This is a genomic window from Rhizobium sp. P1_C7 (assembly GCF_056406295.1).
This window is the reverse complement of record NZ_JBFUAL010000020.1, coordinates 57,672-114,005: the sequence shown is the minus strand read 5'-3', so window position 1 is coordinate 114,005 and position 56,334 is coordinate 57,672. Positions and strand designations below refer to the sequence as shown.

55 protein-coding genes and 5 pseudogenes (1 of these 60 cut by a window edge) are annotated in these 56,334 nt (G+C 58.3%); 44 read left to right on the top strand and 16 right to left on the bottom strand.

Translation table 11 applies throughout. The features are described from left to right. Positions 1-327: 327 nt before the first annotated feature. A pseudogene (locus AC1D2R_RS25225) lies at positions 328-610 on the bottom strand (transposase); the annotation flags it as partial. Positions 611-763: 153 nt separating this feature from the next. Here AC1D2R_RS25225 and AC1D2R_RS25220 point away from each other — a divergent pair. Next, complete coding sequence (locus AC1D2R_RS25220) at positions 764-3,163, top strand: arylsulfatase (RefSeq protein WP_477971606.1); 2,400 nt, start codon at positions 764-766, stop codon at positions 3,161-3,163. A gap of 116 nt (positions 3,164-3,279) precedes the next feature. Here AC1D2R_RS25220 and AC1D2R_RS25215 read toward each other — a convergent pair whose 3' ends face one another. Further along, positions 3,280-5,181, bottom strand: coding sequence for a heavy metal translocating P-type ATPase (locus tag AC1D2R_RS25215; protein WP_477971604.1), 1,902 nt, complete (start codon positions 5,179-5,181; stop codon positions 3,280-3,282). A 401-nt stretch (positions 5,182-5,582) separates the two neighbouring features. On the opposite strand from AC1D2R_RS25215, the gene AC1D2R_RS25210 reads away from it, so the two are divergent. The 5 genes and pseudogenes from AC1D2R_RS25210 to AC1D2R_RS25190 all read left to right on the top strand — a co-directional run bounded on the left by AC1D2R_RS25210 (position 5,583) and on the right by AC1D2R_RS25190 (position 8,820). Next, a complete protein-coding gene (locus tag AC1D2R_RS25210) occupies positions 5,583-5,957 on the top strand; it encodes an EF-hand domain-containing protein (protein ID WP_477971603.1) in 375 nt (124 codons plus the stop codon). A gap of 115 nt (positions 5,958-6,072) precedes the next feature. Next, positions 6,073-6,350: pseudogene (locus AC1D2R_RS25205) on the top strand (hypothetical protein); the annotation flags it as partial. Positions 6,351-6,416: 66 nt separating this feature from the next. Then, positions 6,417-7,250: a universal stress protein gene (locus AC1D2R_RS25200; RefSeq protein ID WP_477971601.1), complete on the top strand. Its 834-nt coding sequence runs from the start codon at positions 6,417-6,419 to the stop codon at positions 7,248-7,250. A 69-nt stretch (positions 7,251-7,319) separates the two neighbouring features. Further along, complete coding sequence (locus tag AC1D2R_RS25195; RefSeq protein ID WP_477971599.1) at positions 7,320-8,132, top strand: universal stress protein; 813 nt, start codon at positions 7,320-7,322, stop codon at positions 8,130-8,132. A 241-nt stretch (positions 8,133-8,373) separates the two neighbouring features. Beyond that, positions 8,374-8,820, top strand: coding sequence for a hypothetical protein (locus tag AC1D2R_RS25190; protein ID WP_477971597.1), 447 nt, complete (start codon positions 8,374-8,376; stop codon positions 8,818-8,820). On the opposite strand, the gene AC1D2R_RS25185 is transcribed toward AC1D2R_RS25190, so the two are convergent. The 3 genes from AC1D2R_RS25185 to AC1D2R_RS25175 all read right to left on the bottom strand — a co-directional run bounded on the left by AC1D2R_RS25185 (position 8,774) and on the right by AC1D2R_RS25175 (position 10,752). Beyond that, positions 8,774-9,523, bottom strand: a complete 750-nt coding sequence (locus AC1D2R_RS25185; RefSeq protein ID WP_477971595.1) for a response regulator — start codon at positions 9,521-9,523, stop codon at positions 8,774-8,776. The two genes, AC1D2R_RS25190 and AC1D2R_RS25185, sit on opposite strands and share 47 nt — an antisense overlap. Before the next feature lie 156 nt (positions 9,524-9,679). After that, positions 9,680-10,108, bottom strand: a complete 429-nt coding sequence (locus AC1D2R_RS25180; RefSeq protein WP_477971593.1) for an ArsR/SmtB family transcription factor — start codon at positions 10,106-10,108, stop codon at positions 9,680-9,682. Beyond that, the gene (locus AC1D2R_RS25175) at positions 10,105-10,752 is read right to left on the bottom strand and encodes a peroxiredoxin (RefSeq protein WP_477971591.1); all 648 of its coding nucleotides are present in this window, start codon (positions 10,750-10,752) and stop codon (positions 10,105-10,107) included. Before AC1D2R_RS25175 ends, AC1D2R_RS25180 begins: the two co-directional genes overlap by 4 nt. Before the next feature lie 105 nt (positions 10,753-10,857). On the opposite strand from AC1D2R_RS25175, the gene AC1D2R_RS25170 reads away from it, so the two are divergent. The 9 genes from AC1D2R_RS25170 to AC1D2R_RS25130 all read left to right on the top strand — a co-directional run bounded on the left by AC1D2R_RS25170 (position 10,858) and on the right by AC1D2R_RS25130 (position 17,978). Further along, on the top strand, positions 10,858-11,796 hold the full coding sequence (locus AC1D2R_RS25170) for an MBL fold metallo-hydrolase (protein ID WP_477971589.1): 939 nt from the start codon (positions 10,858-10,860) through the stop codon (positions 11,794-11,796). A 6-nt stretch (positions 11,797-11,802) separates the two neighbouring features. Continuing rightward, positions 11,803-12,234: a YeeE/YedE family protein gene (locus AC1D2R_RS25165; RefSeq protein WP_477971587.1), complete on the top strand. Its 432-nt coding sequence runs from the start codon at positions 11,803-11,805 to the stop codon at positions 12,232-12,234. After that, entirely contained in the window at positions 12,231-12,671 is a 441-nt protein-coding gene (locus AC1D2R_RS25160; RefSeq protein WP_477971585.1) for a DUF6691 family protein, read from the top strand. Before AC1D2R_RS25165 ends, AC1D2R_RS25160 begins: the two co-directional genes overlap by 4 nt. A 39-nt stretch (positions 12,672-12,710) precedes the next feature. Beyond that, positions 12,711-13,502: a sulfite exporter TauE/SafE family protein gene (locus AC1D2R_RS25155; protein WP_477971583.1), complete on the top strand. Its 792-nt coding sequence runs from the start codon at positions 12,711-12,713 to the stop codon at positions 13,500-13,502. Between the two features lie 96 nt (positions 13,503-13,598). Beyond that, positions 13,599-13,865, top strand: coding sequence for a PepSY domain-containing protein (locus AC1D2R_RS25150; RefSeq protein WP_477971581.1), 267 nt, complete (start codon positions 13,599-13,601; stop codon positions 13,863-13,865). Position 13,866: 1 nt separating this feature from the next. After that, positions 13,867-14,433 carry a cytochrome b/b6 domain-containing protein gene (locus AC1D2R_RS25145; RefSeq protein ID WP_477971579.1) on the top strand — a complete coding sequence of 189 codons (567 nt, stop codon included), beginning with the start codon at positions 13,867-13,869 and terminating at the stop codon, positions 14,431-14,433. Continuing rightward, positions 14,430-15,107 (top strand): response regulator transcription factor, encoded by a 678-nt coding sequence (locus AC1D2R_RS25140; RefSeq protein ID WP_477971577.1) that lies wholly within the window; start codon positions 14,430-14,432, stop codon positions 15,105-15,107. Before AC1D2R_RS25145 ends, AC1D2R_RS25140 begins: the two co-directional genes overlap by 4 nt. Next, entirely contained in the window at positions 15,104-16,486 is a 1,383-nt protein-coding gene (locus AC1D2R_RS25135) for a sensor histidine kinase (protein WP_477971575.1), read from the top strand. The genes AC1D2R_RS25140 and AC1D2R_RS25135 overlap by 4 nt, the downstream gene beginning before the upstream one ends. 106 nt (positions 16,487-16,592) lie before the next feature. Beyond that, positions 16,593-17,978 (top strand): trypsin-like peptidase domain-containing protein, encoded by a 1,386-nt coding sequence (locus AC1D2R_RS25130; RefSeq protein ID WP_477971573.1) that lies wholly within the window; start codon positions 16,593-16,595, stop codon positions 17,976-17,978. 180 nt (positions 17,979-18,158) lie between these two features. Here AC1D2R_RS25130 and AC1D2R_RS25125 read toward each other — a convergent pair whose 3' ends face one another. The 5 genes from AC1D2R_RS25125 to AC1D2R_RS25105 all read right to left on the bottom strand — a co-directional run bounded on the left by AC1D2R_RS25125 (position 18,159) and on the right by AC1D2R_RS25105 (position 22,730). Continuing rightward, entirely contained in the window at positions 18,159-20,063 is a 1,905-nt protein-coding gene (locus tag AC1D2R_RS25125; protein WP_477971571.1) for a hybrid sensor histidine kinase/response regulator, read from the bottom strand. 13 nt (positions 20,064-20,076) lie between these two features. Then, positions 20,077-20,817 carry a Crp/Fnr family transcriptional regulator gene (locus AC1D2R_RS25120; RefSeq protein WP_477971569.1) on the bottom strand — a complete coding sequence of 247 codons (741 nt, stop codon included), beginning with the start codon at positions 20,815-20,817 and terminating at the stop codon, positions 20,077-20,079. A gap of 555 nt (positions 20,818-21,372) precedes the next feature. After that, positions 21,373-21,810, bottom strand: a complete 438-nt coding sequence (locus AC1D2R_RS25115; protein WP_477971646.1) for a pyridoxamine 5'-phosphate oxidase family protein — start codon at positions 21,808-21,810, stop codon at positions 21,373-21,375. Between the two features lie 39 nt (positions 21,811-21,849). Next, entirely contained in the window at positions 21,850-22,023 is a 174-nt protein-coding gene (locus AC1D2R_RS25110; protein ID WP_477971567.1) for a hypothetical protein, read from the bottom strand. Between the two features lie 56 nt (positions 22,024-22,079). After that, positions 22,080-22,730: a BON domain-containing protein gene (locus AC1D2R_RS25105; RefSeq protein ID WP_477971565.1), complete on the bottom strand. Its 651-nt coding sequence runs from the start codon at positions 22,728-22,730 to the stop codon at positions 22,080-22,082. 548 nt (positions 22,731-23,278) lie between these two features. Between AC1D2R_RS25105 and AC1D2R_RS25100 the strand changes: the two genes are divergently transcribed. The 10 genes and pseudogenes from AC1D2R_RS25100 to AC1D2R_RS25055 all read left to right on the top strand — a co-directional run bounded on the left by AC1D2R_RS25100 (position 23,279) and on the right by AC1D2R_RS25055 (position 28,933). Then, on the top strand, positions 23,279-23,791 hold the full coding sequence (locus AC1D2R_RS25100; RefSeq protein WP_477971563.1) for an Hsp20/alpha crystallin family protein: 513 nt from the start codon (positions 23,279-23,281) through the stop codon (positions 23,789-23,791). A 177-nt stretch (positions 23,792-23,968) separates the two neighbouring features. Next, on the top strand, positions 23,969-24,280 hold the full coding sequence (locus AC1D2R_RS25095; RefSeq protein WP_477971561.1) for a DUF5335 family protein: 312 nt from the start codon (positions 23,969-23,971) through the stop codon (positions 24,278-24,280). Between the two features lie 39 nt (positions 24,281-24,319). Continuing rightward, positions 24,320-24,493 (top strand): annotated as a pseudogene (locus tag AC1D2R_RS25090) (hypothetical protein); the annotation flags it as partial. Between the two features lie 157 nt (positions 24,494-24,650). Next, positions 24,651-24,947, top strand: coding sequence for a hypothetical protein (locus tag AC1D2R_RS25085; RefSeq protein WP_477971650.1), 297 nt, complete (start codon positions 24,651-24,653; stop codon positions 24,945-24,947). 318 nt (positions 24,948-25,265) lie between these two features. Then, a complete protein-coding gene (locus AC1D2R_RS25080; RefSeq protein WP_477971644.1) occupies positions 25,266-26,204 on the top strand; it encodes an ABC transporter ATP-binding protein in 939 nt (312 codons plus the stop codon). 124 nt (positions 26,205-26,328) lie between these two features. After that, on the top strand, positions 26,329-26,742 hold the full coding sequence (locus AC1D2R_RS25075; protein WP_477971560.1) for a hypothetical protein: 414 nt from the start codon (positions 26,329-26,331) through the stop codon (positions 26,740-26,742). Further along, complete coding sequence (locus tag AC1D2R_RS25070) at positions 26,708-27,046, top strand: BON domain-containing protein (protein WP_477971642.1); 339 nt, start codon at positions 26,708-26,710, stop codon at positions 27,044-27,046. Before AC1D2R_RS25075 ends, AC1D2R_RS25070 begins: the two co-directional genes overlap by 35 nt. Positions 27,047-27,193: 147 nt before the next feature. Then, positions 27,194-27,388, top strand: a pseudogene (locus AC1D2R_RS25065) (MBL fold metallo-hydrolase); the annotation flags it as partial. A gap of 47 nt (positions 27,389-27,435) precedes the next feature. Continuing rightward, on the top strand, positions 27,436-27,726 hold the full coding sequence (locus tag AC1D2R_RS25060) for a hypothetical protein (RefSeq protein WP_477971558.1): 291 nt from the start codon (positions 27,436-27,438) through the stop codon (positions 27,724-27,726). 25 nt (positions 27,727-27,751) lie between these two features. Then, positions 27,752-28,933 (top strand): acetate/propionate family kinase, encoded by a 1,182-nt coding sequence (locus AC1D2R_RS25055; RefSeq protein ID WP_477971556.1) that lies wholly within the window; start codon positions 27,752-27,754, stop codon positions 28,931-28,933. 460 nt (positions 28,934-29,393) lie between these two features. On the opposite strand, the gene AC1D2R_RS25050 is transcribed toward AC1D2R_RS25055, so the two are convergent. Further along, positions 29,394-30,290, bottom strand: coding sequence for a bile acid:sodium symporter family protein (locus tag AC1D2R_RS25050; RefSeq protein WP_477971554.1), 897 nt, complete (start codon positions 30,288-30,290; stop codon positions 29,394-29,396). A 225-nt stretch (positions 30,291-30,515) separates the two neighbouring features. On the opposite strand from AC1D2R_RS25050, the gene AC1D2R_RS25045 reads away from it, so the two are divergent. Both AC1D2R_RS25045 and AC1D2R_RS25040 read left to right on the top strand, forming a co-directional pair. After that, on the top strand, positions 30,516-30,977 hold the full coding sequence (locus AC1D2R_RS25045; protein WP_477971552.1) for a DUF2267 domain-containing protein: 462 nt from the start codon (positions 30,516-30,518) through the stop codon (positions 30,975-30,977). Positions 30,978-31,051: 74 nt separating this feature from the next. Then, positions 31,052-32,979: pseudogene (locus tag AC1D2R_RS25040) on the top strand (mechanosensitive ion channel family protein). A 216-nt stretch (positions 32,980-33,195) separates the two neighbouring features. Here AC1D2R_RS25040 and AC1D2R_RS25035 read toward each other — a convergent pair. Both AC1D2R_RS25035 and AC1D2R_RS25030 read right to left on the bottom strand, forming a co-directional pair. Next, positions 33,196-33,819 (bottom strand): response regulator transcription factor, encoded by a 624-nt coding sequence (locus AC1D2R_RS25035; RefSeq protein WP_477971550.1) that lies wholly within the window; start codon positions 33,817-33,819, stop codon positions 33,196-33,198. Continuing rightward, on the bottom strand, positions 33,809-35,716 hold the full coding sequence (locus AC1D2R_RS25030) for a PAS domain S-box protein (RefSeq protein WP_477971548.1): 1,908 nt from the start codon (positions 35,714-35,716) through the stop codon (positions 33,809-33,811). Before AC1D2R_RS25030 ends, AC1D2R_RS25035 begins: the two co-directional genes overlap by 11 nt. Positions 35,717-36,164: 448 nt before the next feature. Here AC1D2R_RS25030 and AC1D2R_RS25025 point away from each other — a divergent pair, with 448 nt between their 5' ends. The 5 genes from AC1D2R_RS25025 to AC1D2R_RS25005 all read left to right on the top strand — a co-directional run bounded on the left by AC1D2R_RS25025 (position 36,165) and on the right by AC1D2R_RS25005 (position 40,107). Then, entirely contained in the window at positions 36,165-37,139 is a 975-nt protein-coding gene (locus AC1D2R_RS25025; protein ID WP_477971641.1) for an alpha/beta fold hydrolase, read from the top strand. 99 nt (positions 37,140-37,238) lie between these two features. Then, positions 37,239-37,865 (top strand): pyridoxamine 5'-phosphate oxidase family protein, encoded by a 627-nt coding sequence (locus tag AC1D2R_RS25020; RefSeq protein WP_477971546.1) that lies wholly within the window; start codon positions 37,239-37,241, stop codon positions 37,863-37,865. Further along, entirely contained in the window at positions 37,865-38,335 is a 471-nt protein-coding gene (locus AC1D2R_RS25015) for a nuclear transport factor 2 family protein (RefSeq protein WP_477971544.1), read from the top strand. Before AC1D2R_RS25020 ends, AC1D2R_RS25015 begins: the two co-directional genes overlap by 1 nt. Before the next feature lie 12 nt (positions 38,336-38,347). Next, positions 38,348-39,199: an alpha/beta fold hydrolase gene (locus AC1D2R_RS25010; RefSeq protein ID WP_477971542.1), complete on the top strand. Its 852-nt coding sequence runs from the start codon at positions 38,348-38,350 to the stop codon at positions 39,197-39,199. Positions 39,200-39,288: 89 nt separating this feature from the next. Next, complete coding sequence (locus tag AC1D2R_RS25005; protein WP_477971540.1) at positions 39,289-40,107, top strand: GNAT family N-acetyltransferase; 819 nt, start codon at positions 39,289-39,291, stop codon at positions 40,105-40,107. A gap of 456 nt (positions 40,108-40,563) precedes the next feature. Here the strand turns inward: AC1D2R_RS25005 and AC1D2R_RS25000 are convergent, their stop codons facing one another. Further along, positions 40,564-41,478: a phosphotriesterase family protein gene (locus AC1D2R_RS25000; RefSeq protein WP_477971538.1), complete on the bottom strand. Its 915-nt coding sequence runs from the start codon at positions 41,476-41,478 to the stop codon at positions 40,564-40,566. A gap of 678 nt (positions 41,479-42,156) precedes the next feature. Here AC1D2R_RS25000 and AC1D2R_RS24995 point away from each other — a divergent pair. Next, positions 42,157-43,257, top strand: a complete 1,101-nt coding sequence (locus AC1D2R_RS24995) for an HlyD family secretion protein (protein ID WP_477971536.1) — start codon at positions 42,157-42,159, stop codon at positions 43,255-43,257. After that, on the top strand, positions 43,247-44,275 hold the full coding sequence (locus AC1D2R_RS24990; protein ID WP_477971534.1) for a DUF2955 domain-containing protein: 1,029 nt from the start codon (positions 43,247-43,249) through the stop codon (positions 44,273-44,275). The genes AC1D2R_RS24995 and AC1D2R_RS24990 overlap by 11 nt, the downstream gene beginning before the upstream one ends. Before the next feature lie 150 nt (positions 44,276-44,425). Here the strand turns inward: AC1D2R_RS24990 and AC1D2R_RS24985 are convergent, their stop codons facing one another. Beyond that, positions 44,426-45,517, bottom strand: a complete 1,092-nt coding sequence (locus tag AC1D2R_RS24985) for an AI-2E family transporter (RefSeq protein WP_477971532.1) — start codon at positions 45,515-45,517, stop codon at positions 44,426-44,428. A gap of 194 nt (positions 45,518-45,711) precedes the next feature. Beyond that, positions 45,712-46,659 (bottom strand): AraC family transcriptional regulator, encoded by a 948-nt coding sequence (locus tag AC1D2R_RS24980; RefSeq protein ID WP_477971531.1) that lies wholly within the window; start codon positions 46,657-46,659, stop codon positions 45,712-45,714. A gap of 77 nt (positions 46,660-46,736) precedes the next feature. On the opposite strand from AC1D2R_RS24980, the gene AC1D2R_RS24975 reads away from it, so the two are divergent. The 10 genes from AC1D2R_RS24975 to AC1D2R_RS24930 form a co-directional block, all read left to right on the top strand. Further along, a complete protein-coding gene (locus AC1D2R_RS24975; protein ID WP_477971529.1) occupies positions 46,737-47,564 on the top strand; it encodes an oxidoreductase in 828 nt (275 codons plus the stop codon). 110 nt (positions 47,565-47,674) lie between these two features. Beyond that, positions 47,675-48,256, top strand: a complete 582-nt coding sequence (locus AC1D2R_RS24970; protein ID WP_477971527.1) for a TetR/AcrR family transcriptional regulator — start codon at positions 47,675-47,677, stop codon at positions 48,254-48,256. 109 nt (positions 48,257-48,365) lie between these two features. Continuing rightward, positions 48,366-48,956: a DUF308 domain-containing protein gene (locus AC1D2R_RS24965; protein ID WP_477971525.1), complete on the top strand. Its 591-nt coding sequence runs from the start codon at positions 48,366-48,368 to the stop codon at positions 48,954-48,956. Between the two features lie 520 nt (positions 48,957-49,476). Continuing rightward, on the top strand, positions 49,477-50,391 hold the full coding sequence (locus tag AC1D2R_RS24960) for a LysR family transcriptional regulator (protein ID WP_477971523.1): 915 nt from the start codon (positions 49,477-49,479) through the stop codon (positions 50,389-50,391). A 140-nt stretch (positions 50,392-50,531) separates the two neighbouring features. Continuing rightward, positions 50,532-51,599, top strand: a complete 1,068-nt coding sequence (locus AC1D2R_RS24955) for an ABC transporter substrate-binding protein (protein ID WP_477971521.1) — start codon at positions 50,532-50,534, stop codon at positions 51,597-51,599. Positions 51,600-51,652: 53 nt separating this feature from the next. After that, positions 51,653-52,459 carry an ATP-binding cassette domain-containing protein gene (locus tag AC1D2R_RS24950; RefSeq protein WP_477971519.1) on the top strand — a complete coding sequence of 269 codons (807 nt, stop codon included), beginning with the start codon at positions 51,653-51,655 and terminating at the stop codon, positions 52,457-52,459. Positions 52,460-52,493: 34 nt separating this feature from the next. Continuing rightward, entirely contained in the window at positions 52,494-53,702 is a 1,209-nt protein-coding gene (locus AC1D2R_RS24945; RefSeq protein ID WP_477971517.1) for a sugar ABC transporter permease, read from the top strand. Between the two features lie 62 nt (positions 53,703-53,764). Continuing rightward, a complete protein-coding gene (locus tag AC1D2R_RS24940; RefSeq protein WP_477971515.1) occupies positions 53,765-54,643 on the top strand; it encodes a sugar phosphate isomerase/epimerase family protein in 879 nt (292 codons plus the stop codon). Positions 54,644-54,698: 55 nt separating this feature from the next. Further along, a complete protein-coding gene (gene iolG, locus AC1D2R_RS24935; RefSeq protein WP_477971513.1) occupies positions 54,699-55,694 on the top strand; it encodes an inositol 2-dehydrogenase in 996 nt (331 codons plus the stop codon). Between the two features lie 28 nt (positions 55,695-55,722). Continuing rightward, a protein-coding gene (locus tag AC1D2R_RS24930; protein ID WP_477971511.1) for a Gfo/Idh/MocA family protein crosses the window boundary here: on the top strand, positions 55,723-56,334 show its 5' portion. 474 nt of this gene lie beyond the right edge of the window; the window shows 612 of its 1,086 coding nt (coding positions 1-612); it begins with the start codon at positions 55,723-55,725; its stop codon lies off the right edge, out of view.

Genomic DNA, 56,334 nt, shown 5'->3' with positions numbered 1-56,334 from the left:
CTTGGGTGATGATAAGGCGGCATTGCAACCAGTTGGCGAGGCCACCAAGTCGAATACACCGATGGGGCCTTTACCAGTCGCGACAATAGCGTTGAACTCCAAGCGACCCACCAAAAGCCATCAAAAACCGCCTCATGGCCTGCGATGCCAGCCTATCCACAGTGCGAATTGAAGCGGGCTCGATGGTGCTGCCCCGCGGAAGGTCGCAGACTCGCGACCAGGACAACAGCGTCAGTGCAGCCAGCCTTTGCCGCCGCTCGAGGCGAAATCATCGGCGGAGCGTCGACAGATCGGTCGCCGGAACGGCAGCGGCAATGCCGACCATCTGGCATCGACGATAAAGCCTCCCGCGCCGACCATCCCGGCGTCAGGCAGAGCTCCACCACCGCCTCGGACAAGTGCCGCAGGATATCGCTCTGTCGGAAACGGCCATGGCCGTTCTTGGAGAAGCTCGAATGGTCGGGCACCTTGCCGTCCAATTTCAGACGGCAGAACCCTCCGTATGCAAGATCGGGTGCACCTCCTTGCAGAGCCGCCGCTCAGATCGGATGCCCATACTGTAGCCGACGTAGAGCATCCGTATCAGCAACGGCGGATCGATCGAGGGGCGGGCCGACAATCGCCACATTGAACTCCTCGTTGACATGCGAAGTGAGCCTGGCTTCGGCCCTCTGCCGACGCAGATTTAGCACTTGCTAAACTTCAATCGCAGGAGGAAGCTCCCACCTCGAGTGTTCAGAAAAATGCAGCCGGGGATCTGGTCATGAAATTGGCAGCACTGTTTGGCACTGCGCTCACGTTTTTTTCTATCGGCGATACAACGGCATCAGCCCAGATCAACGGAACGCCCGGAACGCCGAGTGCAACAACCGCGATAGACGGTCGACAGATCCCGACACCGCCAGGGCGCTTCGGCGGGACCATCAATCTTGATGCATTGCACTCGACGCCGTATTGGCAGCCACAAGTTGTACCGCCCAAGGGAGCGCCCAATATACTGCTGATCTTGACGGATGACGTCGGCTTTGCGGCCCCGAGCACCTTCGGCGGGGTCATTCCCACGCCAACGCTCGACCGGATTGCGAACATGGGACTGCGCTTCACGAATTTTCACACGACATCCCTGTGCTCGCCCACGCGCGCCGCGCTCATCACAGGCCGCAATCATCACTCGGTTGGCTTCGGCGTGATCAGCGAGGCATCGACAGGCTATCCGGGTTACGACAGCATTATCCCCGCGGACAAAGGCACGATCGGCACGATCCTCAAGGCGAATGGTTATGCGACGTCGTGGTTCGGAAAGGATCACAATACCCCATCGTTCCAGACCAGTCAGGCTGGCCCTTTTGATCAATGGCCGATCGGCATGGGATTTGAGTACTTCTATGGCTTCGTCAGTGGAGAGACAAATCAGTGGCAACCGGATCTCTACCGCAACACCACTCGGGTCTACCCCTATTTGAACAAGCCGTCTTACAACCTGACAACCGACATGGCGGACGACGCCATCAATTATCTCAATCAGCTCAACCAGCTCGATCCCCAGAAGCCCTTCCTTCTCTACTATGCGCCGGGTGGCACCCACGCCCCTCACCACCCGACCCCGGAGTGGATCGAGAAAATCAGCGACATGCATCTGTTCGACAAGGGATGGAATGCTGTCCGCGACCAGATTTTCGCTAACCAGAAAAGACTTGGTGTCGTTCCCCAGGATGCGCAACTGACACCTTGGCCGGACAAGCTTCTGAAGCCGTGGGATACACTTTCGCCAGACGAGAAGAAGCTCTTCGTCCGCCAGGCGGACGTCTACGGCGCCTACCTAGCCTATACCGACCATGAGATCGGCAGGGTCGTGAAAACCGTCGAGGATATGGGCAAACTCGACGACACGCTGATTATATTCATCAGTGGCGACAATGGCGCGAGCGCGGAAGGCTCCCCGGCTGGAACACCGAACGAGATGACGTTCTTCAACGGGGTGGACGTGCCCGTCCAGGACCAGCTTAGGTTCTACGACGCCTGGGGATCGGCGCTGACCTACCCGCACTATGCCGTTGGCTGGGCCTGGGCATTCGACACGCCCTTCAAATGGACCAAGCAGGTAGCATCCTATTTTGGAGGCATTCGCAATGGGATGGCGATCGCGTGGCCAGGTCATATCAAAGACCCGGGCGGCATCCGTAACCAGTTCCACCATGTCATCGACATCGTCCCCACAATCTTGGAGGTGACGGGCATCCGAGCCCCTGAGACCGTCAACGGCATCACGCAGACACCGATCGAGGGCGTCAGTCTGGCCTACACATTCGACAAGGCAAACGGCGATGCACCATCCAGTCATTCGGTTCAATATTTCGAGATGTTCGGCAATCGCGCGATCTATCAAGATGGCTGGATGGCTTCAACCATGCCCTATCGGGAGCCATGGAACGGTACCGCCCCGACGCCAAAAGACATCGTCAACGGCGTGACCTGGGAGCTTTTCGACCTGTCCAAGGACTGGACACAGAACAATGACGTGGCGGGCGCCAATCCTGAAAAACTGAAATCGCTGCAAGATCTGTTCTGGGTCGAAGCGACGAAGTATCAGGTGTTGCCGCTGGACGCTTCAGCCTTGACGCGGTTCATTCTCCCCCGGCCGAGCATTGTCGCCGGGCGCCGTGAATTCACCTATACTAAACCTATCGTCGGCGTGCCTCTTGGGACCGCACCGAGCATCCTCAACAAGTCCTTCACAATCACGGCCGAGGTCGACGTGCCCGCTGAAGGAGGCAACGGCATGCTGGTGACGGCAGGTGGGCGCTTTGGGGGATGGGGTTTCTACCTGCTCAAGGGCAAGCCGGTATTTGTCTATGACCTATTGGACCTGGCACAACCAAGGGTGGAGAGCCCGGTGGCCCTGGCGCCTGGAACGCACAAAATCGTTTTTGCGTTCACCTCAGATGGGCCGGGACTTGGCAAGGGTGGCAAGGGCACGATGGCAATTGACGGTACCGAGGCGGCAAGCGGGACCTTCCCTCACACCATCCCATTTGCCCTCGAAGCAAGCGAAACCTTTGACGTTGGTTCCGACACGGGAACCGGCGTCGCCGATAGCGACTACCGGCCTCCATTCGCATTCAACGGGACATTGAACAGGTTGAAGGTAGAACTTGAACCGTAGTCTTCGTGCCGATCTCCGATTTGCCAATCCTGTGTTCGGGCGGCGAGCAGGCCAGCAGTGTATTGATCGACTCCAACCCGATGGTAGAAATCCGCCAACCCGCGTTGAGCGTTCTATTATCCGGTTTCGCCTGTCGAGAGGAGCTCGTCACTCGTCTTCGGCGCCCCTTGGCTTTGGGTGAATTGTGGCTGAATACGCAGAGCCCGAAGGGCGTTGAGGATCACAGCCACATCAATCAGTTCCTGAAGCAAGGCTCCTTGAACGGGTGTCAAGTATCCAAGCGCAGCCGCGACCATACCGACGAACGACATTCCGATCCCGGCGATCACGCTTTCCAGTGCTATACGCCGCGAGCGTTTTGCAATTTCGATACCCGGCAGCAATCGGTCCAGGTGGTCGACCAGAAGGACGATATCAGCGGCCTCCGCGGAGGCGGCCGCCCCTCGAGCCCCCATGGCGACCCCAATATCGGCGGCAGCAAGCGCTGGCGCATCGTTGACGCCGTCGCCGACCATCATGACCGGACCCGTTTTGCGCTCAGTCAACACCAGCAGAACCTTCTGGTCTGGTGTAAGGTCTGAGCGGACCGCATTCAAGCCGAGGCCTTCGGTCACGGTTTCGGCGACCGCACGGCGGTCCCCCGTGGCCAAAACAATTCGGTTGATTCCTAGCCGACGTAGACCCGCAATGAGCTCCGCAGTGCCGGATCGCAACGGGTCTGCCATGATCAGATAGCCCGCAATCCTGTTGTCGACGGCGAGCGCCACAACTGCCGTTCCGACATTGCTGACCGCGGTTGCCGCCGTCTTCACGCCGACAGCCGCATGGACGAACGCTACACCCCCTACTGCGACCTCTCGACCGGAAATCGTCCCCGCAATGCCATCGCCGGGCCGCTCGGCGACGTTTTCAGGGACAGGCAGCACGAGCCCCTGTCGGCGCGCCGCCGTAACGATCGCCTGGGCCATTGGGTGTTTGGACGCCTGTTCCAGAGCGGCTGCGAAGTATAGGATCTGGTCGTCCGACATCCCGTTGCATGTTTCGATCGAAACGATCTGCGGGCGTCCATCTGTCAGTGTACCAGTCTTGTCGAGGATCAAGGTGCTGATCCTTGACAATGCCTCCAACGGCTTTGCGCCTTTGATGAGGACACCGAAGTGCGCTGCTCGAGACAAGCCAGCGACTAGAGCCACCGGAACAGCAAGGATCAACGGACAGGGGGTCGCAACCACCAGAACAGCCACGCCCCGAATAGGATCGCCGGTGAGCCACCACGCCGCGGTCGATAGCGCGATGGTGACTCCTAGAAACATCAGGGAATACCGATCGGCCAGGCGGGCCATCGGCGCTTTGGACGCTTGTGCTTCCTTGACCAGCCGGACGATGCCTGCATAGGTACTGTCGGCCGCTCGATGCCGGACACGCAGATCGAAGGCGTCGCCAGCATTTGTTGATCCGCTCATCGCTGCCTCACCGTGCCGCAACCGCACGGGCATGGATTCCCCGGTAAGTGCTGATTTATCGAGGATAGCCTGCTGGCTCTCGATATCGCCGTCTGCCGGCACGACGGCGCCCTGGTGGATCAGAAGAAGGTCGCCGGGTTCGATGTTCTCCAGAACGACATCTTCGAGCGTACCGTTAGAGTGCCGTGTAGCGGTTCTTGGGACTCGAGATAGAAGCGCGCTCATTTCGCGCCTGGCTCGCCCCTCGGCAAAACTTTCCAGAAATGTACCACCCGAATACATCACGGCGACCACCGATGCGGCGAGCGTTTCCCCGAACAGCAACGCCGCCGACATCGAAAGCGCCGCCACGATGTCCAGTCCGAATTCGCCTTGCCAGAGACTGCCCAGGATTTCGAAAATTAGCGCAGCAAGAACCGGGACGACACCCGCTTGCCAGGCCAGTTTGGCGGCGTCCGGCCTGTCGACGGCATAAAACAGAAGCCCGAGTGCGAGACATAGCACCGCCACCAGCAGCAACGCGGACTTCAGACGATCAGAGTTCGGATAGACCATGGTTTTCCTTCATCGCTGTTCGATGTCATTCACGCATTGTGTTCTTGTCTTGTGAGTCGTCCGGCAGTCTGGGGTAGTTCAGCATTGCCAGTTTCTCACTCGCAACTGGGCTAAAAAACCGATGCCTACGCCCCGGTGCCCGCGAGTGCCCAATTCCGCGGTCAACGCCATGGCGCAGGCCCCCTCGACAGGCAGCGGCCGCGGCGAGCAGCCATTCGGATCGAAGGCGACGCACTGATCAGGCGCCGAGTTGGTTTTCATCTGGTGTTCGTCGATCCGCAGTCTCCGACACCACCTCTACAAGCGCTTTGATCCAGCGCAACGTTTGAACGTGTTATTTATCGTATTGATAAAAAGGCCTCGGGTTTGTCGAAGACAACCCTTGGAAGAGGAGATGCAAAATGCCCATGTTCAAACTGCCAAATATTACTCTGCTGGCGTTGGTCGGTGCAATCGGCATCGCGTCCGCCCAGACGAAAGTTCCAGACTTTGCGCAGTCAGACGATCAGTCCGGCCCCGACGGATCGGAAATAACGCGCGGCATGATGGGACGTCACCCCATGCCGTCCAGTATGAGCGAGGCAATGCCCATGATGGGGCCAATGCGTGGCCATATGATGAGGATCATGTTTGCCATTGCCGATAGCGATGGAGACGGCGCAATCTCGTTCGAGGAACTAATGGCGATCCATAAACGCGTTTTCGTCGCAGTCGATGCCAACAATGACGGCAAAGTCACACCTGACGAAATGCAGGCGTTTTTGCAAGACAAGTGAGGAGGCCCGACACCCCGATATGGTGTTCGAGGCGGAGCGGATTTCGCCTGTCCGTGCCCGACATTGACGAACGCCAACCTCACGACCGGGTTTGTTGCCACCAACGGTATTGACCTGGCCTAATCCGCAGGCAGGCATCGGTACGCAAACCCGGTCCTGCGATCCACAATCCCCACGACAAAAGGCACCGTGGAAAACACAAACAGAAGAGGGAGGAAGTCCAACCGCGATCTCATAGAAATCCGCCATCAACTGAATGCGACACCGCGCAAATGCCTCGGCTACAGACGCAAGGAGAAGTCTCGGCCGCCGGCGGCGATCAAGTCCTGTTGCACTACCGTCTCGGTCACAGGCGCGACATCAGATTTACCTCTTTGCGAAGCCCGATTTTGACGAGCATCAAAGACAGCCCGCGGGAACCGGCTAGGCTCTCGCTCACCAAACAAGGAGAGCAGTGCTATGAGCATCAAAACCGTGATGTGCGTCTTTAGCGTCGAACGTTGGGACCAGGACATCAAGTCGGCTATCGAGTTCTGTGAAGCACAGGGCGCACATATGACCGCGCTGGTGGTCTGCATGGGTGGCGTGCCGGCGATCGCGACATACGAAGCCATCTCAACCGCGTGGCTGGACGAGCAACACAAGGAGATCGAACGTCTCGCCGAAGAGACGAAGGCGGTTCAGAAGCGGCTTGAGAGCACGGGCCTCTCCTTCGATGTTCAAGAGATCTATACCGAGTTTGCATGGGCAGAGGAGGATATCGCTCAGCATGCACTTTATGCCGACCTCGTACTGGTTGGCGCGCAAGCCGCTGGTGACGAGCAGCTCCAGCGCCGTATTATCGACGGCGCCCTGTTCGAATCTCCGACACCGATTCTAATCAATCCGCGTATGCAAACGGTTTCCTCGTGCCCCAAGTCGATATTGCTCGCCTGGGATTCGAGCCAAGAAGCGGCGCGAGCCACCCGCCAGTCCATGGAATTCCTGAAGGGCTGTGACGTCGTACACGTGACGCTGGTGGATCCCGTTGCCCGGAGTTGGGAGAATGGTGAGGAACCGGGATCCGACATCGCGATGTTCCTCACCCGCCATGGTGTCAAGGTCGAGGTCGAGCGTGTCGCGAGCGGCGGGCGCCGGGTAGACGAAACCTTGCGTCAGCATGCAGTTGATATCGCTGCCGACATGATCGTCATGGGGGCTTACACCCATCCGCGATTACAGCAGCGCCTCTTTGGTGGCGTCACCCGTTCGATGCTGAAGGACAGCCGGGTTCCGCTGTTTCTGTCGCGGTGACACGCCCCCGCAGCCCAGGTCCGGGCTGCGGGGCTTCAAACGTTCCTGCCTCGGCCTTGGGAGAGCGCAATGAGACCGCAGTTCCATCTGCCATTGACAACGCATCCGGAAGCGAGTTCGTTCGCGATCATCGAGAACGCCATCCAGTTTTCTCTGCATCAAGGCGCCGAGCTTGTTGCGAGCCTCGCGGCTGCGCGACGCCCCGGCCATGAGGCGACCGAGACTTATTCGGACGACGACGAGTTCCAAGCGGACCGGTTCGATCGTGGGGTCGCAGCCCTTCTCGTCAGGCACCTGAAAGTACGAGCAGCCCGTGTCGCGCTCGACGTCAGACTTGTTCCGGTGGAGGCACAGGCGATGTCGGCGACACTGAGACTTGCAGAGCTGGCTCGTGCCTACGACGTCACGATCATGGAAAATACAGAGGTGGCACGATCGGTTATCGAAGGGCTTGTCTTCGATAGTGGCCGGCCTGTGCTTCTGCTACCAACGGGCGACTACTACGGCCGCATCGACAATGCTGCGATCGCGTGGGACGGGAGTGCCACGGCCGCGCGCGCCGTCTCCAGCGCCTTCCCGTTGATGCAGACCGCCACGCGTGCGACGGTTATTCGTGTCAGTGACGCAGCGCTGCCGAGCGACGAAATCCTTGATCTGTATCTCGAAGCGCTTCGGCATTCCGGCCTCGAAGTCGAATTGGCCACGCTGCACGGTGATGGAGAGGATACCCCGACCGCGATCCAGGACGCAGCGCTCGAGGGCCACGCCGACCTTCTTGTCGCGGGCGCTTACGGGCACTCGCGGCTTCGCGAGGCCCTTGTCGGCGGTGTTACTCGGGGGCTGCTTGACAATCTGCGAATCCCGACGCTCCTGTCGCACTAGCTCAGCGCCGAAGGGCATTCAAAACGACGGCCATCGATAGGCTCGCGAACCAGCGCGCCGTGGACCGGCGGCGATCATGGCGTCCTCGACAGACCGATACGGCCCCCCGTTTTTCGTAGCACGGCGATGCCGGTGCTCCATGCCGTCTCGATAGAAATAGCGCGCCATTCATTGATCTAGGACAATGCTCGCGGATGGCGGCTGCGCGACAAATGAACCTGATAACAAAGGGGAGAACGCGATGATGGACAATTACGTCATCTGCGAATTGCAGCCTGACAATGCGCTTTCGGCCCTTGCGTTGGTCTGCAGCGTGGCGCCGGCCTTCGACGAGAAGGATTGGTCTGCCTTGTTCGACGGCAGCCGAAGATGGCGGTGTATCGGGGCAAGCGATCTGGCCGGGCGAGTAAGGGGACTGGCTGTCTTCAGGTTCCTCATGCATCCGCAAGTCGGGTGGTTGATGGATGTGCCGATCTTCATCGCGCTTAGCGCCGCTGACCAGAACCACCTCGCCGAAAGCCTGTTTGCAAGCCTGGAAATCGAGGCTTCCGCCTGTCAGTTCATGCGTGTGTGGAACCAGCTGCCCGAAAGCCTGGATGAGCTGGAAGGTCCCGAGCTGTTTCGGCGATGGAACCATGGGCTCATCTATCGCGTTCGACCGCAGGAACGCGGCTCGGCTTCGCTGTGAACACGTAGCCTACCGATCGAATGGATTTTATAAGTACGGGTCGTGCCGGATCGATTTCGATCTTTCGCCTTAACCGCGAGATCTGCGTGTCGACCGACCGGTCGAAGGCATCCCGTTCCCGATGCCTCGTCAGATCCATCAACATGTCCCGGCTCAAGACTCGACCTGCGTTACGCACAAATGCGTCCAGCATCTCGAACTCCCCGGTTGAAAGCTCGATCTCGACGCTCTCCGGGTTGAGAAGCTTGCGTTTGTCCCTGTCGAGCTGCCAGCCCTCGAAGACAAGTACGTCGTCAACCTTCGGCGTGGGGTTAGGAGACGCCTTGTAGCGGCGCAGGATCGACTTGAGCCTCGCATGAACCTCACGCAAGTGGAATGGCTTGACCACGTAGTCGTCCGCGCCCACTTCGAGGCCCACGACGCAATCTACGATGTCCTCACGCCCGGTGAGTATCATGATCGGCACATTTGAGCCGCTTCGTATCTCACGAGCGAGGTCTATCCCGTCCTGATCCGGAAGTACGAGATCAAGCAGCACGATGTCGATGTGCGTCGCACGGAACGCAGATCTCATATCCTTGCCATTCGCGACACAGGTGACCTTGTATCCCTCCTGCTCAAAGTACCGCTGAAGCAGCTGACGGATGCGCGGATCGTCATCGACAACAAGAATTTGCGTTTTGTCTGAAGACTCCACCGTCATTGTCAGGACGTCCTTGGATCATTGGTGTTAACGAACCCGAAATGCTGGATTCTGCCACCATACGTCAGGATTCTTGTGCGTCAATCGCACTTTCGGTCGCTCTGGAAACCGGCTTCACTGTCACATTGTCGCTCTCATTCATAACTGCCTCCCCTTCTAGCTAGATGGCGCATCAAGCCGTGCCCAATGCGCCATCTCCTCCAGTGATGCCGTGCCACCGCCACCGGAGCCGTGGCGAATGAAAGCAGGAGCAGCAGCCGAACCCACGGCCGGGGGCAACTCCCAGAACATTTGCACGAGCATGTTCATGACGATTGCTACACGTCCATCGGCGATCGCGTAGTAGACCTGGCGCGACTGCCTGCGGGTCTCGACAAGGCCTGCCTGGCGCAGATCCGCGAGCTGCTGCGAAAGCGCGGGCTGCTTGAAGTGCAGATCCTCTTGGATTTCGCTGACGGACCGCTCGCGTTTCGCAATATAGCAAAGCAGCATAAGCCGGCTCGGCGTGCTGAAAACACGCATGAATTCCGCCGCCTCCGCAGCCTTCTCCTGCATCTCTTCGAGGGAAGGAAACATGCCGGTCATACGCGTCGCTTCCGATAGTACCAGGTTTCGCCGTCGGGCATTTCGTCGACCTCCCCCATCGAGGCCATGGCAGGTTCGAATAACGCGTTGCCGCGCTGCCACCCTTCCGGGGCGACCGCCCCTTCCCTTTCCGATGTCTGCAGCGCCTCGACGAGGCGGAGAAGTTCTCCAACCGATCGCCCGACATTCATCGGATACCAGACAATCGCGCGAATGACGCCTTTGGGGTCGATCACATAGGTTGCGCGGACGGTACCGCTGTTCTCGGAAGAGCTGCCCAGCATCCCGTATGCTCTCGCAATCACCATCGCCGAATCCTCTATCACCGGGAACGGTATCCTCACCCCGAGGCTGCGCTCGATATCGCGTAGCCAGGCGACGTGGGAGTACAGGCTATCAACCGACAAACCGAGGAGATCGCAGCCAAGCCTGGTAAAGCTTTCGTGAGCGCGAGCGAAGGCGATGAACTCGCTGGTGCATACCGAGGTGAAGTCCGCGGGATGGGAGAAAAACAGTAGCCAGCGCCCCCGATATTGCGAAAGCGACACGTCGCCAGCGGTGGAACGGGCCGAGAATCCTGGCGCAACGTCATTGATCCGCAATGCCGTCGGCACGATCCCCTGTCTATCACCCGATCCGTCCATGTCACCCTCTTTGCTCGCTCGGCGCATCATTATGGTGACAATGAAACTATAGACTTGCATATTTAATGTAAATATATATTTTAGCATAATCAGATGGAAGCTGCCATGTCCAACCCCACTCTCGATCCAAACCTATCCCATGCGTGCGAGATCGTCCGCCAAGCATTGCCGGATCATTGCAAGCGCCCCATCGTTCGATCGTTCTTCGATCCGGCGACCTATACCGTTAGCCACGTCGTGTGCGACCCGAACTCGAAGGCCTGCGCCATAGTCGACAGCGTGCTCGACTACGACCCGGCATCCGGTCGAACGACGAATTCTTCCGCACGTGCAATCATCGACTTCGTAAGGTCCGAGGGACTCGAAGTGCACTGGCTGCTCGAGACGCACGCCCATGCAGATCACCTCTCCGCCGCCCCTCTTCTTCAGGCGGAACTCGGTGGCGAGCTCGCGATCGGTCGCGAGATCGTTCGCGTGCAGGAGGTCTTCGGCAAGATTTTCAACGCCGGGACTGAATTCCAGCGAGACGGAAGCCAGTTCGACCAGCTCTTCCAGGACGGCGATCGCTTCAAGATCGGCAATCTGGAGGCGACGGTTCTTCATGTTCCCGGCCATACGCCCGCCTGTTTGGCTTACGTCGTCGGCGACGCCGTCTTCCCCGGCGACACGCTATTCATGCCCGACTATGGCACCGCGCGCTGTGATTTTCCGGGCGGCGACGCCAGAACACTCTATCGTTCCATCAAGCGCCTGACCGGGCTCCCAGCCGAGGCACGCATGTTCATGTGCCATGACTACAAGGCGCCCGGTCGGGACCACTACGCCTGGGAGACCACGGTCGGTGCCGAGCGCGATGGCAATATTCACGTACACGGAGGCGTGACCGAAGACGAATTCGTCACGATGCGCAATGAGCGCGACGCAACTCTGGCGATGCCGAAGCTGATCCTCCCATCGGTGCAAGTGAACATGCGCGGGGGCAAGCTACCCCCGGCGGAAGACAACGGCACCCACTACCTCAAGATCCCCATCAACGCGCTCTGAGCACACATGTCCCAACTCAATTACATATGGCCGCTGTCCGGCGGATTGCTCATAGGCCTCTCGGCCGCGCTCTATCTGCTGCTTGATGGCCGGATCGCCGGCATATCCGGCTTGGTCGCATCGGCTCTTGGGTGGACCGGAGCAGGCATCAGTCCCTTGGGCATCGGGTTCATTGGCGGGATTGTCGGCGGAGCCGGCATAGCATTTTCTTACATCAGGCACGCCGAGCTGACGATGTCGTCGTCGCCGTTGCTTTTGATCGCCGGCGGGCTGCTCGTAGGCTTCGGCACACGGCTCGGTTCGGGCTGCACGAGTGGTCACGGCGTCTGTGGCCTAGCAAGAATGTCCCCGCGGTCGTTTGTCGCCACGGCGACCTTCATGGCCGTTGCGGCGCTGACGGTTTTCCTGATGCGCCATCTGATCGGAGGCCTGTCATGACCAACCGAATCCTCGCATCGATCCTCTGCGGCATTCTCTTCGGCATCGGCCTCGTCGTGTCAGACATGGTCAACCCCGCCCGCGTGCTCGCCTTTCTCGATGTCGCTGGAAACTGGGATCCGTCGCTCGCCTTCGTGATGGGCGGCGCATTGATCCCGTCGTCCCTCGCCTATGCGATCAAGCGGTCTCGATCTCGCCCGGCGTTCGATACGGAATTCCACGTCCCGGCCAACCGCTCCATAGACACCAGGCTCGTCCTCGGTGCGGCCCTCTTCGGCCTGGGTTGGGGCCTGGTGGGGCTTTGCCCCGGCCCGGCGATCGCATCCCTCGTCACCCTTCGTTGGGAGGCCGGCCTGTTCGCCGTAGCCATGCTCGCCGGCATGTTCACCTACCGCATCGTCCCATCCGGGCAAAGCGCGTCGCTTCGGCTTCGTTGAGCATAAGGAGAGGCCGCCCGACGGCCCAAGGCCATCGCCATGTACCTCGATCCCATGCAATATAATCTTGGCGCCGTTTCCGGCGCACTTGTCGGCTTCACGCTTGGGATGTTCGGCGGTGGCGGTTCAATCCTTGCCGTGCCCCTCATGGTCTACCTCGTCGGCGTTCCGAGCGCTCATCTGGCAATCGGAACCAGCGCCTTCGCTGTCGCCGCCAATGCATTCGCCAACCTGCTCGGGCATGCGAGGCTTGGCAATGTCAAATGGCGTTGCGCAGGGGTCTACAGTGTCGCTGGCATAATTGGTGCGTTCATCGGCTCGAGCATCGGCAAGATGGTCGATGGCCAGAACCTGCTCTTCCTCTTCGCGCTTCTCATGCTGGTCATCGGCATTCTGATGCTTCGCAAGCGCGACGCAGACGGCGACCCGGGAGCGCAATGCTCACGAGAAAACGTGCACAAGGTCGCCGGGTTTGGCGGGCTGACCGGTGTGTTCTCCGGCTTCTTCGGCATCGGCGGCGGCTTTCTGATCGTTCCTGGCCTGATCGCCTCGACCGGCATGCCAATCATCTTCGCGATTGGATCGTCGCTCGTCGCGGTCACGGCATTCGGGCTGACGACAGCGCTCAACTATGCCCTGTCCGGATATGTGGACTGGCTGCTCGCAGCGATCTTCATCGCCGGCGGCGTAGTCGGAGGATTGCTCGGCGCCAATCTCGCCAAGCATCTTTCAGCGCGCAAGGGGGTTCTAAACAGCCTGTTTGCTGCGCTTATCTTCGCAGTCGCCGCCTACATGATCTATCGGATCGCCGGCCATCCATCGGTTGCCTGATATCGGCAAAACGACATACTGACAGGAAACCGACAGCTTTGCTGCCGTATCGATGTCCCCGTCGCCCGCAACGGGCACCAACAGAGGACATTTTTCATGATGCTGAAACTTATCGCCGCTCTCGCGATCGCATCCGCAACACCGGCACTGGTTCTCGCAAGCCCGAACTGCACCGCCGAGCCGAAATCCAAGTGGATGTCCGAAGACGCCATGAAAGCGAAGATCGACGCCATGGGCTATAAGGTCAAGACCTTCGAGATCACGGGCAACTGCTACGAGATCTACGGCAAGGACAAGAGCGGCAATCGGGCTGAAGTCTATTTCAATCCGGTGTCCGGCGCCATTGCCCAGAAGGGCGACTGAGATGACATCGGTTTCGTCGAAGAAGGAGGGCTTTGCGCCCTCCGCCTCCGCGCAGCGCACGATCAAGGTGTGGGACCCCGTTGTCCGGGCCTTTCACTGGACGGTCGTCGTTGCATGCATGCTCAACCTTTTCGTGCTTGAGGAGGGCAAGTACTGGCACCGCGTCACGGGATATGTCGTTGCCACGGCTATAATCATCCGTGTCGTCTGGGGATTCATTGGCACGAAGCATTCTCGATTCAGTGATTTCTTGCCCACCCCTGCCAAGGTGGCTGGCCAGATACTTGATATCATCGAAAGGAACGAGAGGCGATATATCGGCCATAACCCGCTTGCCTCGGTAATGATGCTTTGCCTGATGGTATTGCTGGCAGCAACGGCCCTGACCGGCTGGATGACGACGCTCGATGCCTTCTGGGGAGACAAGTGGCTGCAGGAATTGCATAGTACGATCGCCAACAGCATCATGGTCCTCGCTTTTATCCATGCCGGCGCGGCCGTCGTGGAAAGCTGGAGACACAGGGAGAATCTGGTCTGGTCGATGGTTACTGGTCGGAAGAAAGCATGAGAATTCTGCTGATCGAGGACAGCTTACGGCTTCGCGAACTGCTTTGCGAGGCCGTCCGAAGCGTCGGTTGGAAGATCGATGCTTTCGAGACCGCACAGGATGGGCGTCTTGCTCTCGACGGCGCGGACTATGATCTGCTGCTACTTGATCTCGGCCTGCCCGATGAAGACGGAATTGATGTTTTGAAATCGCTGCGAGCCTCAAAGGTTCAGACACCGGTTCTCGTCCTGACGGCGCGAGGAGCGATCGACGAACGCATCGTTGGTCTGGATGCGGGCGCCGACGACTATCTCGCGAAGCCTTTTCATAACGGAGAACTGATCGCGCGCATTCGCGCGTTGATGCGGCGCGCTCCTCACACCGCGATGCCGACTTTGGATTTCGCCAACCTCAAATTCGAGATTGCCTCGCATCGTGTGGCCTGTTCCGGCGCTGACATCGCACTCACTCCATCAGAGAGGGATCTGCTCGAACTCCTGATGCGCAACGGCGGCAGGGTCGTCTCCAAAGCAAAGATAGAACACGCTTTTTCGGAATACGGCGACGAAAGAAGCACCAATGCTGTCGAATTGGCGATCTCAAGGCTGCGCAAGAAGCTTGAAAGCCATCCAACCGGGTCGTCGATCGAAACGGTAAGGGGCGTCGGTTACATGATGCGCGAGGATCGCGCGTGAGCCGCTCCCACCCTACCCTGGGCACGATTCTGACAAGAAGGATCGCGTTCTTTGCCGTACTGGCCATGGTCCTGCAGCTTGCCGTGATCTTCTCCGACTACTACTGGAATGTCGGCGAGCTATCGCGTCTGTTCGTCGAGCAGGAAACCGAGCGGCTGGCCTCGGGCATCACCATCGATGGGCAAAACGTTCAATATCGGCTCCCCGACAACGTCAAGCAGCGCTACCAGGAGCGGTCGACCGGCTACGTCGCTCGAATTCGCGACGCTGGCGGCACACTTGTATTTGAGTCTTGCGACGATGCCTGTGAAAACCGGTTCCTTCCAGCGGATGTCAATCCACCCGATTTCTGGCTCCGATCGCTAAAGCCAGGCAAGCCGTTGGCCTTGGTTGGCGGTCGCGCATTCCTGGTCGGAAATCGACGTTTCGTCGTCGACGTCGCAACGATCGGTGATCCGCAGAATGTGGTTTCCTCCGTTTTCTGGAACGAAGTCATCGAACATATGTTAGTGCCGATGAGCATTTTGCTGGTCTTGGTTCTCGGCGCCACCTTGTTGTCCGTCCGGCAGGCGCTGAAGCCAGTGCGCGCCGCAGCCGACGCTGCCGATAGCATCGACCCGATGGATGCACGTTCCCATCTCAATTTCGATGGAATGCCGCGCGAGGTTGCCCATCTTGCAGTCGCCATCAATCGCGCATTCGGGCGCGTAGGCGAACTGATGACGTCTCAGAAACTCTTTACGTCAGGCATAGCACACGAGATCCGCACCCCACTTGCTGCCATGAAGCTTGAGCTGGGTAACATCGACCATCCTCGCGCCCGCAAAGCAGAAGCCGATCTGGACGACCTCGTGCGCTTCGTCGCGGAACTGACTGCCCTCGCCCGGCTCGATAGCTTCGACCATGGCATGTTCGAAACCGTCGACCTCGTTGCGCTGTCGTCCTCTGTCGTCGAGCAGCTCGCCCCTTGGGTCTACGAGCATAACCATTCACTGGAGTTCTGCCCTGAGGTCGAGAGCGCGACGATCCGGGGTGCGCCCGCGCTCCTGAAGGACGCTTTGCGCAACCTCGTCGAAAACGGCGTACGCCATACGCCTGCTGGCACTGCTATCCTGATACATGTGGTCGGCAACACGATTCGCGTCGAGGATCGTTACGCGCGCGAAATCCGACGCGAACCAAGAACCAGCGACCACGCTGACAGCCTGGGCATCGGCTTGAAGATCGTTACGCGCATTGCCGAATTGCACGGGGGCGCACTTCGGCAATCGACGACAAGGTCGGGCTACGTTTTCGACATTACCTTCGCCGATCAACGCAAAAACGGCGTGCTCCACGACGAAGGGGGGACGGAGACCCACCGGCCTGCAAGCGCCTGACCGTTTCGCCGGACCCCTGTCATGCACCAATTTGCGCTTGATCAATGCGCCCCCGCCCCTTTGGCCTAAGCCTTTCCTTGCGATCTGTTGAGAGAGGAGATGAGGCATGGCCGGCGGTTACGTTCCTTACGGTCTGCGGGACATGGCAATCGCCGTCGGCGCGCTGGTGTTGTTCCTCGGGTCGCTCGATAGCGCCGTTGCCAGGCAGGCGGTCACGCCGTCTCTTGCGCCGATGCTCAGCCGTGTCATTCCGACGATCGTCAGCATATCCGTGCACGGAAAGTCAACCGATCAGCAGGACGACACTTTGTACCTGGCGCCCGGCGCGCAGAACCCCGCTGTGGGCCAGATCTCTGAGACGACAGGGACCGGGGTTATAACGGATGCGCAGAACGGCTATATCCTGACGAACAATCACGTGATTGAAGGCGCCACGTCCATAAAGGCGACGATTGCCAGTGGCGAAACCTACGATGCGGCAATCGTCGGAACCGACGCACAGACCGATTTGGCAGTAATCGAGATTAAGGCGGCCGGTTTGACCCAGGCCGTGCTCGGAGATTCCAGTTCGCTGAAAGTCGGCGACTACGTGGTCGCCATCGGTACGCCGTATGGCCTTGGGAAGTCCGCGACCTTTGGCATTGTCAGCGCGCTGGATCGATCCGGGTTGGGGCTGAATTCGGAAGAGGGCTTCATCCAGACCGATGCATCCCTGAACCCCGGAAATTCCGGAGGTGCACTCGTGGACCTGGAGGGAAAGGTCGTGGGTATCAACACGGCAATCCTCGGACCTTTGGGAGCAAACATAGGGATTGGATTTGCGGTCCCGATCAATATCGCCACCGTGATCATGCGCGATCTCGTTGCACATGGAGAAATTCGCCGTGGCCAGCTTGGCGTGCAGGTTCAAGATAGCAGCGCAGATTTCGCAAGGGCGCTTGGCGTCCATGCCACGACCGGAGCCGGAGCCTTGATCGATGAGGTTCTCCCTCAATCTCCAGGCGAAAAGGCCGGTCTCGTCGCAGGTGACATTGTCGCTGCCGTCGACGGAATATTGATCTCCGGAGGCGCACAACTGAGCGCGCGCATCTCAGCCCTTCCACCGGAAACCGTCGTCAAACTGACCGTTCTGCGGCGTAGCGGCAAAGTCGAGATCGTGGCAAGACTGGAGGCCGCTTCGGCGGCGGATGCGACGAGTGGATCTGTCGATTATGTGGATGGAGTGGGATTGCTCGACCAGATCACGTTGCGGACCCTCGACAACGCATCCGACGCATTCGGAAAGGTGCAAGGTGCTGTTATTTCCTCTCTATCCGACAGCAGCCCCGCCGCAGCCGCGGGCTTGCTTCCGGGCGACGCCATCACAAGCGTCAATCAGACAAGCGCAACGACGCCACAGATGGTGGTCGACCTGTCAAAGGCTGCGACAGACTTTCTACTTCTCGGGATTTTTCGGGACGATCATAGCATCTTCGTCGTGGTCAAGCGGTAGCTGGAAGCCGAATTGAGAATGCGTCCCGAGTGCGTCCAGGTCTCTTTCAAGGACGGACTGGCAAGTCTTCACGGCCACGTTGAGCCGTTGCTCGAACGCGAGGCAGCAACGGTGGCAGCTGAAAGCGTCCACGGCGTGCGGGGGGGTGATAGCGACATCCAGATCGACCACCGGCGGCGATCAATCGAGGAGCTGCCGGAGACGGATCGCGAGGTCCTGAGCAGTATAAGGCTTCTTCAGCCAACTCGCCTTGGGCAAGGGACGACGGGCTATGCTCGGCTCGGCATAGCCCGATGTAAACAGTACCTTCAGATCGGGTCTCAGCAATACGGCCTGTCGAGCGAGTTCGTCCCCCCTCATTCCTCCCGGCATCACAATATCCGTGAACAGTAGGTCCATCGGCTCGTTGCTCGACAGGAATTCAAGCGCATGTGCGCCGGTCGATGCTTCGATCACGGAGTAGCCCGCCTTTACAAGTCTTGCGACGACAATGCGCCTCACACGCTCGTCGTCTTCGACCACCAGGATCTTTTCGGTTCCGCCAGGCTGCGCCTCCGCGCTTGCAGGCTCACCGTCGCGCACCGGAGTGGCGCCAACCGCTGGCAGATAGATCCGTATCGTCGTTCCCTTGTCGATCTCGCTGTATAGCTGGATGTGTCCTCCGAGCTGCTTGACAAAGCCATAAACCATACTGAGGCCAAGGCCGGTACCGGCTCCGACACCCTTGGTTGTGAAGAACGGCTCGAAAGCGTGTGCCTTCACTTCGTCGGACATCCCGGCTCCCGTGTCTGTCACGGCCAGCAGGACATACTCGGCGGGCCCCACCTGCGGATACATCTCGGCATAGTCCCTGTCCAACTGCGCTCGTGAGATCTCGATCGTCAGGCTGCCACCAGTCGGCATCGCATCGCGTGCGTTCAGCGCGAGATTCAGCAATGCGTTCTGAAGCTGGGAACTGTCAACCAACGCGGCGAGATCGTTTCCTCTGATGGCCGTACGAAGTTCAATCGCTTCGCCCAGCGTTCGTCTCAGAAGGTCGGAAAAGCTAGCGACGAGAGCGCCGGCGTCCACGCTTTTCGGGCTCAGAGGCTGGCGTCTTCCAAAGGCAAGGAGCTGGCCAGTGAGCTTAGCTCCGTCGTTCGCAGCATCTTGCGCTTCTCGCACGAGTTCACGCTGAACTTCATCTGTCAGGCTGGCGTTAAGCATCTCGAGATTGCCGCTTATTACAGTAAGCAGATTGTTGAAATCGTGAGCAAGCCCTCCGGTCAACTGCCCGACGGCCTCCATTTTCTGGGATTGGCGCAGTTCCTCTTCGGTCCGCTGCCGGCTCGTAAGATCGCGAATGAAACCGGTGAAAATCCTGGTCGAATTTGACACCGCTTCGCCGACAGACAGCTCCATCGGAAAGGTTGACCCGTCCTTCTTGCGGCCTTTGACGACGCGTCCGAGACCGATAATCCTTGCGCTGCCGGTCCGGAGGTAGTCTGCAATGCATCTGTCATGTTCCTCGCGATAAGGGGACGGCATCAGCATGCGAACGTTGCGGCCAATGACCTCGCGCGGCGAATAGCCAAAGAGCTTTTCCGCAGCGCTGCTGAAGGAGGTGACGGAGCCGGCTTCGTCGATAACGACCATCGGGTCTGGGACTGTGGCCAGGATGGAACTCAAATGCGCCTCACGCCCGGCAAGGTCGTCTTGGACCTTGCGCGTTTCCGAAACATCAGTATTCGTCTGGATAACCACGGGCGCCGGGGAAGTTGCGTCGACGACGACCCAGCGCGTGGCGATCGTCATAGGATGTCCGTCCTTGTGATGGTGGACGACATCGCCTTCCCAAGCCAGGCCGGCATAAACGTCTCTACGGATATCCTCGATCGAGCGCGGGAGCTTTGTTCGGAGTAACCGGTGAACCACCTGTTCCACAGCTTCTGCCCGCTTCCAGCCATAAAGGCGTTCGCAGCCGGACGTCCAATGACTGATGACGCCGTCCACACCGTGGATAATGACACTGATATCGTCGAAGACCCGCGCGATTACATCGAGATCCTGTGCCGGGGTAGGTGAAACTGTGGTATCAGCTGGCATTGAGGCCTACCTTCTAATGACGATAGTACCTTGGCTCATCGTCAACGCTGTCATCGACGTCAGCTTCGTCTTCTCCGGCTCGCTGCACAAGCGCCGACTTCTTCAGCACGAGTATTTCATGTCTGCGTCCAGCCGACAGAATGCCCTGCCCGGCGAGCTTCGTAATCGTCCGCGAGACCGTCTCGATCGTCAGTCCGAGGTAGTCCGCGATGTCCAGTCTGGTCATTGGGAGGAGTATTACGTTGGGCTCGTAACCCTGCGCCATGCTCGTCTGCAGGCGAGCGAGCAGGAAGCTGCACAGGCGCTCTTCCGCGCTCCTGCACGACAAGAGCACCATCTGGTCCTGGGCTGCTGCAACCTCGTCGCAAAGTTGGGTGAGAAGCATCGGTCGCAAATCGGGGCGGGCGAGAAGCTGCTTTTCGAACTCCGTCTTTGTCTGCCGCTGGAATGACACATCGTCCAAAGCTTCGACACTATAAAGGTAGCGGTTCTTGAACGAGACGCCGACAACATCGCCTTTGGTAAGAAATCCCGTAATGACGCGCCGCCCGTCGTGAAGTTGGCGGCAGATGCGAAGGTTGCCCTCGCGGATCACAAAAAGATGAAGGGCGCGGTCGCCTTCAAAAAAGACGATCTGGCCTGCTGCCGCACGCTCGACTGAACTGCGAACGAAGAGCATCGCGAGCCCGCAAGGTTCGTCCACCACCGCGGATTCTTCAAGAAGGGGGCGGATATTGAGATTGCTCGCCAGCATGATGTTGCTTCCTCCAGGGATGAGGATCGCAGTAGATGACTGGAACGTTACATTGTGATGCCGCTTCTGTGTCTCCTGGTGTAGATGTGTGACACTGTGTGACAACACTGCCAACGCGCTGTTCGCGCGTTTGACCGACGGCACTAGCTTAAGGACGTCGCTTGCGCTGCGCGGACCGCATACCGCCGTTACAATGTTCGTCCATGTTTCCGTTTTCGATGGCTTCACGTCGCTCGCGCGGCTAGCCCGCTCGCGTCCGGGGTGTGGAAAGCCGAGCGCCGCTCCAATTCGGAGCACTCAAAGTGCGATATTTTGGCGTGGATCAAGGTCGTCTGGAGAAGATGAGAAAATAATGAGCGAATCCGCCGGCGGAGAGCCATGAATGAGCCACCCTACCTGACTTCATCGGACCTGAAGAAGTTGTCGCAGTGCAGAACTGGTACAGCCACTATTCTTTACTGCTGGATGTGGCGGTCTCGTCTCACGGTTCGCACTGGTGCGGCCGCTTTCAAAATGAAGGTTGGTCGTACATCACGCGTTACGAGCGCGATGGCTCTAATCGATCTGTGTGGCAATTCGGCCGGAGACATCATTCATATAGATTCCGTAAAACAGGTGCGGCGATGCGTGCGCCGGCGCGACGTCGTCCGGCTTCAGCGACCCGATCTCCCACCAGTTCATGTGTTTCTGAAGCAAAGTCCAGGCGTGAAGGCGTTCCTCGTGCCAGGCCTCATCATCCGGAAACTCCTGAAAGGTGCCGTCCAGCAGCACGCTTTGCCAGCCTCCTTTGGTTTTCCATTCTTCCACCTGAAGGCACACTTTCGGATTCTGCCGCATCCAATCGACCTTATGTCCCGGCATCGAAAAACTGTAGGCCACTCTCGCCTGGAACGCGAAATAGACGGGCACGATGTAGGGCTGTCCGTCGTTGCTACAGCCCAAATGGCCGAAGTGAGCGGCCGTCAACATTTGAAGGCATTCCGCATGCGTCATGTTTTTTAAGGCCATCGACATTTCAATCGCTCCGTTCGCTCAAAGACGATCGTCGATCGATCGTTGGAGATGAGAATCTGATCGGGTGAAATCGCCATCTGCGCGGTAGAAGAGGACGCTCACCACGGTCGCAATCAACAGGATGAGAACAAGCAGCAATGCGTGATCGAGCAAAAACCAACGCAGCCATTTATAGCCGTCTTGGACGTGCATGTTGGCGACTCCGCTTGTTCATCAGGGCTGATTTCAGTCGCGAGATACAACTGGGCTCAGCCGGTGACCGCGAGGTTATTGGTGACGCTGACCACGCCAGGTGTCGACCAGGCCGCCCGCTCCGCGGCGTTGCGCTCCCGCCAGCCGGTGACGCCGCCTTTCAGCGTGACGCTTCCGCCAGCGACGGCGACCTCTATATGGTCTGCCTCCACCTCTGCGTTGCGTTTCAACGCACCCACGATGTGGCTTTTCACATCAGGGATGGATGCCGCCGGCTGGATCGACAGTACATTCGTCACGCCGAGGACACCGCCGAGCTTCATGACTGCCTTTTCCGCCGCAATTCGCTGAAAGTGCCATGGAACCTCGCCCGACAACGTCACCCAGCCTTTCTGAACTTTGACGTCGATCGCACCGTTTGGCAAAAGCGCGTCCCATTCGATGATATCAAGGGCGCGTGCGGCGATCTCGTCGTCGGCATGCTGCTTACGCCCCGCATAGCGCACCTCAAGTGTCTCAGCGAGCGCGCGCACGCCCTTGACCCGCTTGACAGCCATCTCGGCTGCAATCTTCTCCGCATAGCTGCCGACATGGCCCGAAAGAGTGACGACGCCCTCTTCCACAGCGACGCCGATATTGGCTGCATCGACGCTCGGTTCGAAGCCAAGTTCGTCTATAATGTCTTGCCGTATTGCGAGATCGTTCATGACACTTCTCCGTTGAACGCGTTTCCGCGAGACTGCCCCTGAGAATCCTCCTGTTTTGCCGAGACCACATTGCGTTCGATCAAACCAGACGAAATTGTCCGCCGAGGATTGGCTTCGTCGGCAATAGATCCAGCGCGATTTCCAGGCGGGCCAAGGGTCCACACCTTCTTGAGAAACGCGTTGAGCGAGGCGATTTGCGAGCCAAGCGCGAAGCCATTGCTCCGCGGCTGCAATCACAGCATATCGACCCTGTGGGGACCGCAGTACTGGGTGCAAAGGCCGTTCCTGCGCACCCGGCAAAGAAAATCGTTCACTTCAAACAATGACATCGAGCTTAACCGCCAGCTTTCGGACGGGGGTGTCGGACAAACATTAGTATGTTCCCTGGTCGTTGAGACCACGGGAGTATGGCGAACCGAATAACCTTCCACTTTGACCGGGATCAAGGTTCCAAATTATCGGAAATGCTTTGATGATTGAGCTCGGTTTCGAGCGTAACTGTAGTGAGATCCGGCTTCCGGATCTTTCCGGTACACCAGGAGACGATCATGCCAGATACACTCCCTGTCAAAGCAGAATCCAAACCCCAGGCTCCGGCTCAAGGTGGTTTCTGGTCGCCCTTTGAATCGCTGCGAACGGAAATCGACCGCCTCTTCGACGACTTCGGGCCTTCGTCATGGCGTCCGCTGACCCGCTCGGTCTCCGGGCGCGCCGCGAACGAATGGATCATGTCGCCGGCTGTCGACGTGGTCGAAAGGGACGACGCCTTCGAAATTACCGCGGAGGTTCCCGGACTGGACGAGAAGAACATTGAAGTCAAGCTCACCAACGGCGTCCTGACGATCCGCGGCGAAAAGTCTGAAGAAAAGGAAGAGAAGGACAAGTCCTATCACGTTTCGGAACGTCACTATGGCTCTTTCCAGCGGTCCTTCCAGCTTCCGGATTATATTGACGCCGACAAGGTCAATGCAGCATTCGCCAAAGGCGTTCTCAAAGTCACGCTTCCGAAGATCCCAAATGCAAAGCGAAATGATCGGAAGATCGAGATAACGGCCAGCTAAAGTTGCATTAAGGTGGGGCGCACGTGCACCACGCTGCGCCCCAACCCAATACTTACCTCTGCACGCGCTGTTTCAGAAATGATTCAGACCAAGATCAACGAGACATCACGCACGACAGATGCACAGCTCTCAGCTTCGGGATACTGCGCTGAGAGGCAATCAGGAGGAGACGACACGATGGGTGTCACGGTGCTCGCTAAGGTCGATTGGCCAGGATATTTCTCGCGGCTCGCAAAGGCCGTCGAGGGGAGAACAATCAGGATTGAGGTGTTTGGAGAGACGCTCGGCGACCAGATTCTGGTGCGGTCGGCATCGCTTCTTGGTGCGACCTACGAGCCGAAGGAAGACGCTCTCGAAATCTCGGTCAAAGGTATGACGCACATCGTCGATCGGCCACAAAAGATCTCGGTGCAGGACGACAACGGAAGAATCCTCACCATCGAGGTAATCGACTTCGGAGACCGTCATCAACTCATGACGTTTGTCTAGCGCAGGCACCGTTAGATCGGCCGCCCAGGCGTACATGAAATGGAGGCTTGCGGCGTGATGAACGTGAAGACGGGGACACTGAACGTCAATGCGGCAAACTCCACGATGCGTGGTACGGAAGACCTCACGACCATAAGCGAGGGGTCGCAGGATACGGCTTGCGAGCTGCTTCGTTCGAGCCATTCCGGCATATCATCGTCCGAGGCTAAACTCCGACGCGGCCAGTACGGGGCGAACCTTGTCAGCCGGGAGCAGCGTTTGTCGCTGTTTGCCGCGAGCTGGTCTCGCGCAGCGGCGGCGAAGCTGCGAGCGATGGTCAAGACCACGGCGACGGTTCACCGTCCCGGCGATGCGCTTGCGAGGTCGAGCCTTGGTAATCCGGACAGGAGCCGGCACCTTCTTTGGCGCGCTGGCCGAAGAAGTCGCGGCGCAACAGAAGGAAACGGCATTCGATCGAGGCATCAGGCGGTCCACCTGGCAGATGATTGGCGTGACGGTTTTCCTCGGTCCCCTGGTCTTTCTCGTCAACGGCTTCACCAAGGGAAATTGGTTTGGGGCTTTGCTGCTTGCGGTAGCGGTCGCCGTCGGGCTGACCCCCGAAATGCTGTCAATGGCGGTGACGGTCAACCTCGCCAAGGCGCACAGGCGATCGCCAAGTCCAAGATGATCGCAAAGCGGTTGAACGCAATCCAGGACGTTGGCGGGATGGATGTGCTGCGTAGGCACGCTTACGCGGGACAAGATCATCCTCACGCAGCATGTCGACATTGCACGGCGAGGATTGGCAACGCGTACTGAAAGGTGGGCCCTTTAAGAGTGTCGCGCCCGCCCGGCGGATTGCAGTGTGTCCATGAAGGCCATGCTGCGATCTGGCTGAGTGTGCTCGCAGAAGGATACCGTGATGAGAGCAAAGAGCAGACAACGCGAGGCGCTGATGATGCAGGAAGAGATGTCAGCAGACGTGCGACCCGACAAGGCAGACGCGATGCCGCGAAGGCTCTCCGGTTTCATTTCAAAAATTGGGCGGGGCCATCAGGCACTGCTGGTACTATTGTCCGTTCTCCTGTTTGCCGTGAGCATCGTCCCGCTTGAGGTCCAACGACGCATCGTGAACGGCGCGACGCAGGGCGCAAGCTTGAACGCCATCCTCATTCTCGTCGCGGCCTATCTGACGCTTGTCTTGAGCGAAGGCGTCATCAAGCTCATTCTCAACGTGTATCGTGGTTGGATTGGGGAAGTAGCCATCCGTTGGCTACGCATGGCGGTCATCGATGCGCGGGAGCGCCATCCCGAGGGCGTCACGACCTTGGTCGAGGGCGTCGAGATGTCGATTGTGCTCGCGGAGGCTGAGCCGGTCGGCGGATTCGTTGGTACCAGCATATCCGAGCCCGTGCTGCAGGCGGGCGTCCTCCTCGCTGTCGGCAGCTACATGATCTATCTGCAGCCACTCCTTGCTCTGGCCGTCATCGCCGTATTCGTCCCCCAGGCCGTCCTCGTCCCTGTCCTCCAGGGACTGATAAACCAGCGCGTAAAAACGAAGATCACCGTCATGCGGCATCTCAGCGAGGAGATGGTCGATCATTCTTCGCCGAAATCACCGAAGCATCAGGCGGCCCGCGTTCAACGCCTTTTTTCGACAAACATGAGCATTTACAAACTGAAGTACGCACTGAACTTCCTGATGAACCTGATGTTCCAGCTGGGATACGCCGGGATTTTTGCACTCGGTGGCTACTACGTCATCACCGGCAGGATCGAGATCGGCACTGTTGTCGCGTTCATCGCGGGCCTCAACAAGGTTTCAGATCCATGGGGAGCGCTCGTAGACTGGTATCGCGACTTGCGCGTCACTCAGGTGAAGTATGAACTTATCCGCGATGCGAGCGCCCTCGACCAGCGCCCGTCGGGTGGTGCACCGAACTAGAGTGCACGTGATCGGGCACACGACGGAGACGCCAGGTGGCTAAGGAACACTGGGCCGGACCTGACGACCTGCTACTGAAGCCTGACCAATCGACAGGACGTGCAGTCATGAGTTGGGTAACCGGGTGCTGATATTTGCCGGCGTTATGGCGCTCCTGCTGCACTTTGCGGATCTTGCCTGGTTGCTGGCTTTGTCGAGAGCTGCAAACCCGCTTGGGATCGCTACGGCTCTATCGTGCCAAATGGCCACCTACGCCAGCGCCTCAGCCGTGTGGCAGGTGGTAACCAGACGTGCCGGTCATCTACCTGAGCTTCCGGACCTTCTCAAACTTGCGGTGACGGAGCCTTTCGCAAACGCGGTCTGGTGCCCGCCAAAACCCATCCGCCATCGCCGCTACCACCTGCTGATAGCCGCCCTCTCCTACTACGCCGCCTACTTTCTGATGGCTGCGCTTGCGTTCGTCTTGCTGTTGGTCGACAGGCGATCTCAGCGACACCTGAGAACTGGTCTCGATCCGCCGCGATCGTTGTTTTCATGACTATCTGTCTGGGGAGGTCGGTCGAAATCATCTCGCTGTCAGATCTGCTTCGGGCTCTCACAAGGATGGAGAAACCGTCGGTTCCCTCGACCGCCGACCTCAAATCCAGCTCGCGGTCGAAGCCGAGCTCGCAAAGCAGAGCTGGAGCAAGAATGGCTTCATACGCTGCCGGGTCAGAAATGGGGTCACCGAACTGGTCGGCACCATCTTCGACGAACGGGAAAGGCTCGCCGCGAAGGTCGCGGCGGAAAATGCTTCGTGTGTAAAGACGATCGGCGACCATCTGACATGGATCGTTCCCTAGTACGGGGTGGCGCTGCCACCACCGGTCGGCGAAGAAGATCGCGTCTGCGGCAGTTATTTAGCTTGGCATGTCATCCACAGATTGACCTCCGTCAAGGACGGCACGCCACTCTCCTCTATGCTCTGCCCAATCGCTGACAGGTGGAACATGCGGGATCCCACATTATCCTTCGATAGCGCAGCCGGATCGGTGACCGGCTCCCGCCTCACTCTCGACGTTGCCGATCACCGGATCATGATCGACTGCGGCATGTTTCAGGGCTCGAAGAGCGAGAAGGAGCTCAACTTCCGCCCGTTTCCCTTCGATCCGACGCGGATCGATGCCGTTCTGCTGACGCACGCGCGCAATCGAGCCCGGCGAAGAAACCGTCAAGGCAAAGGAGAACCACAATGCTATCCACTGACCGGGATTTCAAACCCGCCGGCGAACACTTCGCCATTCCTACACAGGGCGAAGTCGAAGGCAAGCTCTTGGTGTCCGAGCTGGTCGCCGTCGCCTGCCTGCAAGAGCTTCTGAGGAAGGAGCATGCGCCGGTCGTAGAGAGAGTTCGGCGCCGGATCCTGCGAGATCTGCAGGGTCGATGCCGTTCGTTGAAGCTCTGCCCGGCCGACGAGAAGGCGACAGCAGATTACGCGATGCAAATATTGGATTCTGCCGTGACTGCGGCCGGCTCCCGATAGAGCCGACAGCCAAATGAGGTTCAGCATGACCAGGGAAGTGGGAGTTGCCTTCAATGTCGGCTCTTCGAGCTTGAAAATTGGCGTCTTCGACGTCGGTTCCGGATTGGCCAAACGCGTCGGCCGAGGCACTTTGTTTCTCGATCAAAACCCGCGGCTCGCATATCAGGTAGGCGAGGAGATTCACCAAGTCGACCTGCCCATTGCTGCGGGCGGCGTCGGCATCAAGGTGATCGCGAAGGTTCTCGATCGTCTGTTGCACGGAGACAGTCGCATCGGATTCGTCGGCCACCGCATCATACACGGCGGACTTCTTTTCAAAGGGCCGACACCTCTCAATGCAAGCACGATGTCACAAATCGAAAGCTTGTCATGGCTTGCCCCTCGCGAGCAGTCGCAGGCGCTGAAGGTGATCGACGCCATCTTCTCACTCTATCCGCCGGTCATGCAAACAGCGTCCTTCGACACGGCCTTCCACGCCTCGCAATGCAGCCTCGCGACCAGACTGGCAATCCCTGGCCCGATGCACGACGCGGGCGTGCGTCGATACGGCTTCCACGGTCTTTCCTACAAATACATATCCGCGTGTCTCCATAGACTTGCGCCAGACATAGGCGGTGGGAGAGTTGTCTGCGCTCACCTCGGAAGCAGCGCAAGTCTTTGCGGCATGGTCGATGGAGTGAGCATTGACACCAGTATGGGATTCTCACCTCTCGATGGTGTCCCGATGGCCACGCGGCCGGGAGCAATCGATCCGGGCGTGCTGCTCCATCTACTCAGATCCGGTTTGTCTGACGCCGACAAGCTGGAGGATTTTCTTTATCACCGATGCGGGCTTCTGGGTGTCTCGGGAATAGGCGGCGACACCCAAGCCCTTCTAGAAGACTTCCGCCCCGCTGCTAGGGAGGCCATCGATCTGTTCTGTTTCAGAGTTGCGGGCGAAATCGGTCGCCTTGCCGTTTCGATTGGCGGCGTCGATGCGATCGTCTTTACAGGGGGCGTTGGAGAGCACCAGCCCGAAATACGCCGAGGGATCGAAAGGCACCTGTTATGGATGGGCCTTTCCCTGAGCGAGGCCGCCAACAAGAGCAGCGCAACCGTGTTGAACACCAAGGACAGCACCATTGCAGCATTCCTCATCCCCACCGACGAGGAGCAGGTCATCGCTGACGAGGCGCTCGCCACCATCAGTCGACACGGATTTCATTGAGGCTTCGCCACCAGTATCTGAAGAAGCTCATCCTTGCCGCAGCGGGTACCAATATCACTGAGGGCCGCCGCGGATGCTGCAGCGGCAAAACCAGCAACTCGTTAACTTTTGCACAATCGCCTCAGCGTCGTTCTTCCAGAAGTGAAAGCGAAATGGAGCGATTAGAACCATGCTAAGCCACTCGTGCATGCCATGGAACCAGCTTTGCCCGACGCGGTAGAAGAGCGCGATTCCCGAAATCAAGAGACAAGAAATAAGCCGGTGATGAGTGGGGTCGCGTAACGCTTGGTAAGGCGATAACCGGGACTGTCGAGGTTGGCCGCGAACGGAACTGGCCACCTCTATTCCCTCCTCCGTACTCACAGGTGGCCCAGAGGCAAATGTTCCGAGACGATCAGGCGTCGATCGTCTTGTGTAGGTGGATCGCCTGATCAGCAGCGAGAGCACGCCCGGTGATGGTTCAGGAAGGCGGATGAGGCCAGCTAACCGCGATCGTTTTCAAGACGGGGGGCGGAGCCAGCCGGTTCAACAACTTCGCGACAGCAAATCCGACCAGAAGAGTAATGCAGGCAGCCAGAATGCACATCGTACTCGACCGCGGATCGGCATCGGGAACGGCTGACAACGGGGCAAGCGCTGCGCCGACATTCCTGGTCGATACTCCGAGCGTGACAACGCTTCGTTTGTCGTAGGGAAGTCCGAACGAAAGCCCATAGGAACAGACCGCCAGCCCGCAGTAGTAGATGAACTGAGCTGCGATGGCCCAGGTTCCAACCGCACTCAGCATATCCTGCCAGTTCTGCAGTACGGCGACGGATAGAAGTATCACGATGTTCAGCGCGACTAGCTTTCTTACGATGGGATCGCATCTGTCTGCCCATCTCGTTGAGAGACCTCGAACCGCGATGCCGACAACAAATGGAGCAAGCACCAACAGCAGCAGGGGCCGTGCGATGACGCCCGCGCCCACATGCAGATTCGGCGCCACGAAAGGAACCGCGATGGGCATCACGATTATCGTGCCAAGCGCTGCGATAACGATGAATGCTGCCGCGTAGGCAGGATTGGCTTTTGCGACATCTGAAAGCAGGGGCAGAAACGGCGCGCACGGCGTCAGGCCCAGCAACAGCAGTCCAAGCGCATAAGGCTCCGGCAATGCAAAGACGCGCGTGATAAACAGGGCAAGAAGCGGCCCGACAACAAAACCCAAGAGCGCGCTAGATATGACAAACCGCTTGTCATGCAGTGCGGCCCAGGCATCCCTCACATCCAGCTTGAGACCCACATCGACGAGGCTGCCAAGCATGAATGAAACAAGGGCAACATGTAGAGTGTACTTCAGCAGATCCGACATCATCGACAGCTCCCGGCGTTCTCCCGATGATACTGCGGTGAACATACCCGTCCTTGATCTACTTCAATGTACTCCGCCGAAATCGTGGCTAAGGGCGAAAGGAGGTTGCCGTCAATAACTGCAAGCGCAGTACGCAGTTTGACAAAGGTCAAGGACGACAACGACTATCACGTTCATCGTCTCGCAGATCGAACTCGACGAACCGAACCCCAATACACGGAGGGCCGCATGCGCTACAGCCCCATTCTCACCTTTCCGGACGCCGCCCAAGAGGCAGCGGTCTGGATACGGGAGGCTTCGGAACTGCTCGGTTGCGAACAGCGTACGGCATACGAGGTTTTGCGCGCGATCCTGCACGCGGTACGTGACAGGCTTTCCATGGACGACAACGCCAAAGTTGGCAACGATTTGCCAATGATGCTCAGAGGTCTCTATTTCGAGGACTGGGATCCGATGAAGAGCCAGGGACACGATGATCTTCACGATCTCCCGGCGGTCCTCGCTGCTGCCTTGCCCCGTAGCATTGCCTCAGACAGAGAATTGTTCTCGAAAGTCCTGCGACTGTTCGAAAACCGGCTCCCTCGCAAAAGATCGAACAAGCTCGACAGCGCGCTCAAGCTTTGCGCAGCCACCATCAGCGATCAGGTTGGGTCTGTTTCCCAGAGCAAGCCGGCATCCGCCGTACGATAGGCTTCGTCGCTCGTAAGATTGCAAACGCCCACGAGACCGTGTTCGAATAAGCACCAAAAAAGAGGCGTCCTGAAATGAGATGGATAATCGTCGGGATTGTGGTTCTGTTCTCGTCCATCGCGTCGGCTGCCCCGCTGCCCGCCACTGAAACGGATCGAAAAGTCGAGCAATTATTGCAGTTGCTGGGAGACCGCGACGTTCAAGCTCGGCTGGAGAGCCACAAGTCCGGACAGGCAGTGCCCGTTTCAGACGCGAACAGGCTTGGTCTCGCAATATGGGAAGCGTCGATCAGGAAGCGCGTGAATGACGTCCTGAGCGCGCTTCCTCGCATTCCCGAGGAAGTGCGCATGGCCGCGGCCAAGACGCGCGGCGAAACCATTGCCAAGGGCTATGCACCTGTCTTCGCGATCTTTGCCTGCCTGCTAGCCGTCGGGCTTGCGGCCGAAATGGTCTGGCGTCGGCTTGCGGCCCGCAGCGACAGCACGCTCGTCAGGCTTGGATCTATCGGCATATTCTCGGTCGTGACGGCCATGATCTTCTTTGCCGTCGATTGGCCTCCGCTCGCGCGCTTGACGCTGTTCGCCTATATCAGCGCTTTCATTATTGTCCGCTTCGCTCTCGCCTTGATGCCATTGACACTTACTCCGCCTCGGCAGAGCCGTCGCTTGCTCATCGTCATCGGCGTCGTTGTCTCTGCTATTGCGACATTTGCCCTCGCCGGACCATTGGGTGTCGATCCGGATGTGGCAGACGCGATCTCCGTTTGCTTCTCCCTGGTGGTACTGGCTTTGTCGATAGAGGCAGTCTGGTCGACGATGGAAACGTCGGTGTCGCATAAGGCTGTGGCGACCGCGTTCGGCGTGGCCCTCTGGATTGCCTGGTGTCTCGACATGAGAGGATTGTTCTGGCTTGGGATCTACGCGATCGTACTTCCCCGCGTGCTCAGGGGGACAGCACGTATGACTGCGACGCTCTCTTCCGACGCCGGCGGACTGCGACACCTGCTGATTGCCCACGGGGTTCGAGCCGGTATCGTCGGATTGGCGCTCGGTTGGCTGACACTCGTGTGGCACCTCAATCCCGAAGCGCCCGGGCGGCAGGACCCCTGGATCGAAGCGCTTGTCTACGGGGGATTGAAAAGCGTTGTCGTTTTGCTTCTCGCCGATCTTGTCTGGCAACTGGTCAGACATTGGATCGACCGTTCGTTGCGAACCGCTTCCGACACCACGTCCCTTTCTCCTGCCGATGCCGCCCGCCGAGCGCGGTTTCGAACCCTTCTACCCATTTTCCGGAATGCCATTGCCGTCGTCGTCCTTGTTATCACCGGCCTGATCGTACTCTCGCAACTCGGCGTTCAGATCGGACCGCTGCTTGCCGGTGCCGGGATTTTCGGGGTCGCGATCGGGTTCGGATCGCAGACGCTGGTGAAGGACATCATCAGCGGCGTCTTCTACATGCTTGATGACGCCTTCCGGGTCGGTGAATACATTCAGGCGAAGGAGTACAAGGGAACTGTCGAAGGTTTTAGCTTGCGCTCGGTCCGGCTCCGGCACCATCGAGGCCCGGTCTTTACTGTTCCCTTTGGCGAGCTCGGCGCCGTCGAGAACATGAGCCGCGACTGGGTTATAGACAAGTTCCGGATTTCCGTCGGCTACGACACGGACATTGAGACCGCTCGTAAGCTTACAAAGAAGGTCGGCGCCGAACTAAAGGGAGAAGCGAACTTGGACCCCTATTCATCGAGCCCTTGAAAATGAAGGGTGTCGAGGAGTTCGGAGACTACGGCATCGCGCTGAGTTTCGGAATGACAACAGTTCCCGGCATGCAGACCTATATCCGGCGCAAGGCCTATGCAAAGCTCCGGGAGGCCTTTCTTGCGAATGGAATAACATTCGCCCATCCTACAGTGCAGGTCGGCGGAGACGACAAGGCCGGCGGAGCGGCTGCGGCACAGGCGGCAGTCCGCGTGTATGAGGCTAAGGCAGCCACTCCCTCCACGTAAGTTTCGATTTCCGGCGATGGAGCCAGACCCCCCAATTATCGTGACAAGTTGCCCCCCATCTCCAACGATGGAATACGCCGTCGAGGGGCCGCGCCTTGCACGAAGTTTGCAGATCCAGATTATGTCGCACAGACAAAAGGCTCACTCGCAATCTGCCGATGCAGAGACCTCAGCACTCGCAAGGGATCGAACCACGTTTCCTCCAAATAACTGCTTTCATTCCTCCAGAATGCCCGCGATCCTGACTAATTCTGCAACTGAGGATGCGTGCATCTTGCGCATCATGTGGCCACGATGCAGTTTCACCGTCGCTTCAGCGAGCTGGACTTCAGCTGCAATCTGCTTGTTCAGCTTTCCAGCGACAACCAACGCCATAATCTGCCGCTCACGCTCAGTGAGTTTGGCATATCTCATGCGCAACGCAGCCGTTTGATTTGCCTCTTCGCGTCGAGAATTATCATTTGCCAAAGCGCGGTTCACCGCTTCGAGCAGGTCCTGCTCACGCACTGGCTTGGTGAGAACATCAATAGCTCCGGCCTTCATGGCACGGACCGCCATTGCCACATCGACGTGGGCGCTGATCAGCACGACTGACCTTGGGTGTCGGCTTTTCACGAGCGCTTCTTGAAACTCCAGCCCGCTCTGCCCTGGCAGGCGAATATCCAGGACTATACAGCCAGCGCGATCAGGATCATCCGCAGCAAGGAACTCTGCCACGGAGCCATGGGTCTCAGCGATCAGCCCGACGGATTCAAAGAGTCCTCTCAAGGCTTCGCGAACACTTTCGTCATCATCGATGATGATGACTGTCGGCCGGCCTTTTTTGCGATCATTGATCATCGTCGGCTGTGCCCTCCGCCAAAGGCAAGGTGAACGTGAACAGGCCCCCTGCCTCATTCTCCGCCGCAGAAGCCCAAATCCGGCCGCCATGCGCTTCGACGATGGAGCGGCATATCGAAAGCCCCATTCCGATACCGTCGGCCTTCGTGCTGTAGAATGCCTCGAAAACTCGGTCCATATCGTTGACAGACACCCCGGGGCCTGTGTCCGAAACACTCACTCTCACAAGCTGCTCCTCTGCGGCGCATCGGATGTTGATGCGTTTTGCTCTTGACGAAGCTGCCATCGCCTCGGCGCTGTTCATGACGAGGTTGAGAACAACTTGTTGCAGTTGCGTTCGGTCTCCAATGACTTCGATAGGCATTTCCGCCATATCGAGAACGACCTCTATCCCGCGCCTTTGAAGTTCGCCCCTCAATAGATCCAGCACCTCACCCACGGCGGGCTTGAAGTTGGTTTGCTCAATTCTAGCAGGTAACTTCTGAGCCATTGCACGAATACTGGTGATGATATCGCCCGCGCGGTGCCCATCCTTGACAATCCTTTCAGCTGCAAACCGGGCCTGTTCCAGGTCCGTGTGTCCCGGCTGCAGCCAGCGCAGGCATGTGCTGGCATTTGTTACAATTGCCATGAGCGGCTGGTTGACTTCATGAGCAATGGAAACGGCAAGTTCACCAGTGGCCGTCATCCGCGTCACATGCGCGAGGTCACTCTGACTTTGTCGCAAAGACTCTTCTGCTCGTTTGCGATCCTCGATATCAACGACGACGCCGTACCATCTCACAACATTTCCATCTGAATCCAGAAGAGGGCTTTGTCGAAGGTTGAACCATCGATATTCTCCGTCGTTTCGTCTGATACGGGCGTCTACCGGACGACTTTTTTTCGAGGCTATAATGTCGTCCCAAGCCATACGCATCGGCTCGACATCATCTGGATGAAACATGCGATAAAAACCGAAGCCGACGAGCTCTTCAACAGGCAGACCGACATAATCGATCAAGTTTCGATTAAAGTATTCAAGCCGGCCATCCGAGGTGCATGACCAAGCCATCGCGGGTATCGTGTTGATGATAAGATTGAGCTTGTGTTCACTTTCCCGAAGCGCAGCTTCGCTTTCTCGAAGGGCGTTCTCCGCACATTGCAGGTCTTCGATATCGATATTGACGCCGAACCAACGAACGACCCCATTGGCATCAACCAGCCTGCGGCCCGAGAAATAAAACCAGCGGTAGTTGCCGTCTGCTCCGCGAATACGCCCCTTCAAAACCGTGTGGTCGGAATATTCGAGGTCTCTCTTCCAGATGTCCACCATGCCTGGAATGTCGTCAGGATGGTAAAGGTCCAGAAAGCCCCACTCGAGGATTTGCTCAGCAGGGCGACCTGCATAGTCCAACCAGCTTTTATTGACAAAATCAGCGCTGCCATCCGGTCGCGCTGACCATACGAGAACAGGCAGCGAATTGATGATAAGGCTGAGGTTTTCCTCGCTGGCCGCAAGTGCAGTCTTCGTTTCCTTCAATGCGTTTTCGGCCTGTTTGCGGTCTTCGATATCGAGGACCACACCATACCATCTCAAAACATTTCCTTCGGCATCGAGCCGCGGCTTCTGCCGAAGCGTGCACCAACGATATTGGCCATCTGCGCGCCTTAGCCTGCCCACAACCTCTCTGGCATGCTTCGAGGCCATGATGTCATGCCATTCCGAAGCCAGATGTGACGTGTCGTCGGGATGAAATAGCTTGTAGAATCCCACGCCGGAGATTTTTTCAAGCGGCGCCCCGATAAACTCGAGAAAGTGCTGGTTGGCAAAATCCAGCATGCCTTCCGACGTTGCGGACCACACCATAGCGGGGATCAGATCGATAATGGGATCGGTTTCCGGCTCTCGTTCCACAACACCCTCCGTTCAGAGTTTGAGACGCTCCGGAGCCCAGACATTCCGACTCCATATCAGGAAATATCGAAGGGTGGTCGATCGTCCGCCGGAAACAGTTACGGGATTTCTCTGAGTTGCGTAAGGAAAAATCGATATACCAAGGTCTATGATGGCAATGCCATCGTCTAGTTGCGCGTGACCTAGATCGCAATTGAGAGCGATCGCAAACCCGCTTAATCCTACACTTCGAGACGGGCTTGACGAACGACAACGTCGGCAGGTCCGTCGTCGCGTTCACACCGAACATTTACGTGCATCGAATCCACACCACTGCCCTTTTTTGCCGTAGGCAACAGCCTCCGGTGACATTCCTTATCGCGACCGGCGCTTGCGCGGTCTGAACGACCGACAGCAGCCCTCGTTCGAAACTAACTTTCGTTTCATCTCGACCTATGAGGAGACCATCATGCGTAGTTTGATTATGTGCCTGATGTTGGTTACCGCCAGCATGACTGCCGCAACCGTGGTAAGCGCGATTCCCGCGCGGGCCACGACAGACGTTCGCGAGGCTCCGGTTCCCATCCACTACCGAACCGCGAAGATCGAGGGTCTCGATATCTTCTACCGGGAAGCCGGTCCGGCCGACGCTCCGGTCGTGCTGCTACTCCATGGTTTTCCGACGTCCTCCCACATGTTTCGGAATCTGATCCCGCTCCTTGGAGACCGGTACCACGTCATTGCGCCGGACTATCCGGGTTACGGGCAAAGTGCATCTCCCGATCGCAGCAAATTTGCCTATACGTTTGGCGGGGTCGCCAATATCATGGACAAGTTACTGGATCATTTGGCGGTCAAAAGCTACGCGATGTATGTCATGGATTATGGTGCACCCGTGGGGTACCGCCTGGCGCTGAAACATCCGGAACGGGTCAGTGCGCTGATCATCCAGAACGGCAACGCCTATGATGAAGGGCTGAAGGAATTTTGGGATCCCATCAAGACCTACTGGTCCGATGGGTCAGAAAAGAGCCGTGAGGCGCTCTCTAGTCTGGTCACGCTTGAAACCACCAAGTTCCAGTATACCGATGGCATGGAAGACGTGTCGCGCATCAGTCCTGACAATTGGGTTCACGATCAGGCTCTTCTGGACCGACCCGGGAACAAGGATATCCAGCTCGATATGCTATATGACTATCGCACCAACGTGCCGCTTTACCCTGACTTCCAAAGCTTCTTTCGTGAGCGCAAACCACCCACGCTCATCGTCTGGGGCAAGAACGATTACATCTTTCCTGAGGCCGGCGCTCATCCTTATCTCAAGGATCTTCCGGATGCCGAGATTCATATCCTGAACTCAGGTCACTTCCTGCTCGAAGAGAAGCTGGACGTCGCTGCTCCGCTTATCAACGACTTCCTGGATCGCAACGTCGCCAAGAAGTGACCGCCAGGCATTGTCGCCGGCGGTGTGACCAAGGCTCCGCCAGGCCGAGGTCGCACCGCTGAACAGTGGCCTGCTACGTTCCGGATTTGGAGATCACACATGCCGTACCATTTTTTGGAAGTTGCAATCACTCCGAATGTGCGGCTGGCACAAGCTGAAATGGGTGCTGATCAAATCTGGTTGGGCGACCACCATCGAGAGTCCGATAGTTTCACCGAAAACGAGCTTGCCTTCATCGCTGCGCGGGACAGCTTCTACATCGCGTCGGTGTCACAAACCGGCTGGCCATATGTTCAGCACCGAGGTGGGCCACCGGGCTTTCTCAAAATCGTCGACAAGAAGACGCTGGCTTTCGCCGACTATAGGGGAAACCGCCAATACATCAGTACCGGCAACTTTGCCGCAAACGACCGGGCCTGTCTCTTCCTGGTGGACTACCCGCGGCGAGCGCGCCTCAAGATTTACATGCATGTCGAGAAGCTGACACTCGATGCCGACCTTGCACTGACCGACCTTGTTTTCGATGCCGGCTATAGAGCAAAAGCTGAGCGGATTTTCCGCCTGCGGCTGGAAGCCTTCGATTGGAATTGCCCTCAGCATATCACTCCGCGTTACACCGAACACGAAGTCGAGAAAGCGGTGACACCATTGCGTGAGCGCTTGGCTCAATTGGAGTCCGAGAATGCAGAGCTGCGTGCTCGGCTGGAGACCCTGGGAGAAAAATGATGGACGCAACAAGACCTCCTTTGCCGCCCTTTTCGGAAGTCTCCGCAACAGAAAAGGTTCGGCTGGCGGAAGATGGCTGGAATAGCCGCAACCCCGAAAAGGTGGCGTTGGCCTATAGCCATGACAGCCAGTGGCGCAATCGCTCAGAGTTCGTAAATGGCCGCCGGGCAATCATCGGCTTTCTCACGCGGAAATGGCAACGCGAACTCGAATACAGACTGATCAAGGAGCTCTGGGCCTTTACCGACAATCGTATCGCTGTTCGCTTTGCCTATGAATGGCATGACGATGGGGGCAACTGGTTTCGGTCGTATGGGAACGAAAATTGGGAGTTCGGGGCCGATGGCCTGATGCGAAAACGCTTCGCATCAATCAACGATGTACCAATCCAAAGTCAGGATCGCCGGTTCCACTGGCCGCTTGGCCGTCGACCGGATGATCACCCTGGTCTCAGTGATTTCGGTTTCTAAGGTGAGGACAAGATGAAGCGTTCAACCTATCACCGCATCAATATCGACGGATACGAAATATTCTATCGGGAGGCTGGGGAGCCGACAAAACCGACCCTGTTGCTGCTCCACGGATTTCCGTCTTCAAGCCACATGTTCCGTGATTTCATGCCGCTGCTCGCGGATCGATTTCACCTTTTCGCGCCCGACATACCGGGGTTCGGCCAGTCGGAGGCGCCCTCCCGGGCCAAGTTTTCCTACACGTTCGACAGTCTTGCCGACATCATCCAGAGGTTCATTGAAGTCCTGGGTATCGAACGGTTTGCCCTCTACGCTTTCGATATCGGAGCGCCGATCGGTTTCCGTATCGCAATGAGGGAGCCGAAGCGGGTGGCGGCAATCATTTCCCAAAATGGCAATGCCTACGAGGAGGGCTTGAGCGACGTTTGGAATCCGATCAGGCGATACTGGTCTGATCCGACGGATACCAACCGGGATGCCCTGCGCGAGATCATGAAACCTCCGGCCATTCGTTGGCAGTACGAACACGGTGTTTCGGATCTATCGGCCGTGTCTCCCGACGGTTATTCGCTTGATGCCTTCTATATGGCGCGCCCCGATGCTGAAGAGATCCAGCTCGACATCGCGCTCGATTACGTGAGCAATGTGGCTCTCTATCCAATGTTCCAAGCGTATTTCCGAAAACATCAGCCGAGGTTCCTGGCAATCTGGGGAGACAAGGATCCATTTTTCCTGCCTGCAGGTGCGGAGGCATTTAGACGCGATCTCCCGAACGCTGAGATCCGTCTCCTCGATGCAGGCCACTTCGCGTTGGAGACGCATTCCCAAGAAATCGCCACCGCAATGGCCAACTTCCTGACCTAACTGCGCTCCCTACCTCCGTCTGCTTGTCCCGTGGCTGACTTCGCTGCGGTGAATTCTGTTTGGCGCATTGATAGTTCAAGGACACTGCCATGGATCGCCCGTCAGCATCGCGCCAAGCGGTGCCCCAAGAAGATATTATCGAAGCGAGAGCGTTTATCGACCTGTTCATGATCGCGCCCCAGACGCTCCTAGACCAGGCTGAGTTTCGCTGCATGCAATTGGCTGCAGGTTGCGCAATATCGCTGCCCGGCGCGCCCGCCATCGGTCTTAATCGTATCCTGGGCCTTGCAGCACTTGAAGATCTCGACAGGGCCTATGAGTGGATGAGCAGAAGGACAGGACGCCGCTACCTGCAAATGAACGCTGCCACCGCTCCTCAACAGACACACGATTGGATAAGGAAACGGGGCCTTATTCCCCAAGGTAACGGATGGGCAAAGCTTAGGCGAACAGCGCCTTCTACGCCGCTCATTCATTCTCGCGAGGTCGCTACCCGGCAGGTCAAAGTCACTGAAGCCGAAATCTTCGGCTCGATGATGTGCGCCGCATTTAACTTTCCAGCGAACCTGACACCGCTTTGGTCAGCGATTGTCGGGAAGGAAGGTTGGACCTGCTTTTTCGCTGAGTTGGACGGCAGGCCGATTGCGACAGGCGCGATGTACGCGTCAGGTAGCTATGCGTGGCTCGGTGGCGGCGCGACAGTTCCCGAGTTCCGCAATCGAGGAGCGCAGAAGGCCCTCATTGCCGCGCGTCTGAACCAAGGCGTCGGTCAGGGGGTTCAGACATTCGTCGTCGAAACCGCCCGGCCCTCGGCAGATGAACCAAATATCTCTCACGCCAATCTCATCGCGACCGGGTTCGAACAGATTTACACGAGAATGAACTACCGGTTTTCGGAAAGATCATAAGGGACGTCAGGCACCGCGGTCTGCGACGCGAGCTGTTGCCTTCTTGCCAGTTCCCGCGCTTGCCGTATGAGCGCCGCGAACTCGGAGAGAATGTTGTCTGCTTCTCGATCAGCATGCGAACCCACCGATTGATAGGCGCATTGTACGAGGTTCGTATTTGATCGATTGTCGGCGACAGCAACGAATGACGTTGGGCAAGATAGAAACGTTGTCAGGTGCCAACAGAAATACCTTAAGGTTCCGTTGCGCGAGCTGGTCGCAGGCGGACGCTTGCGTCAGCACGGAAAACAAGGGCAATGTGGTACACAGAAGCATGAAAACATGCCGCCAAGCTCATACCTTCAAGTGGCGAAAACACGGAAATAATAATGCGAATTGTCTAATATAAAACCGCTTCTGTGATTTGGGTCGCACGGGCTTCGGGTTGTGCACATCAAGCAAGTGCCGTGCCTTGCTTCAGCGTGCGAACGCCTCGAACGGATTAGTTTCGGTCAGTTGCCGGACAATGTCCTGGCCGACGCCCGCAGTTTTGAGCGATGGCAGAAGGCTTCCGACAAGGTGGGTATAAGGTCTCGGAATTCCACCACCGGGTTGCGCCGGATCATACCAGCCGAGGTCATGGCTTATGAGCAGTTGCTTGCCCAGCCCGGTTTCAAGGGCGCGCATTAGCATTGCGACCACTTCCTTGTCGGGAGCTCTTCCGACGTGGTCGTATTCGATCCACGCACCACGCTCCACCAATGCCCGATGAAGGCCGAAGTCCCTTTCCTCCTGGGTATGAATGGATATAAAGCGTTTTGGTGCGCAGCCTTCTGATTGGAGGATGTCCAACTGCTTCATCACAACCTTTCCCCTGATCGTATGGGAGCCGATTACCGCATTGGTCCGCACGGATGCTCTTGCAGCTGCTCGGAGAATCCGTGCTTCGAGCGGCGAAATCCCATCGTCGCCCGCGCTGAGCTTGATCCATCCCGCCAGCACACCAGTATCCTCGATTCCCTCGGTAAGCTCGCTCACCATCCATTGTTCAAGATCGCCCTCGTTAGCCTCGGCTATCCAAGCCGGTATCCATGGTTCGCGATAGTTGCCGGTCGGGACGACGATCGGAAAGTTCGCTGCCTTCGATACAGCGAGATCTATGTCAGCGCGTCTTCCTACGCCTCCCGTCGTACACTCGACGAGGAGCGTTATGCCTTGTTTTTTGATCGCCTCAATCTGCGGGACCATCAGCGCCACAACCGCATCTATCTCCGCCTCGGCGTAACCGGGCTGGTCAGGCGTTCTAAGGTCGACGAACACATGCTCGTGCGGGAGAATCATCCCGACTTCGTCGCTGCGCTTTGGTCCCAGAGTCGTATAAATCTGCTTCATTGTTTAAGGCTTCCCTCGCATTTTATTGAACGGGCAAAAAGCGGTAAACGTCCGGTTGGATCGGTGTTTCGCGTAAAGAGGTCGCGCCGACTGCCACGTGAAGTGCGCGAGCATAGAAGGCTTGGATGTTTTTGTCGCCAAGGTCGCGACTGGGTTCTATAGAAATCCGGAGGCGTGCGACGTCGAGGCTGAAGGCGCGTCCCGCAGGCTGGGTAGCGCGGTGAAGAAGCCGCCCGTAGAGAAAGTCCCTGCGGGCATTCAAGTTGTCTTTCGTGAGGAAGACCTGGTTGCGAGGCTGATGACATTGAGACTTGTACCTCACTCGCGTTATAGGTCTCGTCGGGATGCTCGGGCGAAAAATGGTCGCGCTATGTCCTCGCTCGCTTGCAAACTGGCAATGGGGATGCGACGAACCATCCAGATCGCGGTAGACTCTGCGGGCCGGGGAGGCCGACAGAACAGACGATGAGTTATCGCGAGCACCGCCTGCGGCAGCAGCCCTGAAGAGCGCCCAACATAGCAACATTGCTGCCGAGACTGCGGCGGTAGGCGTTATGTTTTGACCACCCGCATAGTCTATTGGTAACGTGTAATATCTAGCGCTTGGTCCAGTGCGGCTTCTGGTATGCTGCGGGCGGGCCGTGGATTCGAGAATAGCGTCATTCGGGGAGAAGAGCCGTGGATTCAACCCAGCCTGCAGCTGTCGTGGCCGGCCGCAATCCGTTGCGCCGGACGGCTCTCATCCTAGTGCTACTGGCGCTCATCCTGTTTGTGCTGTCCATCTTCATGGAGCGGCGTACACCCTCCACCGCGCAGGCGCAGGTTCAGGCCTATGTCGTGGGGATCGCGCCTGAGGTGACCGGCCGGGTCGTAGAGGTCAATGTCGACGACAACGCGCTCGTCGAAGCCGATCAGGTGCTTTTTCGTATCGATCCCAGCACCTACAAGATCGCCGTTGCCCAAGCGGAGGCCAATCTTGCGCTTGTGGGTCAGACCATCGGCGCTTCCACAGCGACCGTGGACGCCGCCCAAGCCAAGCTGGTGGAGACGCAAGTAGACCGGGACAACATGCGTGACCAGTACGCGCGGGCCAGCGAACTGGTCAAGCGGGGTGTGGTTTCCGAGGCAAGGTATGATGCAGCGAAATCCGCTTACGAGCAGGCTGAGGCCTCGGTGAGTGGTGCTGGGGCCGATCTCGCCAAGGCCAAGGAGCAGCTCGGCCCGGCAGGCAACGAGAACCCACAGCTCCGGGAAGCGCTAGCGGCGCTGGAGGCTGCCCAGCTGGACTTGGTCCGAACCACCATTCATGCGCCATCGGCTGGCGTTGTCACCAACCTGCAGCTTTCCATCGGCAAGGTCGTCAGCGTTGGCCAGCCGGCCATGACATTCATCGATGTCGGGACGATCTGGATTGCCGCCGCCTTCAAGGAAAACAGCCTGGAGAATGTCGCGCTCGGCAATCGGGCCGAGGTGCTTTTCGATGCGCTCCCTGGACGGCTCTTTCCTGCCAAGGTCGAAAGCATCGGCCTCGGCGTCTCTCAGCAGGGCGGCGGCGGAACTGACCCGAACACCGGTCTGCCGACGATCCGGACCGACACCGGCTGGGTCCACGAGGCCCAGCGCTTTCCAGTTCGCCTGGTCTTGGACGCAGAGCGGCCAACGGGCGTGCGATATGGCTCGCAAGCAACCGTCGTCATCTACACCGGCGATCATCCGGTCACCAATACCTGGGGCTGGCTTTGGATCCGCATCATATCGGTACTGACCTATGTGGGATGACCGCGACGATCAGTCTGCCGAGCAGCGTCGCAAGGGACTGCGGGTGGCGTTTGCGGTCTCCCTGGGATTTACGTCCTCTGTGGCGCTCGGTGCCATCGTACCGTTCCTCGTGCCTATTTTTGCCGCACAGTTCCTGTTGGGGAGTACCGGACCGATGCCGCTAGGCAAGGCATTGGGGGCGGCCTTGCTGATCCTGTTCACAGGGATCGGCATGATGGTGTTGACGAATCTGGTCGGCGATCGTCCTCCGACGTTCCTGATCTTGCTGGCGCTGATCTACTTTTTCTGTTTTGCGGCCCAGTCGGCAGGCACCGGGGGTCCCGCACTCTTTCTTGTGCAGGTGGTCGCGATTATCGTCCCTTTGATCGGAATCCTGAACAAGGACCTTGCGAATTCGATCCTGTCGATCCTGATATCCGGCATTCTCGGTGGCACGCTCCTGATGTGGCTCGCCCATGCTGTGTTTCCGGAGCCGCCGTCGACGCGCCGCGTGGTGGCTTCAGCAGCGGTCAGACCTCCCTCTTATCTGCGAGCACTGGCGAACACGGCGATACTGCTCGGGGCGGTCACGGTCTGCCTGGTCAACGACCAACTTTCGGCAGCCCTTGTCATCCCCATCACCATTGCCTCGTTGCTTGGCCAGTTCGATGCCGCCGCGAGCACTCGAATGGCACTCGGGCTAGTGGTCATCAATCTCTCGGGTGGGATACTGGCGTCCATCGCCTACTCTGTCCTCACTCTGCGCCCAAGCCTATTCTCGATCTTTCTCATTGTCCTCGTCGTGACGCTGATCTTGGGCGGGCGCGCTGCGGGCAGGTCAAATGATGCCAAGATGTACGCCGGCGCTCTCACGACATTCCTGATCCTGTTCGGACTTGGCGTGTCACCAGTGCCCGGCGGCGCCGCGGAATCTTTCACGACCCGGATCATCTACGTCGGCGCGGCGTTGATCTATACGCTGCTAATGGCTGCAATCTTCTGGCCGCAATCGGAAACACGAGGAACTAATGCAAAATGACGCGCCTGACCTCTTCAAAGGTTCCGCTTGCGGGCGCGTCGCACGTGGACCTCTTTTCTTAAGCCGTCCATATCCGCCAGACCGATACGGGGGCCAGGAGGTTTTGCGGCCATCACCGGGCCAAGCTACATCAACAAAATCGCTGGACGCTCAAGTGACGTCTGCTGGGCGATCCCCATTGCTGCCGAGCCACGTCTGCAACACCGTCCAAAGCACAGCTAACGTCGTTGCACCGATAAACATGCCGGTAAAGCCCCACGCTGCCAGCCCCCCGATCACTCCCATGAAAAGCACGAGCATCGGCAACTGGCCGCTGCGCGCGATTAGCATAGGCTTCACGATATTGTCTGCCCCCATGAGTAGAATGATCCCCCATGCCGCCGTGAAAATCGCCCAACCGGTCTGACCCTCGGAACCCAGCCAGATCGCCACCGGCAGCCAAACCAGAAGCGGTCCAATTTGGATAACCGCCAGAAAAAAGGTCGCTGCGGCCAAGGCAATGGCTCCAGGAACGCCGGCGATTGCGAAGCCAATCCAAGCCAGCACCCCCTCGAGCAGAGCTGTCCCAATGACACCGATTGCAACGCCGCTTATGGCCCTTCCCGCGGCACTCAGCAGTTCTGGCCCCCTCGGTCCAACGATGCGCACCATGATGGCGGAGACAAACCCCAACACCTGGCTGCGCGATGCATGAAGGACCGCCGACACGATGATGCCCACGAAAATTTCAAGAACAGCCCCCACAAGACCCGCACCGAAATTCAGGAGCCAGCGTCCGGCGGCAGCGAGCTGGGTTTGGTAGCGCTGCATCAATACCAGACCTTCGCGCTGCAGGTCCTGCCATGCCGCCGATATCTTGTTTCCGACAAGAGGAAGGCCCGAAATCCACTCGGGAAGGTTGGGGATTCCGCGAGTGCTGGCTGTGCTCAACCACGCCTCGGCGATACTGAGATAGTCAGCAATAGCGGAACAGAGGTAAACCAACGGCACGATGATAATCGCGACTGCGACCACGCCGAACAGCACGGCGGCCAGGCGACGCCTTCCGTTCAGCAGCTCAACTATTCGATCAAACAGCCCCGCTGTGGCGGTGGAAAGGATCACTGCATAGGTGAGGACACCGACAAAGGCTAACAACACCCAGAAGCTCGCGGCAATCAGCACCGACACCAGCAGCAAGGCCAGGGCTGCTTCTATGACCTTCTGGTGTCGACCGCCTTCAACAACATGCAATTCCTGCATAACAGCATTCTCCTGCCTTGGATCAGAGGCCGCACTTCTGACTCTCCTCGTTCCAAATGAAGATTGCAACCTCAATTTACTCTCTAGTTGTAATAGACTTAGACGCCAGCGGGACCTGCAGTATCGCGTGCGAACCGGCCTGCCTGACGGTCGGTAGGATGAGTATTGCGTCGGAAAGCAGCCCATCGAGACGTTCAGACAAATTCACCGAGATGACAGCGAACCCATTCGGCCTCTTGCGACGCCGTGCGGCGGAAGTGTCGCTTGAAGTCGCGGCTGAACTGGGCAGGACTGGCGTAGCCGACCGATGAGGCGATCTGTGTGATTGTCTTGTCGCGGCGCGCGATCATCAGCCGCGCCTCGTGGAGCCGCATCGCCTTGACATATTGTATCGGAGTGCTGCCTGTCAGTGCCTTGAAATGGGCGTGGTAGGAGGGAACGCTCATGCCCGCTTCGCTCGCCAGCGCGGAGACCGAAATTCGGGAAGCGTAGCTTTCGCGCAGCCGGGCGAGGCTCTGCACGATCCGTCCGCAGGCCCCCCGCTGTTGCAGGGCCGAGACAAGCGCCCCGCCTTGCGGGCCGACCAGCACCCGGTAGTGCAGCTCGCGCAGGATGCCTGCGCCCAGAACCGCAAGCTCGACAGGATCGTGCAAGGCCCGCAGCAGGCGTAGCAAGACCTCCTCGATGGCCGGCTCCATTCTGCTCGACACCAGGCTTCTCACCTTGCCGAATGCCGATCCGGCACCTCTCGCGCTCGTCTGCGAGGCGATCTCGGCAGCGATTTCAGCCGCCATGCGCATGTCGAATTCGACATAGACCGCAAGTAGGGGCCGATCGGGGCTGGCCACGGATCCCATCCGGAACGGAACAGGCACCGATACCGCCAGATAGTGCTCTTCATCGTAGAGATAGGCCTGGCCTTCAAGCATGCCCTGCTTGCGTCCCTGCAACACGAACACCGCGCCCGGCTTGTAGAGCACGGGAACGTCGCGGAGGACCGCCTCGGTCCTGAGAAGGCGGACGCCACGAAGCGGCGTCGGATTGTATCCCTGCTGCGAGGCAAGGTGACCAGCCAGTTCCACCAGCACGTGGCGCTTCGCCGGCTCCTTTTCCTCGTTCATAGGATTTGGCAAGACATTCATAGTTTCAGCAATCGATGCCGCAGCTTTTGAGTATTATCTGTCAACGGCATCGACCGATCAACAGGACAACGTCTGCCATGCCACAGAAAACCTTCTTCATCACCGGCGCGAATTCCGGTTTCGGCTTCGCGATCGCGGCGGCCGCGATTAGCAAGGGCCATAACGTCATTGGCACCGTCCGCTCAGAACAGTCGAGGGCAAGCCTCGCGGAACGCCTGCCGGCGGTGCGGTCCGTCCTGTGCGACGTGACTGAGTTCGACCGGATAACGGACGTCGTCCGACAAGCCGAGGACGACCATGGGCCGGTCGATGTGCTGATCAACAATGCCGGCTATGGTCACGAGGGGATCCTCGAGGAATCGCCGCTCGAGGAGATGCGGCGTCAGTTCGACGTGAACGTCTTCGGCGCCGTTGCCGTCGCCAAGGCCTTCCTGCCGCGGTTCCGTGAAAGGCGCAGCGGATTCATCGTGAACGTGACCTCGATGGGCGGAATGATCACCATGCCCGGCATCGCCTATTACTGCGGCAGCAAATTCGCCCTTCAGGGCATTTCGGAAGTCATGCGTGCGGAAATGGCGCCGTTCGGCGTCCGTGTGACGGCCCTGTGCCCCGGTTCCTTCCGGACTGACTGGGCGGGACGCTCGATGATCAGAACGGGGCGGTCGATCCCTGACTACGACACGCTGTTCGATCCCATCCGGCAGGCGCGGGAGGCCAAGAGCGGCAAGCAGCTCGGCGATCCCGACAAGCTTGCGGCAACTGTCCTGAGCTTGATCGAGTCCGACAGCCCTCCGCCTCAACTCCTGCTCGGCAGCGATGCCTTCAGGCTCGTGTCGGACAGGATCGAAGGTCTGAAGCAGGAGATCGAAGGATGGAAATCCGTTACCGTTTCTACCGATAGCTGACTGCGTTGGCATCGCGTCGCCAGAGCGCGCGATGCCTATCACGGAACGGCGCAATACCGCACAAGGTCGCACCACTTGACAGGCTACCTACCAGAAGGTAGATATCTTGTATGAGCAATCTTTCGACGACCTCCGACGAAATCCTGACCTCCGCGCAAAAGTTGATCACGGCCGGAGGCTACAATGGATTCAGCTATGCCGACATTGCGGCTGTGGTCGGAATACGCAAGGCCAGCATCCATCACCACTTCCCGAGCAAGGTCGATCTGGTGCGTACGCTTGTGCAGCGTTACCGCGGGGACGCTGAAAGCGGCTTGGCCAACCTGGAGCACCATGTGCCTGAACCGCTCGAACTCATTCAAGCCTACGCAGATTATTGGGCGAAGTGCATCGAAGATGAAAGCATCCCCTTCTGCGTGTGCGCGCTGCTGGCCAGTGAACTTCCGGCGCTTCCAACGGACGTAGCCGTGGAGGTGCGAGCATTCTTCGAGTCTCTGTCGGCCTGGCTGACGTCAGTCATGGGGCGCGGCCAACAGCAAGGCTCTCTCAAGATTTCCGGCACGGCGCGGGTGGAGGCAGAGGCATTCATGGCGACCGTTCACGGCGCAATGCTTTCGGCTCGGGCATACGGAAAGCCTGCCGTCTTCGGAACCATTCTCGGCCCAACCCTGGAAAGGCTGAAGGCGGAATGATTCTGGTTGAGGGCGGCTAAGCGGCGCGCCGCCTCCTCAACAGCACCGGCAATTGCGTCGCACGAAACTACCAATTAGTAGGTAGAAACCTACTCGAAAGGAACATCCAATGAATCGCCATGGCAGCGAACTTGCGCAGCATGACCAGGACAAGTGGCTCAAGCTGTACTACTTCACCCGTGCGGCTTTTTCCGTTGTCTGGGTTGTGGCGGCGTTGCTTGTCGGCCGGCAGTCCCCGTCCGTCGCCGCCACCCTGCTTATCGTCTATCCGATCTGGGATGCCGCCGCTAACTATGTCGATGCTTCCCGCAGCGGCGGGCTTGCCGCCAATCGTACGCAGGCATTCAACGTCGCCGTCAGCCTGGTGGTCGCCATTGCAGTCGTCATCGCGCTCACGACGAACATGAATTGGGTTCTCGGCGTCTTTGGCGTGTGGGCGATCCTCTCCGGCCTACTGCAACTCGGCACCGCAATCCGACGGTGGAAAACGAGCGGAGGCCAATGGGCAATGATCCTGAGCGGAGGCCAATCGGCTGTCGCCGGCACATTCTTCATCGTGCAAGCGCAGTTGCCTGCGCCGCCCTCGATCGCTGATATTGCAGGCTACGCTGGCGTCGGCGCCCTTTACTTCCTCGTCTCAGCCGTTTGGCTGACCGTCTCGGAAGCGCGACGCCGGAATCCTGCATCCGTCGAAGCATGATCCGGTGGTGATCCCCGGATTGTAGAGCCACGGCCGCGATTGCGACGGTTGCAGTCGCGGTCCGAGATCACCCGAGATCAGATGTGCATCCTGGCGCTCCTTCCCTTCCGCGCCGACATGGCCGCCTGGCGCACACAACCGATTTCGACAAGGATAACGCAGTAGTCCTCTTCGACTGGCCGGTACGTCCGCTTTAAGTCAGTGACAGAGCTAACCTCAATGTGGAGAAGCGGGCGCGAAGCCGTCGTTCAACGTGAGCGCAGAAATGCGCGGACTCCAAATTACCGCAATGGACGAACTGATCGAGCACTCAGGACACCCCACGGATATGGAGTTTTTCGCCGCTCGGCAGCTCAAAGCAGCACTGCCTCGTACGCAAGCCCGCTGACGCTGTTACAAATTCGAGGTGTCAAATGCGGAAAGGCTGGCGTTTCTTTCAACACTGCGCAATTTATCTTGCCATGTCGCGAACCGAAAACGCAAAGTGTCGGCTGAGTAGCGTTTGCATCTGGAAGCCAACATGGATCGCTGGACCGAGTTTCAGGTCTTCGTCAAAATCGCTGAAGACAGAAGCCTGACGCGAGCGGCACGGGCGCTCAATTTGTCTGTTTCCGCCATCAGCCGGCATCTCATGAGTCTTGAGGCTCGGCTTGGTGCTCGGCTTGTACAACGGTCCACCCGCCAGTTGAGCCTCACCAGCGAAGGAGAAGCGCTTTTCATAGATGCGCGTGATCTCCTTGCAACTTGGGAAGCGGCGGAAGGGAACGTCACGGCTCGTTCCCACGCTCCCACGGGACGACTGCGTATTGGGGCATCCCTGTCGTTTTCCCTGCTGCATTTGATGCCCGTAGTGGCACAATTCCGGCAGCTCTATCCGGCCGTATCAATCGAGATTGTTTCTTCAAACCGATACTATGACATTATTGAGAATGGTCTGGATCTTGCCATCCGCACACGCCGAGTTGAAGCCGATAGCTCAATTACCATTCGGCGACTGGGCGAGACACGTCGACTTCTGGCCGCCTCACCAAAATATCTGGAACGACGCGGCATACCCATCCATCCTCAAGATTTACTCGGACATGATTTGATCTTGTACACCCTTGCTGACAATTGGAATGAATTCCATTTCAGCAAAAGAGGGGGTGCCGTGGTCATCAAGGTGGACGGCGGTATACTCGCGAATGATGGACAGTTGATTTGCCAGGCCGCGCGAGACGGCCTGGGTATACTGGCGCAGCCGACATACATCATTCAAGATGATTTAGATAAAGGCCATCTGGTAAGGGTGCTGGATGACTGGGATTTGCCCCGACTTACAATGAATATCGCCTACCCAAGCAAGTCATTTGTCCCAGTCAGGACCCGTCTGTTCATAAATTTCTTGGCCGAACGTTTCCGTATGAACGATTTCGAAGCCATCTGGACGACATGAGTATTTTTGCGATTTTCGCAACAATGTTTCCCAAAATCACAACTTTGTCTCATCCTGCGTAACTGTTAGAAGTTGATCACTGTCGCATTCACTTGCGGCGACAGATCACCAACATGCAGATATCAAGGGAGGATGATGGCATGAGAGGTATATTTTCGGCGCTTATGGCCACGACGACGTTGCTCGCAGGAGCAGCACACGCGCAGGATGCGGGGAAGGTTTTCTTCCTGCTTCCCAACACCACGACTATCCGCTTCGAAAGCAGAGACGCACCATTTTTCGTTGAAGCCATGAAGACGGCTGCTCCGAATGCGCAGGTCGTTGTCCAGAACGCGCAGGGTGATCCGCAGCAGCAGCAGCGTCAAATCGAAGACGCGATTTCCCAAGGCGCGAAACTGATCCTGCTGACATCGGCAGACGCCAACCTTATCGCAGGCGGACTTGCTGCTGCCCAGGCAGCTAACATCCCGGTCGTGCTCTACGACCACGATGCGGTTGGCGGCAAGGCAGAAGCTCATATCGTGTTTGACTCACTTGCTGTGGGTCAGGCCCAGGGGAAGCGCGCTGCTGACCTGATCAACAAAATTGAAAAATCGCCGGTCAAGGTGGCTCGCATTAAAGGAAACCAGGGCGAATATGGGACTGGACAGTATGAGAAAGGCCAGGACGAGTTTCTGAAGCCCCTCATCGCTTCCGGTAAGGTCCAAGTCGTTTGCGAGCAGTACACTCAAAACTGGGATCCCACTGTAGCTCAGTCATTTGCAGAAGACTGCTTGACCAAGAACGGTGGCGACGTCGACGTCTTTCTCGGTATGAACGACGGTACAACCGGCGGCTCAGTGGCAGCACTGATCAGTCAGGGATACAAGCCCGGTGACAAGGTCGTCACCGGTGGTCAGGATGCAACGGTCGAGGCCCTGCGCTACGTTGCGCAAGGGTGGCAAGACAATTCCGTCCTGAAGGACCTCAAGGTCGAAGCGACCGAAGCCGCCAAGGTCGTTGCATCGATCCTCGATGGCAAAGGCGTTCCGAAGGAAATCGTCAATGGCAAGGTGAACAACGGGTTCATGGATGTCCCGGCCGTCCTACTGCCTGTCGAAAACATTACTATCGACAATCTCGGCGAGGTCGTGAGCAAGGGCGTTTGGACCTGGAAGGAAATTTGCCAAGGCGTCGAGGACACCGAGGTTTGCAAGGCTAATATGTAAGCGAGATGGGGCGGAGGCTCTGCCGCCCCTATCAATCTTGGGAGGATTGATTGATGACATCACTGGCAGCCGAGCAGCCGAGCGCTGCTCGCAGCGGCGCGACCCCACTGGTTTCGCTTCGCAATATCCAAAAACATTTCGGATCTCTGCATGCGTTGCGCGGCGCATCTGTTGAAGTCTATCCCGGAGAGATCGTTGCGCTCGTCGGAGACAATGGCGCGGGTAAATCCACGCTCGTCAAGGTGATGGCGGGTGTCCACGCCGCGGACTCCGGCGAATATCTGTTCGAAGGCAAATCCGTCCAGGTGAAGGAGCCGACCGACGCAACTGCACTCGGCATTCAAACGGTGTATCAGGATCTTTCGCTGTGCAGCAATCTTGACGCCGTGCAGAACCTCTTCCTGGGCCGCGAGATGACGGGGTCCTGGTGGGGAGGCGGGCGTATCCGGCGTGCCGAATGCGAGGTTCGCGCACGCGAGCTGCTCACACGGATGCGGCTTGGCAATCTCTCGCTGACGCGACCTGTCGGCGCGATGTCGGGAGGGCAACGTCAGAACATTGCCATCGCGCGATCAATTCTCGAAACGCCCAAGGTTGTCATCCTCGACGAGCCCACGGCTGCACTTAGTCATTCCGCGGCAGAAGGTGTCGCGACGCTTATTCGAACGCTGGCCGATCAGGGCCTCGGCATCGTTATCGTCAGTCACGATATTCACCACTTCGTTGTGAACGCGACTGACCGTATTGAAGTGATGCGTCTCGGAACCAACGTCGCCAGCTTCAAATCCAAGGATGTCACCGGCGAGCAGGTCGTGAACGCGATGGTCGGGGGCAATGAAGGCGTTAATCTTGCGGGCTGACTGCAAAGTCTCCAAATATTCGAGGGAAATTCCGATGGCCAACATCATTATCGCAGAGGCGCCCGCAAAGCGCCCACGCCGGAGCTTTGGCGAACTTCTTTCCAACGACTTGCGCGCTCTGCCGATCATCATCGGGCTTGTTGCGCTTGGGTTCTTCTTTGCGTCCCAAAGTGACGTGTTCCTTACGTCGCGAAACCTCTCGAACCTGTTAATCCAAAGTACCGTCGTCGGCATCATGGCATTGGGCCTGATGTTCGTTCTTTTGGTGAAAGAGATTGACCTCTCGATCGCGGCCATCAACGGCGTGACCTCCGTGCTGATGGCGAAATTCATCGTCGAATTCGGCATATCGCCCTGGATTGCCGTTCCCGTCGCCATCCTGATCGGGGCTGCCATCGGCAGTTGCTCGGCGCGTTGGGTCACCTTTGTCGGGGTTCCGTCGTTCGTGGTGACGCTCGGGCTTGGACTGGCGTTGAACGGTCTTCAATTGATGCTACTCCCTCCAACCGCCCGCTATGGCCTACAGCAGACCGGCATCGAAATGATCGCCCTTACAAACATCAGCGGCGTTTGGGCCTGGCTCGCTCTCTTCCTCGGCATTCTCGCCTATGCAGGTCTGGTGGTGTCAGATGTCGCCCGTCGGCAAAGGGCCGGTTTGCAGGCGCCCTTCATGCAGAGCGTCGTCATGCCGATCGCCGCTGCTGCCGCTTTCGGGGCTGTTGTCGTGGCGATCCTGATGTCCCATCAAGGTATCCCGCTCGTCGTCCTGATCTTCGCTGTCTTGCTGGGTGTTGGCGGCTACGTACTGAACAGCACGCGGTTCGGACTTTACCTCTACGCTGTCGGCAACAACGAGGAGGCAGCTCGGCGCGCGGGCATCAAGGTTTCAACCATCAAGATGGCTGCCTTTGCGATCGCTGGCGGGATCGCGGCTCTGGCCGGCATCATCGGCGCGTCCCGCACACTCGGCGTCGGTGTTTTCTCTGGTGGCGGCGTCGGAGGCGGCACCCTGCTGCTTGAGTCTATCGCAGCGGCGGTTATCGGTGGTGTCAGCCTCTTTGGCGGCCGCGGTTCAATCCATGCCGCGTTGCTGGGTGCGCTCGTCATCGGAACCGTCGGCAATGGTTTGAATCTAATGGGCGTCGAAAACGAAGTTCGACTGATCGTCACCGGGCTGATGCTTGTCCTGGCCGTATCGATCGACAAGCTGATCGAACGGGCCACCGGCCACCAGAGCTTCTGACACAATTTTCCCAAGGTGCGGGCGCGCTACGGGTAGCAATCGGCATGAGAAAGGCCGCTGAAATGAAGACTGAAGATATCGAACTCTGCGCCAGCTACTGGACAGTCAGCGGCGCCGTGCATCCGGGCTCACCGAGCGAGATCAGCCCCTTCTCTTTGAAGGATCGCGCTGAGGTTTGCGGCAGGGTCGGCTGGCGGGGCATGGGGTTCGTCCTTGACGACATGAATGCTTCGATTGCCCGATACGGCTTGCCAACCGTGCGCCAGATTTTTTCGGACAATGGCATTCGTCATGTCGAACTCGAGTTTCTTGTAGACTGGCATCTTGCCGGCGAGAAGCGTCTCGCGTCGGATGCCGCCTATGATCGCTTGCTTGAGGTCGGCGCCGAACTTGGTGTCAAGAAAATCAAGATTGGCGGCGGGGTCTTCGAAGAGGGCGAGCCGGATCTGCCGGTCATGCGAAGTGCCCTTGCCACCATCTGCGAACGGGCCGCGCCACTTGGCATCGATATCGTCATCGAGTTTCTGCCCTTCGCCAGCATCAACACCATCAAGCGCGGACTTGCGCTCTTTGATGGGCTCGGCACGACGAATGGCGGCCTGCTGGTTGATACGTGGCACATTCAGCGAGGCGGCATGACAGCCGAGGATATACGTCAGATCCCCCTCGAATTTCTGCGAGCAGTCGAACTCGATGACGCAGGTCCAGAAGTGCTCGGCTCGCTCTTCAACGATTCCACCCATTACCGTCGTCTGTGTGGCGAAGGTTCGATCGACATCCGGTCTCAGATCCAGGCCATTCTCGATGTAGGATATAATGGCTACTGGGGCGTCGAAGTGATCTCTGCCTATCACCGACACCTCCCCTTGGAGATCGCTGCGCAGCAGGCTTTTGACACGACGATGCAGCAGTTTCAGGCTGTTGACCTGCCTGCGGATTAAACAATCTGCTGCTGCGCAAACAGCGTCCAATACGAAAACATCAAGGACTTGGAAAATGGTAAGAATTGCAGTTCTCGGCGCAGGACGCATCGGTAAGATCCACGCGGCCAGCGTGGCGGCAAATCCAAAAGCCAAGTTGGTGGCCGTCGCCGATCCTTTCGCAAATGCCGCCCAGCCGGTAGCGGACGCATACGGCGCCGAGGCGATGACGGACGCCACGGCGGCGATCGAGCGATCGGATATCGATGCGATCGTCATCGGCACCCCGACCGACACCCATGTCGGCTTCATGATGAAGGCAATCGAACTCGGTAAAGCGGTACTTTGCGAGAAGCCTATCGACCTTGACATTGCCAAGAGCGAGGCCGCCGCCGCCGCGGTGGAGCGTGCGGGTGGCAAGGTGATGCTGGCCTTCAATCGCCGCTTCGACAGTACCTTTGCCGAAATGCGCCGCGCCATCGACGCCGGGCGTATCGGCGCTGTTCGCCAGGTGGTCATCTCCAGCCGCGATCCCGGAATGCCGCCGCCTGCCTACGTCAAAACCTCCGGCGGCATCTTCAGGGACATGACCATTCATGACCTGGACATGGCCCGCTGGCTTCTCGGCGAAGAACCCGTACTTGTAACCGCCGTTGGTTCCCGTCTGGTCGATCCGGATCGTCTGGTCCAGTATGACGATTACGATACGGCGATGGTGGTTCTGCAGACCGCAAGCGGCAAACAAGCACACATCAACAATTGCCGTGAAGCCGTTTATGGCTATGACCAGCGTGTCGAGGTGCTCGGTTCGACCGGCATGCTGACACAGGACAACCTACGCCCTACCACAATGCGTGTGACCACGGCAGAGTTGACCGACGCCCGCGAGCCATTGCTGAACTTCTTCCTTGAACGTTATGCACAGGCGTACCGCGCGGAGATGGACGCATTCATCGATGCAATTCATGGCGACAAGCCAATGCCGACGACTGTCCGTGATGGCGTACTGGCTTTACGCCTCGCCGAGTGTGCGGTCGAATCCGCGCGGACCGGCCGCGCCGTCGCCGTCTGAAACAAAAGCAGGAAGGGAGATAACGGTCATGTCCTACGCTATCGGAAACGAAACCACACTTGGAATCGCTTGCCTCGGCATCACACACCCACACACGTCGGGCCGGGTGAAGGCGTTTCAACGGATGCCAAACGCGAAGGTTTTAGGCGCCTACGATGCGAGTCCGCTGCTTGATCCATTCGTTGAGGCCATGGGGATTGCCAAGCGGACCAAGGAGGAAATTCTCTCCGATCCGGATGTGCACGCGGTTCTCATCCATCCCAAGAGCTACCTGATGGCCGACTGGGCGATAGAGGCGATGGAAGCAGGCAAGGCTGTTCTCTGTGAAAAGCCCGCCGGTCGAGGATCGGTCGATACGTCACGTCTGGTGGAATGTGTAGAGCGAACCGGGCAGCTCTTCCAGGTCGGCTATTGCTGGCGCTACGCGCCCTCGGTCGACAAAATGCAGGAAGTCCTCCAAGCCGGTCAACTGGGCAAGGTGCTGCAGGTTCGAGCGCATGCTGGCTGCTCGCATGGAGAAGCGGATACCGATCACATGCGCCAACCCGGCGACATTGGCGGCGCGTTCTACGTGATTGGCTGCCATACGATCGATCGCTTGCTGTTACACTTCGGAATGCCGCATTCGGTCAACGCTCGG

Bases quoted from the DNA above. Each gene is read 5' to 3' on its own strand.
- AC1D2R_RS25220 (WP_477971606.1), top strand. From the start codon at position 764: ATGAAATTGGCAGCACTGTTTGGCACTGCGCTCACGTTTTTTTCTATC.
- AC1D2R_RS25215 (WP_477971604.1), bottom strand. From the start codon at position 5,181: ATGGTCTATCCGAACTCTGATCGTCTGAAGTCCGCGTTGCTGCTGGTG.
- AC1D2R_RS25210 (WP_477971603.1), top strand. From the start codon at position 5,583: ATGCCCATGTTCAAACTGCCAAATATTACTCTGCTGGCGTTGGTCGGT.
- AC1D2R_RS25200 (WP_477971601.1), top strand. From the start codon at position 6,417: ATGAGCATCAAAACCGTGATGTGCGTCTTTAGCGTCGAACGTTGGGAC.
- AC1D2R_RS25195 (WP_477971599.1), top strand. From the start codon at position 7,320: ATGAGACCGCAGTTCCATCTGCCATTGACAACGCATCCGGAAGCGAGT.
- AC1D2R_RS25190 (WP_477971597.1), top strand. From the start codon at position 8,374: ATGATGGACAATTACGTCATCTGCGAATTGCAGCCTGACAATGCGCTT.
- AC1D2R_RS25185 (WP_477971595.1), bottom strand. From the start codon at position 9,523: ATGACGGTGGAGTCTTCAGACAAAACGCAAATTCTTGTTGTCGATGAC.
- AC1D2R_RS25180 (WP_477971593.1), bottom strand. From the start codon at position 10,108: ATGACCGGCATGTTTCCTTCCCTCGAAGAGATGCAGGAGAAGGCTGCG.
- AC1D2R_RS25175 (WP_477971591.1), bottom strand. From the start codon at position 10,752: ATGGACGGATCGGGTGATAGACAGGGGATCGTGCCGACGGCATTGCGG.
- AC1D2R_RS25170 (WP_477971589.1), top strand. From the start codon at position 10,858: ATGTCCAACCCCACTCTCGATCCAAACCTATCCCATGCGTGCGAGATC.
- AC1D2R_RS25165 (WP_477971587.1), top strand. From the start codon at position 11,803: ATGTCCCAACTCAATTACATATGGCCGCTGTCCGGCGGATTGCTCATA.
- AC1D2R_RS25160 (WP_477971585.1), top strand. From the start codon at position 12,231: ATGACCAACCGAATCCTCGCATCGATCCTCTGCGGCATTCTCTTCGGC.
- AC1D2R_RS25155 (WP_477971583.1), top strand. From the start codon at position 12,711: ATGTACCTCGATCCCATGCAATATAATCTTGGCGCCGTTTCCGGCGCA.
- AC1D2R_RS25150 (WP_477971581.1), top strand. From the start codon at position 13,599: ATGATGCTGAAACTTATCGCCGCTCTCGCGATCGCATCCGCAACACCG.
- AC1D2R_RS25145 (WP_477971579.1), top strand. From the start codon at position 13,867: ATGACATCGGTTTCGTCGAAGAAGGAGGGCTTTGCGCCCTCCGCCTCC.
- AC1D2R_RS25140 (WP_477971577.1), top strand. From the start codon at position 14,430: ATGAGAATTCTGCTGATCGAGGACAGCTTACGGCTTCGCGAACTGCTT.
- AC1D2R_RS25130 (WP_477971573.1), top strand. From the start codon at position 16,593: ATGGCCGGCGGTTACGTTCCTTACGGTCTGCGGGACATGGCAATCGCC.
- AC1D2R_RS25125 (WP_477971571.1), bottom strand. From the start codon at position 20,063: ATGCCAGCTGATACCACAGTTTCACCTACCCCGGCACAGGATCTCGAT.
- AC1D2R_RS25120 (WP_477971569.1), bottom strand. From the start codon at position 20,817: ATGCTGGCGAGCAATCTCAATATCCGCCCCCTTCTTGAAGAATCCGCG.
- AC1D2R_RS25115 (WP_477971646.1), bottom strand. From the start codon at position 21,810: ATGACGCATGCGGAATGCCTTCAAATGTTGACGGCCGCTCACTTCGGC.
- AC1D2R_RS25110 (WP_477971567.1), bottom strand. From the start codon at position 22,023: ATGCACGTCCAAGACGGCTATAAATGGCTGCGTTGGTTTTTGCTCGAT.
- AC1D2R_RS25105 (WP_477971565.1), bottom strand. From the start codon at position 22,730: ATGAACGATCTCGCAATACGGCAAGACATTATAGACGAACTTGGCTTC.
- AC1D2R_RS25100 (WP_477971563.1), top strand. From the start codon at position 23,279: ATGCCAGATACACTCCCTGTCAAAGCAGAATCCAAACCCCAGGCTCCG.
- AC1D2R_RS25095 (WP_477971561.1), top strand. From the start codon at position 23,969: ATGGGTGTCACGGTGCTCGCTAAGGTCGATTGGCCAGGATATTTCTCG.
- AC1D2R_RS25080 (WP_477971644.1), top strand. From the start codon at position 25,266: ATGCCGCGAAGGCTCTCCGGTTTCATTTCAAAAATTGGGCGGGGCCAT.
- AC1D2R_RS25060 (WP_477971558.1), top strand. From the start codon at position 27,436: ATGCTATCCACTGACCGGGATTTCAAACCCGCCGGCGAACACTTCGCC.
- AC1D2R_RS25055 (WP_477971556.1), top strand. From the start codon at position 27,752: ATGACCAGGGAAGTGGGAGTTGCCTTCAATGTCGGCTCTTCGAGCTTG.
- AC1D2R_RS25050 (WP_477971554.1), bottom strand. From the start codon at position 30,290: ATGATGTCGGATCTGCTGAAGTACACTCTACATGTTGCCCTTGTTTCA.
- AC1D2R_RS25045 (WP_477971552.1), top strand. From the start codon at position 30,516: ATGCGCTACAGCCCCATTCTCACCTTTCCGGACGCCGCCCAAGAGGCA.
- AC1D2R_RS25035 (WP_477971550.1), bottom strand. From the start codon at position 33,819: ATGATCAATGATCGCAAAAAAGGCCGGCCGACAGTCATCATCATCGAT.
- AC1D2R_RS25025 (WP_477971641.1), top strand. From the start codon at position 36,165: ATGCGTAGTTTGATTATGTGCCTGATGTTGGTTACCGCCAGCATGACT.
- AC1D2R_RS25020 (WP_477971546.1), top strand. From the start codon at position 37,239: ATGCCGTACCATTTTTTGGAAGTTGCAATCACTCCGAATGTGCGGCTG.
- AC1D2R_RS25015 (WP_477971544.1), top strand. From the start codon at position 37,865: ATGGACGCAACAAGACCTCCTTTGCCGCCCTTTTCGGAAGTCTCCGCA.
- AC1D2R_RS25010 (WP_477971542.1), top strand. From the start codon at position 38,348: ATGAAGCGTTCAACCTATCACCGCATCAATATCGACGGATACGAAATA.
- AC1D2R_RS25005 (WP_477971540.1), top strand. From the start codon at position 39,289: ATGGATCGCCCGTCAGCATCGCGCCAAGCGGTGCCCCAAGAAGATATT.
- AC1D2R_RS25000 (WP_477971538.1), bottom strand. From the start codon at position 41,478: ATGAAGCAGATTTATACGACTCTGGGACCAAAGCGCAGCGACGAAGTC.
- AC1D2R_RS24990 (WP_477971534.1), top strand. From the start codon at position 43,247: ATGTGGGATGACCGCGACGATCAGTCTGCCGAGCAGCGTCGCAAGGGA.
- AC1D2R_RS24985 (WP_477971532.1), bottom strand. From the start codon at position 45,517: ATGCAGGAATTGCATGTTGTTGAAGGCGGTCGACACCAGAAGGTCATA.
- AC1D2R_RS24980 (WP_477971531.1), bottom strand. From the start codon at position 46,659: ATGAATGTCTTGCCAAATCCTATGAACGAGGAAAAGGAGCCGGCGAAG.
- AC1D2R_RS24975 (WP_477971529.1), top strand. From the start codon at position 46,737: ATGCCACAGAAAACCTTCTTCATCACCGGCGCGAATTCCGGTTTCGGC.
- AC1D2R_RS24970 (WP_477971527.1), top strand. From the start codon at position 47,675: ATGAGCAATCTTTCGACGACCTCCGACGAAATCCTGACCTCCGCGCAA.
- AC1D2R_RS24965 (WP_477971525.1), top strand. From the start codon at position 48,366: ATGAATCGCCATGGCAGCGAACTTGCGCAGCATGACCAGGACAAGTGG.
- AC1D2R_RS24960 (WP_477971523.1), top strand. From the start codon at position 49,477: ATGGATCGCTGGACCGAGTTTCAGGTCTTCGTCAAAATCGCTGAAGAC.
- AC1D2R_RS24955 (WP_477971521.1), top strand. From the start codon at position 50,532: ATGAGAGGTATATTTTCGGCGCTTATGGCCACGACGACGTTGCTCGCA.
- AC1D2R_RS24950 (WP_477971519.1), top strand. From the start codon at position 51,653: ATGACATCACTGGCAGCCGAGCAGCCGAGCGCTGCTCGCAGCGGCGCG.
- AC1D2R_RS24945 (WP_477971517.1), top strand. From the start codon at position 52,494: ATGGCCAACATCATTATCGCAGAGGCGCCCGCAAAGCGCCCACGCCGG.
- AC1D2R_RS24940 (WP_477971515.1), top strand. From the start codon at position 53,765: ATGAAGACTGAAGATATCGAACTCTGCGCCAGCTACTGGACAGTCAGC.
- iolG (WP_477971513.1), top strand. From the start codon at position 54,699: ATGGTAAGAATTGCAGTTCTCGGCGCAGGACGCATCGGTAAGATCCAC.